The sequence below is a fragment of the Nocardia brasiliensis genome, from assembly GCF_042691675.1.
Lineage (GTDB): Bacteria > Actinomycetota > Actinomycetes > Mycobacteriales > Mycobacteriaceae > Nocardia > Nocardia brasiliensis_D.
Map to the genome: position 1 here is coordinate 2,670,563 of NZ_CP170507.1, position 57,120 is coordinate 2,727,682.

The 57,120-nt window shown below is 66.7% G+C and carries 51 protein-coding genes and 1 tRNA gene (2 of these 52 only partly in view); 33 read left to right on the forward strand and 19 right to left on the reverse strand.

Translation table 11 applies throughout. The features are described 5' to 3' along the window. Nucleotides 1-853: the 3' portion of a pyruvate kinase gene (pyk, locus tag ACFK0J_RS12500; protein WP_378739593.1), read on the forward strand. 566 nt of this gene lie to the left of the window's left edge; 853 of the gene's 1,419 nt are visible here — the last part of the coding sequence; the start codon falls outside the window, past its left edge; the stop codon is at nt 851-853. A gap of 93 nt (nt 854-946) precedes the next feature. Then, the gene (locus tag ACFK0J_RS12505) at nt 947-1,774 is read left to right on the forward strand and encodes an acyl-CoA thioesterase (protein ID WP_378742787.1); all 828 of its coding nucleotides are present in this window, start codon (nt 947-949) and stop codon (nt 1,772-1,774) included. 113 nt (nt 1,775-1,887) lie between these two features. Here ACFK0J_RS12505 and ACFK0J_RS12510 read toward each other — a convergent pair whose 3' ends face one another. The 4 genes from ACFK0J_RS12510 to ACFK0J_RS12525 form a co-directional block, all read right to left on the reverse strand. Beyond that, nucleotides 1,888-2,307 (reverse strand): hypothetical protein, encoded by a 420-nt coding sequence (locus tag ACFK0J_RS12510; RefSeq protein ID WP_378739594.1) that lies wholly within the window; start codon nt 2,305-2,307, stop codon nt 1,888-1,890. Nucleotides 2,308-2,439: 132 nt separating this feature from the next. Next, nucleotides 2,440-3,060: a low molecular weight phosphatase family protein gene (locus ACFK0J_RS12515; protein WP_378739596.1), complete on the reverse strand. Its 621-nt coding sequence runs from the start codon at nt 3,058-3,060 to the stop codon at nt 2,440-2,442. Between the two features lie 239 nt (nt 3,061-3,299). Continuing rightward, on the reverse strand, nt 3,300-3,812 hold the full coding sequence (locus ACFK0J_RS12520; RefSeq protein WP_378739598.1) for a monooxygenase family protein: 513 nt from the start codon (nt 3,810-3,812) through the stop codon (nt 3,300-3,302). Between the two features lie 319 nt (nt 3,813-4,131). Next, nucleotides 4,132-4,215 (reverse strand) — tRNA-Leu (locus ACFK0J_RS12525). A gap of 224 nt (nt 4,216-4,439) precedes the next feature. Here ACFK0J_RS12525 and ACFK0J_RS12530 point away from each other — a divergent pair. The 8 genes from ACFK0J_RS12530 to polA all read left to right on the forward strand — a co-directional run bounded on the left by ACFK0J_RS12530 (nt 4,440) and on the right by polA (nt 15,426). After that, nucleotides 4,440-5,057 (forward strand): ANTAR domain-containing response regulator, encoded by a 618-nt coding sequence (locus ACFK0J_RS12530; RefSeq protein WP_218476065.1) that lies wholly within the window; start codon nt 4,440-4,442, stop codon nt 5,055-5,057. A 230-nt stretch (nt 5,058-5,287) separates the two neighbouring features. Next, nucleotides 5,288-6,484, forward strand: a complete 1,197-nt coding sequence (locus ACFK0J_RS12535; RefSeq protein ID WP_378739600.1) for a branched-chain amino acid ABC transporter substrate-binding protein — start codon at nt 5,288-5,290, stop codon at nt 6,482-6,484. A 97-nt stretch (nt 6,485-6,581) separates the two neighbouring features. Further along, nucleotides 6,582-7,619 (forward strand): branched-chain amino acid ABC transporter permease, encoded by a 1,038-nt coding sequence (locus tag ACFK0J_RS12540; RefSeq protein ID WP_378739602.1) that lies wholly within the window; start codon nt 6,582-6,584, stop codon nt 7,617-7,619. A gap of 47 nt (nt 7,620-7,666) precedes the next feature. Next, a complete protein-coding gene (locus ACFK0J_RS12545; RefSeq protein ID WP_378742789.1) occupies nt 7,667-9,043 on the forward strand; it encodes a branched-chain amino acid ABC transporter permease in 1,377 nt (458 codons plus the stop codon). Further along, on the forward strand, nt 9,040-10,035 hold the full coding sequence (locus ACFK0J_RS12550) for an ABC transporter ATP-binding protein (protein ID WP_378739604.1): 996 nt from the start codon (nt 9,040-9,042) through the stop codon (nt 10,033-10,035). The genes ACFK0J_RS12545 and ACFK0J_RS12550 overlap by 4 nt, the downstream gene beginning before the upstream one ends. A 95-nt stretch (nt 10,036-10,130) precedes the next feature. Next, entirely contained in the window at nt 10,131-10,826 is a 696-nt protein-coding gene (locus ACFK0J_RS12555; RefSeq protein WP_378742791.1) for an ABC transporter ATP-binding protein, read from the forward strand. A gap of 53 nt (nt 10,827-10,879) precedes the next feature. Next, nucleotides 10,880-12,556 (forward strand): DUF885 domain-containing protein, encoded by a 1,677-nt coding sequence (locus tag ACFK0J_RS12560; protein WP_378739606.1) that lies wholly within the window; start codon nt 10,880-10,882, stop codon nt 12,554-12,556. A gap of 161 nt (nt 12,557-12,717) precedes the next feature. Then, complete coding sequence (gene polA, locus ACFK0J_RS12565) at nt 12,718-15,426, forward strand: DNA polymerase I (protein ID WP_378742793.1); 2,709 nt, start codon at nt 12,718-12,720, stop codon at nt 15,424-15,426. A 131-nt stretch (nt 15,427-15,557) separates the two neighbouring features. Here the strand turns inward: polA and ACFK0J_RS12570 are convergent, their stop codons facing one another. Further along, nucleotides 15,558-15,869, reverse strand: coding sequence for a DUF6191 domain-containing protein (locus ACFK0J_RS12570; protein ID WP_378739608.1), 312 nt, complete (start codon nt 15,867-15,869; stop codon nt 15,558-15,560). A gap of 351 nt (nt 15,870-16,220) precedes the next feature. Here ACFK0J_RS12570 and ACFK0J_RS12575 point away from each other — a divergent pair, with 351 nt between their 5' ends. After that, entirely contained in the window at nt 16,221-16,655 is a 435-nt protein-coding gene (locus ACFK0J_RS12575) for a 2-keto-3-deoxygluconate kinase (RefSeq protein ID WP_378739610.1), read from the forward strand. A gap of 64 nt (nt 16,656-16,719) precedes the next feature. Here ACFK0J_RS12575 and trxA read toward each other — a convergent pair whose 3' ends face one another. After that, complete coding sequence (trxA, locus tag ACFK0J_RS12580; RefSeq protein WP_378739612.1) at nt 16,720-17,091, reverse strand: thioredoxin; 372 nt, start codon at nt 17,089-17,091, stop codon at nt 16,720-16,722. A 266-nt stretch (nt 17,092-17,357) separates the two neighbouring features. On the opposite strand from trxA, the gene ACFK0J_RS12585 reads away from it, so the two are divergent. The 4 genes from ACFK0J_RS12585 (at nt 17,358) to ACFK0J_RS12600 (ending at nt 21,219) form a co-directional block, all read left to right on the forward strand. Continuing rightward, complete coding sequence (locus ACFK0J_RS12585) at nt 17,358-18,422, forward strand: isocitrate/isopropylmalate dehydrogenase family protein (protein WP_378742795.1); 1,065 nt, start codon at nt 17,358-17,360, stop codon at nt 18,420-18,422. A 182-nt stretch (nt 18,423-18,604) separates the two neighbouring features. Then, on the forward strand, nt 18,605-19,468 hold the full coding sequence (locus tag ACFK0J_RS12590) for an ABC transporter substrate-binding protein (protein ID WP_378742797.1): 864 nt from the start codon (nt 18,605-18,607) through the stop codon (nt 19,466-19,468). Nucleotides 19,469-19,519: 51 nt separating this feature from the next. Next, complete coding sequence (locus ACFK0J_RS12595) at nt 19,520-20,431, forward strand: amino acid ABC transporter permease (RefSeq protein ID WP_378742799.1); 912 nt, start codon at nt 19,520-19,522, stop codon at nt 20,429-20,431. Nucleotides 20,432-20,466: 35 nt separating this feature from the next. Next, nucleotides 20,467-21,219: an amino acid ABC transporter ATP-binding protein gene (locus ACFK0J_RS12600; protein ID WP_378742801.1), complete on the forward strand. Its 753-nt coding sequence runs from the start codon at nt 20,467-20,469 to the stop codon at nt 21,217-21,219. Nucleotides 21,220-21,305: 86 nt separating this feature from the next. On the opposite strand, the gene ACFK0J_RS12605 is transcribed toward ACFK0J_RS12600, so the two are convergent. Continuing rightward, nucleotides 21,306-22,202, reverse strand: coding sequence for a LysR family transcriptional regulator (locus tag ACFK0J_RS12605; RefSeq protein WP_378739614.1), 897 nt, complete (start codon nt 22,200-22,202; stop codon nt 21,306-21,308). A gap of 71 nt (nt 22,203-22,273) precedes the next feature. On the opposite strand from ACFK0J_RS12605, the gene ACFK0J_RS12610 reads away from it, so the two are divergent. The 3 genes from ACFK0J_RS12610 to ACFK0J_RS12620 all read left to right on the forward strand — a co-directional run bounded on the left by ACFK0J_RS12610 (nt 22,274) and on the right by ACFK0J_RS12620 (nt 24,793). Then, nucleotides 22,274-23,629, forward strand: coding sequence for an FAD-binding oxidoreductase (locus ACFK0J_RS12610; protein ID WP_378739616.1), 1,356 nt, complete (start codon nt 22,274-22,276; stop codon nt 23,627-23,629). Between the two features lie 114 nt (nt 23,630-23,743). Then, nucleotides 23,744-24,628 (forward strand): SPFH domain-containing protein, encoded by an 885-nt coding sequence (locus ACFK0J_RS12615; protein WP_378739618.1) that lies wholly within the window; start codon nt 23,744-23,746, stop codon nt 24,626-24,628. A 12-nt stretch (nt 24,629-24,640) separates the two neighbouring features. Continuing rightward, on the forward strand, nt 24,641-24,793 hold the full coding sequence (locus ACFK0J_RS12620; protein ID WP_141717931.1) for a toxin-antitoxin system HicB family antitoxin: 153 nt from the start codon (nt 24,641-24,643) through the stop codon (nt 24,791-24,793). Nucleotides 24,794-24,853: 60 nt separating this feature from the next. On the opposite strand, the gene ACFK0J_RS12625 is transcribed toward ACFK0J_RS12620, so the two are convergent. Next, the gene (locus tag ACFK0J_RS12625; RefSeq protein WP_378739620.1) at nt 24,854-25,591 is read right to left on the reverse strand and encodes a MerR family transcriptional regulator; all 738 of its coding nucleotides are present in this window, start codon (nt 25,589-25,591) and stop codon (nt 24,854-24,856) included. Nucleotides 25,592-25,704: 113 nt separating this feature from the next. Between ACFK0J_RS12625 and ACFK0J_RS12630 the strand changes: the two genes are divergently transcribed. After that, complete coding sequence (locus ACFK0J_RS12630; RefSeq protein WP_378739622.1) at nt 25,705-26,943, forward strand: erythromycin esterase family protein; 1,239 nt, start codon at nt 25,705-25,707, stop codon at nt 26,941-26,943. Here ACFK0J_RS12630 and ACFK0J_RS12635 read toward each other — a convergent pair. Beyond that, nucleotides 26,940-27,788, reverse strand: a complete 849-nt coding sequence (locus tag ACFK0J_RS12635; RefSeq protein ID WP_378739625.1) for a class I SAM-dependent methyltransferase — start codon at nt 27,786-27,788, stop codon at nt 26,940-26,942. The genes ACFK0J_RS12630 and ACFK0J_RS12635 overlap by 4 nt on opposite strands. Nucleotides 27,789-28,033: 245 nt before the next feature. On the opposite strand from ACFK0J_RS12635, the gene rpsA reads away from it, so the two are divergent. Then, on the forward strand, nt 28,034-29,512 hold the full coding sequence (rpsA, locus tag ACFK0J_RS12640) for a 30S ribosomal protein S1 (RefSeq protein WP_218476087.1): 1,479 nt from the start codon (nt 28,034-28,036) through the stop codon (nt 29,510-29,512). Nucleotides 29,513-29,635: 123 nt separating this feature from the next. Next, on the forward strand, nt 29,636-30,271 hold the full coding sequence (locus ACFK0J_RS12645; RefSeq protein WP_378739627.1) for a TetR/AcrR family transcriptional regulator: 636 nt from the start codon (nt 29,636-29,638) through the stop codon (nt 30,269-30,271). On the opposite strand, the gene ACFK0J_RS12650 is transcribed toward ACFK0J_RS12645, so the two are convergent. The 4 genes from ACFK0J_RS12650 to ACFK0J_RS12665 form a co-directional block, all read right to left on the reverse strand. Next, the gene (locus ACFK0J_RS12650; RefSeq protein WP_378739629.1) at nt 30,258-32,486 is read right to left on the reverse strand and encodes an MMPL family transporter; all 2,229 of its coding nucleotides are present in this window, start codon (nt 32,484-32,486) and stop codon (nt 30,258-30,260) included. The two genes, ACFK0J_RS12645 and ACFK0J_RS12650, sit on opposite strands and share 14 nt — an antisense overlap. Before the next feature lie 128 nt (nt 32,487-32,614). Further along, on the reverse strand, nt 32,615-33,181 hold the full coding sequence (locus tag ACFK0J_RS12655; protein WP_378739631.1) for a hypothetical protein: 567 nt from the start codon (nt 33,179-33,181) through the stop codon (nt 32,615-32,617). A gap of 154 nt (nt 33,182-33,335) precedes the next feature. Beyond that, the gene (locus tag ACFK0J_RS12660) at nt 33,336-33,701 is read right to left on the reverse strand and encodes an NAD(P)-dependent oxidoreductase (protein WP_378739633.1); all 366 of its coding nucleotides are present in this window, start codon (nt 33,699-33,701) and stop codon (nt 33,336-33,338) included. 256 nt (nt 33,702-33,957) lie between these two features. Next, complete coding sequence (locus tag ACFK0J_RS12665) at nt 33,958-35,091, reverse strand: hypothetical protein (RefSeq protein WP_378739635.1); 1,134 nt, start codon at nt 35,089-35,091, stop codon at nt 33,958-33,960. A gap of 213 nt (nt 35,092-35,304) precedes the next feature. Here ACFK0J_RS12665 and ACFK0J_RS12670 point away from each other — a divergent pair, with 213 nt between their 5' ends. The 6 genes from ACFK0J_RS12670 to coaE all read left to right on the forward strand — a co-directional run bounded on the left by ACFK0J_RS12670 (nt 35,305) and on the right by coaE (nt 43,669). After that, complete coding sequence (locus tag ACFK0J_RS12670; RefSeq protein ID WP_378739637.1) at nt 35,305-36,282, forward strand: ornithine cyclodeaminase; 978 nt, start codon at nt 35,305-35,307, stop codon at nt 36,280-36,282. After that, on the forward strand, nt 36,273-37,622 hold the full coding sequence (locus ACFK0J_RS12675) for an alanine racemase (protein ID WP_378739640.1): 1,350 nt from the start codon (nt 36,273-36,275) through the stop codon (nt 37,620-37,622). The genes ACFK0J_RS12670 and ACFK0J_RS12675 overlap by 10 nt, the downstream gene beginning before the upstream one ends. Nucleotides 37,623-37,660: 38 nt before the next feature. Beyond that, nucleotides 37,661-38,731 (forward strand): PLP-dependent cysteine synthase family protein, encoded by a 1,071-nt coding sequence (locus ACFK0J_RS12680; RefSeq protein ID WP_378739642.1) that lies wholly within the window; start codon nt 37,661-37,663, stop codon nt 38,729-38,731. Between the two features lie 3 nt (nt 38,732-38,734). Beyond that, nucleotides 38,735-40,138 (forward strand): MATE family efflux transporter, encoded by a 1,404-nt coding sequence (locus ACFK0J_RS12685; RefSeq protein ID WP_378739644.1) that lies wholly within the window; start codon nt 38,735-38,737, stop codon nt 40,136-40,138. 182 nt (nt 40,139-40,320) lie between these two features. Further along, nucleotides 40,321-41,865, forward strand: coding sequence for a phospholipase C (locus tag ACFK0J_RS12690; RefSeq protein WP_378739646.1), 1,545 nt, complete (start codon nt 40,321-40,323; stop codon nt 41,863-41,865). Nucleotides 41,866-42,466: 601 nt separating this feature from the next. After that, the gene (gene coaE, locus ACFK0J_RS12695; protein WP_378739649.1) at nt 42,467-43,669 is read left to right on the forward strand and encodes a dephospho-CoA kinase; all 1,203 of its coding nucleotides are present in this window, start codon (nt 42,467-42,469) and stop codon (nt 43,667-43,669) included. Nucleotides 43,670-43,725: 56 nt separating this feature from the next. Here coaE and ACFK0J_RS12700 read toward each other — a convergent pair whose 3' ends face one another. Together ACFK0J_RS12700 and ACFK0J_RS12705 are read right to left on the reverse strand one after the other, a co-directional pair. Next, nucleotides 43,726-44,250, reverse strand: a complete 525-nt coding sequence (locus ACFK0J_RS12700) for a DUF402 domain-containing protein (RefSeq protein WP_378739651.1) — start codon at nt 44,248-44,250, stop codon at nt 43,726-43,728. A gap of 47 nt (nt 44,251-44,297) precedes the next feature. Next, complete coding sequence (locus ACFK0J_RS12705; protein ID WP_378739653.1) at nt 44,298-44,945, reverse strand: DUF402 domain-containing protein; 648 nt, start codon at nt 44,943-44,945, stop codon at nt 44,298-44,300. A gap of 338 nt (nt 44,946-45,283) precedes the next feature. Here ACFK0J_RS12705 and uvrB point away from each other — a divergent pair, with 338 nt between their 5' ends. Then, nucleotides 45,284-47,476 carry an excinuclease ABC subunit UvrB gene (gene uvrB / locus ACFK0J_RS12710; RefSeq protein WP_378739655.1) on the forward strand — a complete coding sequence of 731 codons (2,193 nt, stop codon included), beginning with the start codon at nt 45,284-45,286 and terminating at the stop codon, nt 47,474-47,476. A 26-nt stretch (nt 47,477-47,502) separates the two neighbouring features. On the opposite strand, the gene ACFK0J_RS12715 is transcribed toward uvrB, so the two are convergent. Continuing rightward, nucleotides 47,503-47,973, reverse strand: coding sequence for a VOC family protein (locus tag ACFK0J_RS12715; protein ID WP_378739657.1), 471 nt, complete (start codon nt 47,971-47,973; stop codon nt 47,503-47,505). Between the two features lie 64 nt (nt 47,974-48,037). Here ACFK0J_RS12715 and ACFK0J_RS12720 point away from each other — a divergent pair, with 64 nt between their 5' ends. The 3 genes from ACFK0J_RS12720 (at nt 48,038) to ACFK0J_RS12730 (ending at nt 50,390) form a co-directional block, all read left to right on the forward strand. Then, complete coding sequence (locus ACFK0J_RS12720; protein WP_378739660.1) at nt 48,038-48,931, forward strand: DUF6597 domain-containing transcriptional factor; 894 nt, start codon at nt 48,038-48,040, stop codon at nt 48,929-48,931. 69 nt (nt 48,932-49,000) lie between these two features. Continuing rightward, nucleotides 49,001-49,453, forward strand: coding sequence for a DoxX family protein (locus tag ACFK0J_RS12725; RefSeq protein ID WP_378739663.1), 453 nt, complete (start codon nt 49,001-49,003; stop codon nt 49,451-49,453). A gap of 484 nt (nt 49,454-49,937) precedes the next feature. After that, the gene (locus tag ACFK0J_RS12730) at nt 49,938-50,390 is read left to right on the forward strand and encodes a universal stress protein (protein WP_014983412.1); all 453 of its coding nucleotides are present in this window, start codon (nt 49,938-49,940) and stop codon (nt 50,388-50,390) included. A gap of 114 nt (nt 50,391-50,504) precedes the next feature. Here the strand turns inward: ACFK0J_RS12730 and ACFK0J_RS12735 are convergent, their stop codons facing one another. Further along, complete coding sequence (locus ACFK0J_RS12735) at nt 50,505-52,793, reverse strand: HelD family protein (RefSeq protein ID WP_378739666.1); 2,289 nt, start codon at nt 52,791-52,793, stop codon at nt 50,505-50,507. 174 nt (nt 52,794-52,967) lie between these two features. Then, nucleotides 52,968-54,314 carry a diguanylate cyclase domain-containing protein gene (locus tag ACFK0J_RS12740; protein ID WP_378739668.1) on the reverse strand — a complete coding sequence of 449 codons (1,347 nt, stop codon included), beginning with the start codon at nt 54,312-54,314 and terminating at the stop codon, nt 52,968-52,970. Nucleotides 54,315-54,570: 256 nt separating this feature from the next. On the opposite strand from ACFK0J_RS12740, the gene ACFK0J_RS12745 reads away from it, so the two are divergent. After that, nucleotides 54,571-55,713, forward strand: coding sequence for a beta-ketoacyl synthase N-terminal-like domain-containing protein (locus ACFK0J_RS12745; RefSeq protein WP_378739671.1), 1,143 nt, complete (start codon nt 54,571-54,573; stop codon nt 55,711-55,713). Nucleotides 55,714-55,827: 114 nt separating this feature from the next. Next, nucleotides 55,828-56,604: a sigma 54 modulation/S30EA ribosomal C-terminal domain-containing protein gene (locus ACFK0J_RS12750; RefSeq protein ID WP_378739673.1), complete on the forward strand. Its 777-nt coding sequence runs from the start codon at nt 55,828-55,830 to the stop codon at nt 56,602-56,604. Nucleotides 56,605-56,609: 5 nt separating this feature from the next. Here the strand turns inward: ACFK0J_RS12750 and ACFK0J_RS12755 are convergent, their stop codons facing one another. After that, nucleotides 56,610-57,120: the end of a sensor histidine kinase gene (locus ACFK0J_RS12755; RefSeq protein ID WP_378739675.1), read on the reverse strand. It continues 689 nt past the right edge of the window; the window shows 511 of its 1,200 coding nt (coding positions 690-1,200); its start codon lies off the right edge, out of view; the stop codon is at nt 56,610-56,612.

The window sequence follows — 57,120 nt, forward strand, 5'->3', positions numbered from 1 at the left end:
ACTGTCGTTCGTGCGGTCCCCGGCCGACGTCGAGCTGGTGCACGACATCATGGATCGGGTCGGCCGCCGGGTGCCGGTGATCGGCAAGCTGGAGAAGCCGGAGGCCATCGACAACCTGGAAGCCATCGTGCTCGCCTTCGACGCGGTCATGGTCGCCCGTGGTGACCTCGGCGTCGAGCTGCCGCTGGAGCAGGTGCCGCTGGTGCAGAAGCGGGCCATCCAGATGGCGCGGGAGAACGCGAAGCCGGTGATCGTGGCGACCCAGATGCTGGAGTCGATGATCGAGAACTCGCGCCCCACCAGGGCCGAGGCCTCCGACGTCGCGAACGCGGTGCTCGACGGCGCCGACGCGGTGATGCTCTCCGGCGAGACCTCGGTCGGCGCCTACCCGATCGAGACGGTGCGCACCATGGCGCGCATCGTGCACGCGGTGGAAACCGAATCGACCAGGGTGCCGCCGCTGACCCACGTGCCGCGCACCAAGCGCGGCGTCATCTCCTACGCCGCCCGCGACATCGGCGAGCGGCTCAATGCCAAGGCGCTGGTCGCGTTCACCCAGTCCGGTGACACGGTGCGCCGGCTGGCCCGGCTGCACACCCCGCTGCCGCTGCTGGCGTTCACCCCGCTGCCCGAAGTGCGCAGCCAACTCGCGCTGACCTGGGGCACCGAGACCTTCATCGTGCCGATGGTGGACACCACCGACGCTATGATCCACCAGGTCGATGTAGCGCTGCTGTCGATGGAGCGATACCAGAAGGGTGACCTCGTGGTGATCGTCGCCGGCTCCCCGCCGGGTACGGTCGGCTCTACCAACCTGATCCACGTGCATCGCATCGGTGAGGAGGATCATTAATTGAACGCTTCCCTAGGCGGGTCCGTGGTCGATTCGTCGGCTGCCGGACGGTCCGACCTGGACGTGCTGCTCGGGCTGCTCGATCTGGAGCAGATGGACGAGGACGTCTTCGTCGGTCAGCACCCGGAGAAGGTGTGGAGTCGCACCTTCGGTGGTCAGCTCGTCGCGCAGGCGATCATGGCGGCGGGCCGCACGGTGGGCGACCGGCCGGTGCACGCGATCAACGCGCATTTCGTGCGCGGCGGCGACACCAAGAAGCCGATCGAGTACCGGGTGGACCGGCACCGCGACGGCCGCGCGTTCGCCAATCGCACAGTTACCGCGCTCCAGGACGATCAGGAGCTGTTCGTCATGCTCGCGGCGTTCCAGGACTGGAACAAGGGGCTCGAGCACGGGCACCCGCTGCCGGAAGTGCCGGACCCGGAGACGCTGCCTCGGGTGGAGGAGAGCTTCGAAGGCTTGGAAGACAAGCTGGAGATGTTCATCAAGGCGCCGCACCCGATCGACATGCGCTACACCAACGACCCGGCCTGGATTTTGAAGGGCACGGGGGAGCGGCTCAACCACAATCGGGTGTGGATGCGCACGGACGGAAAATTGCCCGACGACCCGCTGTTGCACGTCGCGACGCTCGGTTATTCGTCCGACACCACGGTGCTGGATTCGATCATCACCACGCACGGACTTTCCTGGGGACTCGACCGGATAGTCGCGGCGACGGTGAATCATTCGATCTGGTTCCACCGGCCGTTCCGATTCGACGAGTGGGCGCTCTACGCCACCGAATCCCCGGTTGCCTCGGGCTCGCGCGGCTTGGCCACCGGTCGCTTCTTCTCCCGCTCCGGTGAGCTGCTGGCCACCACCGTGCAGGAGGGGCTGATTCGGCACTTCCCGGCGCGGCAGCCCGCGGGCCAGGGGTGAGCACGCACCGATAACTACCGAGCCGACTTCCCGGTTGTCGATCCGCCGGGAAGTCGCTGCGGTGCAGTCGGATTCAGCGCGGTGCGGTGGATTCGGCGTTCAGTGGTGGTCCGTCAGATCCGTTCCCGCTCGATGTCGAGGTCGACGTCGGCGCGCTGCCTGGCGCGGATCGAGAACGGGATGTTCTGGCCCGGCTCGGTGCGCGCGACGCCGTAGATCCCGTGCAGCAGTTGCTGTTCCAGCCGCGCTGTGTCGGCGTCGGTGAGTTCGGTCGGCGCGCCGACCAGGCTGAGCGCGATCTCGTAGGTGCCGCGGTCGCCCGGCTCGTCGCCGGGATGTTCCATCCGCCACTGTGTTTCGAGCGTCACGTGGATCGGATCGTCGGTGTCCACCGGCAGCGTGAAGCGCCACGCGAACATTTCGCGGTCCTGCAGGTGGTCGTCCACGACCTCGCGCACGGTCTGGACGACTCGTTCGAGGGTTTCCGGTGTCACATACACATGGAGCGAAACATCCGAAATGCGTTTCGGCATGTCTATTCCTGTCGTGTGTCGAACCAGCAACGGCGGAAGTTGTTGTCCGCGGGAGTGTAATACCTTTGGCGCGAAAATGGACATAGCAGCCCTGCATTGCTGTGTCGGCAGCCCTATTGTCCGGTCCGGGAGCTACTTGATGCGGTGCGCCGCCAGGAAGGACGCCAGTGGTGCGTCGGCCGCGGCCGGCTCGATGACGAGGCCGGTGCGCTCGTCGGCGACCGGCCGGGACTGCTCGTAGGGCGCCAGCGCGAGCAGCAGCGGAACCAAGGCTTCGGCGATCTGATCGCTCACCTCGCAGTACGCCTGCTCGGACAGCCCGATCGGGTCGGCGATGTTCTCCCGGCCGACGAAGGCCAGATCGTTGCGGGCCTGATGTAGTTCGGCGATCGAGCGCGCACCGGTGACGTGCGCGATCCGGCGTGCTTCCAGCAGGGTGAAGGTGCGTGCGGCCACCCCGAAGCCCATTTCGCTGATCTGGTCGCGGATCTGCTGGGTCATGGCCAGCACCAGATCGGCGTTGTCGACCATTTCGTCCTTCAGCCGCCGTGCCTTGAAATCGCTGGGGTCCGCGCCGAGTCCGGCGATGGCTTGCGCGGCCAGCGGTTCGACCGGAAATCCCACCAGCGCACGCGTTCCGGCGCTTTCCGCGGTCAGGTTCGGCAGGGCGTGTTCGACCGCGAGCGCGCGGGTGAGGCGCTCGGCAATCACCGAACGGCAGACATTGCCGTTGCAGACGAACAGGACGTGCATACGAATACGGTAAACGTTCGATAACGCCGCCGATGTCCGAAAACCTCCGAAACGCCCTCGCTGGAGCAATATTCACCTGCAGGTCAGGTGCCGTACACGGACCTCCGCGCACAAAGGGTACGCGGTGAGGTGTACGTCGCATTCGCAAATGATCATGAGGAGTGTGTCCCCCTACACTTACCCTGCGCGCAGAGTATCGAAACACAAGGTTGTGATTGCCTCGTGATAGGACCGGGCGGCTACTCGAATTCGCTGCTGTAGTAAGTCTTTTCGTCGACCACCGGGGCGACCCTGGCCGGCTCGTCGCGCACCCGGCCCCGGGTGGAGAACATCCGGCCGCGCATGGGGATCACCGGAGCGAACCGGGTCACCCCGGTCGAGGCGGCCATGTCGTCGTACATCGCGTCGATCCCGCCGCGCATGAAGTACGCCTCGTGCCAGAACCCTGTGCCGCCGGAGTCCCGCAGAAACCGCTGCCACCAATCCCGATGCGGCGCCGACCGAGTCCACCGTTCCAGGCTGTCGAGATCGCGCCAGTACTGCCTGGCTCCCCAGTGCGGCGGAAACAGCGACCAGATCACGTCCTCGTGCGACAGCAGCCCATCCGGCCGATCCCGGTGCGAGCGATAGAGGTTCGGCCCGAGCCCGAGCAGCCGCAGCATCCCGCGCGGCTTGCGCACCCGCATCCCGAGATAGATGACAACAAGATCCGGATACCCACCCAGATCCACCGTCGTCCGGTTCACCCGCATCGCAACCTCCGCCGACGTCAGCGTTCTGCTGCCCGCCCTCCGTAGGTGAATACGAGCTGAGACCCCGAACAGTTCGATGCCACCAACAACTGCGGCTCAGCCCCGCACCCGAGTACACCCGACGTAGAACGCACGCGACTGCGCGCACCCCCCGATCGCCCCGCGACAGATCAACAATCACTCCCACACACACGCAACCACTGCAAGGGGGGTTCGGGGGGCGAAGCCCCGCCGAGCGGGGTCTGGGGGTCGCACCCCCAGTGTGATGACGAGACAACCCCGTCCGCGCGTTCCGCGGACAGGGTCGCCTGTTGTCGAGTGCCGAGTGTGGGACTCGAACCCACACGTCCTTTCGGACAACGGTTTTTGAGACCGTCGCGTCTGCCAGTTCCGCCAACCCGGCGCACCGGGGGGAAATGATAGCGGGTGGTGGGGGTCGGAAGCGAACTGGTTGCCTCCTTGGGCACGCAAGCGAGGTTTGCCCTGGGTATATGCGTTCTATGCCGAAGTGAAAGGTACTCTTTACATCACTCGATAGCGCGGTGGCGAGGTCGATGGTCGGCTAGTTGGACCAACGTCCAACCTTCGGCGGGTCGGGACAGGCATCTGAACCAGAGGGGTCTATCTATGAGCACAGCAGCAGGGGGCGCAAGCACGAAGCGCGACACGGGGGCAAAGCGGGTTGTCGTCGCCGAGGACGAAGCGCTCATCCGCATGGATCTGGTCGAGATGCTGACCGAAGAGGGCTATCTGGTGGTCGGCGAGGCGGGTGACGGCCAGCAGGCGGTGGACCTCGCGGTGGAGCATCGGCCGGATCTGGTCATCATGGATGTGAAGATGCCGCGCCGCGACGGTATCGACGCCGCCGCCGAGATCGCGTCGAAACGCGTTGCGCCGGTGGTGATCTTGACCGCGTTCAGTCAGCGCGACCTGGTCGAGCGGGCCCGCGACGCCGGCGCGATGGCCTATCTGGTGAAGCCGTTCACCAAGTCGGATCTGGTGCCCGCGATCGAACTCGCGGCCAGCCGCTTCCACGAGATCACCGCGCTGGAGAGCGAGGTGGCGAATCTGTCCGACCGCCTGGAGACGCGCAAGCTGGTGGAGCGCGCCAAGGGCGTGCTGATGCAGACGCAGGGTCTTTCCGAGCCGCAGGCGTTCAAGTGGATTCAGCGGACCGCAATGGACCGGCGCACTACCATGAAGGCGGTTGCCGAGGTCGTGCTGGAGAACCTCGCCCCCAAGTGACTTCCGCTTGCCTGCCGGGCGAGAATTTTACGCACGTGAAACTCGATCGTGAACAAAAATTCGACCCGATGTCGCTTTCATGACGCGAATGTGATGCGGAACTAACGTACCAACGCTATGTTCTGACCGGGCTGACGTGGTCGGCCTCCTCGGCGATCCCGGGGGAGCACAGGACTTAGAGGTGAAACGTGCTTAGTTCGACATGGCACAGTCGTACGACGCGAGGTGTTTTGGCTATCGGCGCTGCCGCCGCGCTGGTGCTGACCGGTTGTAGTGACAAATCGACCGACAACGGTTCGAACCCGTCCGGCACGGGCGGCGCGGCCGGCCTGTCCATCCAGCCGGTAGCGCAGGTAGACATCAACGGCAAAGAAGTTCCGAAGACCGATCCGGCCAAGGCCGCGGACCCCGCTGGTGACGGCAAGGCGACCTGCGCGCCGACCACGATCGCTTTTGCCGGCGCGTTGACCGGCCCGAACGCCGCTCTCGGGATCAACATCGACATGGGCGCCAAGCTGGCGTTCGACCAGCACAACAAGGCCAACCCCGGCTGCCAGATCACGTTGAAGTCGTTCGACACCGAGGGTGACCCGCAGAAGGCCACCCAGGTGATCCCGCAGATCGTCAACGACAGGTCGATCGTCGCCCTGCTCGGCCCCACCTTCTCCGGTGAGACCAAGGCGACCGGCAAGATCCTCAGTGACGCGGGCTTGGCCTCGCTGTCCTCCTCGGCCACCAATGCCACGCTCACCCAGAACGGCTGGACCAGCTTCTTCCGAGGTCTTGCCAATGACGACGTGCAGGGCCCATCGGTGGCGAAGTACCTTACCGGCACCGCGGGCTACAAGAAGGTCTGTGTCGTCCAGGACAACAGCGACTACGGCACCGGCCTGGCGAAGAGCATCACCGATGGCCTCGGCGCCGCCGCCGATCCCGGCTGCTCGTCCAGCGTCAAGACCGGTGACAAGGACTTCTCCGCGACGGTCACCAAGATCGCGTCGGCGAACGCGGACGCCGTCTTCTTCGCCGGTTACTACGCCGAGGGCGCGCCGCTCGCCCAGCAGCTGAAGTCCGGTGGCTTCAAGGGCGTCTTCGTCGGCCCGGACGGGGTCAACGATCCGCAGTTCCTGTCCCAGGCGGGCAGCGCGGCCAAGGGTGCGACGCTGACCTGCCCCTGTGGTCCCGCGCCGGAGAAGTTCGCGAAGGACTACAAGGCATTCAACGGCCAAGAGTCGGGTGTGTACTCGGTGGAGGCATACGACCTGGCCACGATCCTGGCCAAGGGCATCGACAGCGGCAAGGTGACTCGCCCTGACCTGCTCGAATTCGTCCGTAACTACGACGGTGCCGGTCTGGCGCGCCAGTACAAGTGGAGCCCCAACGGGGAACTGAGCAACGCGCTGATCTGGATCTACACCGTCAAGTAACCCATACACACGAGTCGCGCAGCACGTATCGGGGTTCGCGCGAATCCCGGTACGTGCTGCTGTTTCGTGAGGGCGAATGAATGAGGGCGAATTACGAATGACTTCCACTGCAATAGTCGGCGCAGTACAACTCGCCGACAGCTCGATCGACTTCAACTATCAAGGAGTGATCGACGATTTCTGGCGACTGACCGTCGACGGATTGTCCTACGGTGCGATCTACGCACTGGTCGCTGTCGGCTACACCCTGGTCTACGGCGTTTTGCGGCTTATCAATTTTGCCCATTCGGAAATATTCATGCTCGGCCTGTTTGGTCAGTATGTCGGGCTGATGTTGCTCGGATTTTCGCCGAGCGGTGATGTCTACTCGCAGGGCATCATCCTCACCATCACCTATCTGGCGTTGGCGATGATCTTCGGCATGGCGGTCTCCGGTGCCGCGGCTGTCGGATTGGAACGTGTCGCCTATCGGCCGCTGCGCAGGCGCGGCGCCAAGCCGCTGATCTTTCTCATCACCGCCATCGGCGCCTCCTTCGTGATCCAGGAGATCGTGCACTTCGTGCTGCCCAAGGTCTGGCCGGGCTTGGGCGGCACAAACGCCCAGAAGCCGATCATGCTGGTGGAGCCGACCAAGCAGTTCAGCTTCGGCGGTGCGGACATCACCAACATCACGATCGTGATCATCGTCGCCGCGGTGATCCTGGCGATCGTCACCGAACTGCTGATCAACCAGACCAAGTTCGGCCGCGGCATCCGGGCCGTGGCGCAGGACCCCGACACCGCGACGCTGATGGGCGTCTCGCGCGAACGGGTCATCATGCTCACCTTCCTCATCGGCGGTGTGCTCGCCGGTGCGGCCGCGCTGCTGTACGCGCTCAAGATTCCGAACGGGATCATCTACTCGGGCGGATTCATCCTCGGCATCAAGGCTTTCAGTGCCGCGGTGCTCGGCGGTATCGGCAACCTGCGCGGCGCGTTGCTCGGCGGGCTGCTGCTCGGTCTGGCGGAGAACTACGGTCAGATCCTGTTCGGCACCGAATGGCGCGACGTGGTCGCGTTCGTGGTGCTGGTGCTGGTCTTGATGATTCGGCCCACCGGCATTCTGGGTGAGAGTCTCGGGAAGGCGCGCGCATGAGCAACACATCAACCAAGCCCGCCGTCCCGCCCGCGCCGGAGCGACCGATGCACGGTGTCGGTGACGCCTTGCGCTCCTGGTGGGGTGGTCTGTCCCGGCCGGCCCAGTGGGCCGTCGGTATCCCCGCCATCATCGCGTTGGCGTTGCTCCCGCTGTTCCCGCCGCCGTTCCTGGATACCCCGGGCACCAGTTTCGGCGGTGTCATGGCGCAGTTCGCCATGTACGCCCTGCTTGCCATCGGCTTGAATGTCGTTGTCGGACAGGCTGGTCTGCTCGACCTCGGCTACGTGGGCTTCTACGCCGTCGGTGCCTATACGGTCGGTCTGCTCACCAGCCCGAACAGTCCGTGGAATCAAACCGACGGCGGCTGGCTGAGCGAAGACTGGGCGTGGCTGGCGTGCCTACCACTGGCCGCGGCGGTCACCGCGATGTCCGGCTTGATCCTCGGTACCCCGACGCTTCGGCTGCGCGGTGACTATCTGGCGATCGTGACGCTCGGCTTCGGCGAGATCGTCCGGTTGCTCGCCGACAACCTCGGCGATGTGACCAACGGGAGCCTCGGCTTGTCCGGTATCGCCTACCCACATGTCGGCGAGTCGGCCGAGCGACCCAACGGCATCTTCTCCTCCGGCAATGTCGGCGACGCGGATTCCGCGAACATCTTCGACAAGGCCAACGCCGGGACCTGGTGGTTCTGGATCGGCATGGTGCTGGTGATCCTCACCCTGCTGATCGTCGGCAACCTCGAGCGCAGCCGGGTCGGCCGGGCCTGGGTCGCGATCCGCGAAGACGAGGACGCGGCCGAGGTCATGGGCGTGCCCGCGTTCAAGTTCAAGCTGTGGGCCTTCACGATCGGTGCGGCGGTCGGCGGGCTGTCCGGCGCGCTGTACGCGGGCCAGGTGCAGTTCATCAACCCGACCGGGTTCAACATCATCAACTCGATGTTGTTCCTGTGCGCGGTGGTCATCGGCGGGCAGGGCAACAAGCTCGGCGTGATCGTCGGGGCGTTCGTCATCGTGTATCTGCCGAACCGGCTGCTGTCGGTGCAGGCGGTCGGGCAGACGGCGGTCGGCTGGATCTCACTCGGCTGCACCGTAGCCCTCATCGTCGCGCTGATCGTGGTGTGGCGCAGGTGGGCTCGTAATCAGGAACGTCCGATCAAACTCGGCTATCTGGCTGCGGCGGCCGTGCCGGTGATCGTGATGCTCGTCGTGCTCAACAACGTGCTCAGGTTCCAAGCGCCCGGCGCACAGTCGCTCGGTGACTACAAGTATCTGTTCTTCGGGATCACGCTGATGGTGCTCATGATCTTCAAACCGCAGGGCCTCTTCCCGGTCCGGCAGAAGCTGCTCGCCTACGGGCGGCAGGTATATCAAGCCGTGCGTAAGCCGTTCGGCGACGAGACGATCGGAGAGACCCGATGACCGGGCCTGGCGCGGGTGGCGCGCTGTTCGACAACGAGGACATGGCCGCCGGCTATGTGGCGGAACCCGAAGCGGCGCCCAGTGCCGGTGTGGTCGACCTGACCGCGGTGATTCCGGACCTGGCCGACGCGGAGACGGTGGCGGAGGTCGTCGCCTCCAGCCGCGAGATCGAGACGGCCGTCGGTGAGCCGCTGCTGCGCACCGAGGAACTGACGGTGAAGTTCGGTGGTCTCACGGCTTTGGACGCGGTGAGCTTCGAGATCCGCCGCGGCGAGATCCTCGGGCTCATCGGGCCCAACGGGGCCGGAAAAACCACCTGCTTCAACGCGATCACCGGTGTCTACCGTCCCTCCTCGGGAACGGTGTATTTCGATGGCGCGCCGCTGACGAAGACCAAGCGCAATGCCATCACCCGGCTCGGTATCGCCCGCACCTTCCAGAACATCCGGCTCTTCAACGAGATGACCGCGTTGGAGAACGTGGTGGTCGGCACCGACGCCAGGCATCGAACCTCGGTGCCGGGCGCCATCTTCCGGACCGCGCGGCATCGCCGCGAGGAACGCGACGCGATCGAGCGGGGCATGGCGCTGCTCGAATTCGTCGGCATCGCCCCGAAGGCGGTGGAGAAGGCGCGCAACCTCTCCTACGGCGATCAACGCCGGTTGGAGATCGCCAGGGCGCTGGCCACCGAGCCCAAGTTGCTGTGTCTGGATGAGCCCGCCGCCGGTTTCAATCCGAGCGAGAAGTCGGCGCTGATGGATCTGATTCGCAAGATCCGCGATGACGGGTTCACGGTGCTGCTGATCGAGCACGATATGCGCCTGGTCATGGGCGTGACCGACCGAATCGTGGTGCTGGAGTTCGGCCGCAAGATCGCCGACGGACTGCCCGCGGATATCCGGGAAAACCCCGCGGTGGTCGCCGCCTATCTCGGTGTGCCCGACGAGGACACCGAGTCGGGGACGGCAAGCGCGCACGGGACGGACGGGTAGGAGCGGCGATGGTATCGAACAAAGAACCAGGCACCGGCGAGCAGACCGTCGGTCTGGCAAAGAGCGGCACGGACGCACTGCTCGAGGTCGAGGACATGGTCGTCAACTACGGCAGAATTCAAGCGCTGCACGGGATTTCGCTGCGGGTGGCACCGGGCGAGCTGGTGACCTTGCTCGGCGCGAACGGCGCGGGCAAGACCACCACCATGCGCGCGCTGTCCGGGCTGCTGCCGTTGACTCGCGGCCGGGTCATCTTCGAAGGCCGCGACATCACCCACATGAAGGCGCACGAGCGGGTGGGTGAAGGGCTGATCCAGGCGCCGGAGGGCCGGGGTGTCTTCCCCGGCATGACGGTGCAGGAAAACCTCGACATGGGTTGCTACGGAAGGCCGTTCAAGCAGAAGGCGGAGTACAGCCAGACGCTCGAGTGGGTGTTCGAGTTGTTCCCGCGCATGTCGGAACGGCGCAAGCAGGTGGGCGGCACCCTGTCCGGTGGTGAGCAGCAGATGCTGGCCATCGGGCGGGCGCTGATGGCCAGGCCGCGACTGCTGTTGCTGGATGAGCCGTCGATGGGCTTGGCGCCCATGATCATTCAGCAGATCTTCCGGATCATTTCGGAGATCAACCAGCAGGGCACCACGGTGCTGCTGGTCGAGCAGAACGCCCAGCAGGCGCTCTCGCGCAGCAGCCGCGCCTACATCATGGAGACGGGCGAGGTGACCAAGACCGGCTCCGGCGCGGAGTTGCTCACCGATCCCGCGGTCAAGTCGGCCTACCTGGGCGTCGGCTAGTCCAGCGGTAAACCCCAGTGCCGCAAGGCCGTCCTCGAGGCATGATCATGACCATGAGTGGTCACGATGAGCTGATGGGTCTGGCCGAGCGGTACTGGGATTCCTTCCTGGAAGCCAAACCGAGTGATGCGACGTTGCTCGGCGACCGGCGGTTCGACGATCGCATCGAGGACCTGTCCGTCGCGGCCGAAGAGCGGTTGCTCTCGACCTGGCGCGCACTGCTGCGTCAGGTCGAGGCACTCGACGCCGAACCGCTCGACCAGACCGACCGCATCACCCGCAGCCTGCTGCGCACCGAATTGACCAATGCGGTCGAGCGGCTGGAGTGGCGGCCGCTGGAGATGGCCGCCGACCAGATGGAGGGCGTGCACGCCTATGCGCTGACGCTGGCGCCGCAGACCAACGCGCCGCAGCCGGCGAACGCGCTCGCGCTCGTCCAGCGGTACCGGCAGTTCGGCACCATGCTGAGCCAGGCCGTCGCGCGGTTCCGGGACGGCCTCGCCGCGGGCCGGGTGCCCGCGCGGATCACCATCGAGCGGTCGCTGAACCAGCTCGACGGATACCTGTCCTCGGAGCTGTCCGAAGATCCGTTCGTCACCCTCGCCGGTCCGCCGGACTGGGCCGGTACGGCCGACTGGCGCGCCGAATTGACCGAGGTGGCACGGGAAGTCATCCGCCCGGCGTTCCAGAGTTACCGAGAAACGCTGTTCGACGAGCTGCTGCCGGTGAGCCGTCCCGACGACAAGCCGGGTCTGTGCTGGCTCGGTGCGGACGGCGAGGACATCTACCGCCGCCAGCTGCGCTACCACACCACCCTGCCCGACCTCGGCGCCGACGAGATCCACGAACTCGGGCTGACCGAGCTCGCCGCGCTGCGCGAGGAATACGCGACCATCGGCGAGCGGCTGTTCGGCACCGCCGACCTCGGCGAGATCTTCGGCAGGCTGCGCGACGATCCCGCGCTGCGCTACGCCGACGGCGAGCAGATCATGTTCGACGCCCGCCGGGCACTCACCTCGGCGACCGCCGAAATGGGCAACTGGTTCGGCAGGCTGCCCAAGGAATCGTGCGACATCGTGCCGGTGCCGGAATTCCTCGCCGCGGACGCGCCCGCGGCCTACTACTTCGCCCCCGCCGCGGACGGTTCCCGGCCCGGGACCTATTTCGTCAACCAGTACCACCCCACCGGTCGCGGGCAGTTCGAGACGGCCTCGGTGGCCTTCCACGAGGCCATTCCCGGCCATCACCTCCAGCTCACCATCGCCAACGAGCTCGACCACCTGCCGCGCTTCCAGCGGCATTCCTACGCGAACACCGCGTTCGTCGAGGGCTGGGCGCTCTACACCGAGCGGCTCGCCGACGAAATGGGCTTGTACGAGGACGATCTGGGGCGGCTCGGGATGCTGTCGGGCGATTCGTGGCGATCCTGCCGCCTGGTCGTCGACACCGGTCTGCACGCGAAAGGCTGGAGCAGGCAGCAGGCGATCGACTTCATGGTGGCCAACGCGCCGGTCGGTATCGCCGAGATCACCACCGAGGTGGACCGCTATATCGCCATGCCGGGGCAGGCGGTCGGCTACAAGATCGGTCAGCTGGAGATCCGGCGGCAGCGGTTGGCGGCCACCGAGCGGCTCGGCAGCGCCTTCGACATCAAGGCCTTCCACGATGTGGTGCTCGGCTCCGGCTCGGTCAGTTTGCCGGTGCTGCGGGAGCTCGTCGCGACGTTGTGAGTGCGCGTGGCGGCGTCGCACCGCCGTAGTTACCTACGTCACTGTGCGGCGCGGTCGGCACCCGACGGGGTCGGCGCGGGTGTCGGCGTATCACCTTGTCGGTGGCGGTCCCTAGACTCTTGGGCGTGAGTTCACCCACGACCGCTCAGCGTCCCGCCACCGTGTCCGGCTCCAGCGAATCCGCACCGGGAGACCGGCCGACTCTGCTGTTGCTGGACGGGCATTCGATCGCCTATCGCGCGTTCTTCGCGCTACCGGCGGAGAACTTCAAGACGGTCACCGGGCAGACCACCAACGCGGTGTACGGCTTTACCGCGATGCTGATCAACCTGCTGCGCGACGAGAAGCCGAGCCACATCGCGACGGCCTTCGACGTGAACCGCAAGACGTTCCGCGTCGAGGCGTACCCGGAGTACAAGGCGAACCGCAGCGCCACCCCGGACGAATTCCGTGGGCAGGTCGAACTCACCAAGGACGTGCTCGGCGCGATGGGCATCCCGGTGATGGCGATCGAGGGCTTCGAAGCCGACGACATCATCGCCACGCTCACCACGCAGGCGGTGGCCCAGGGCTTCCGGGTGCTGATCGTCTCCGGTGACCGCGATGCCATCCAGTTGGTCAACGAGAACGTGACCGTGCTCTACCCGCGCAAGGGCGTCTCCGATCTGACCAGGTTCACCCCCGACGAGGTGTTCGCCAAGTACGGGCTCACTCCGGCTCAGTACCCGGACTACGCGGCCCTGCGCGGCGACCCCAGCGACAATCTGCCCGGCATTCCCGGCGTCGGCGAGAAGACCGCGGCCAAGTGGATTCGCGAATACGGTGACCTGAACGCACTCGTCGACAAGGTGGACGAGGTGAAGGGCAAGGTCGGCGACGCGCTGCGCGCCAACCTGAGCAACGTGGTGCTCAACCGTCAGCTCACCGAGATGGTCCGCGACGTGCCGCTGCCCTACACGCCGGACCAACTGGCGCAGGCGCCGTGGGACCGCAACAAGATCCATCAGCTCTTCGACGATCTGGAGTTCCGCGTGCTGCGGGACCGGTTGTTCGAGACGCTGGCCCCGAAGGAGCCGGAGGCCGAGGCGGGCTTCGAGATCAGCGGTGGCGCGCTGGAGGTGGGCGCGGTGGCCGACTGGCTCGCCGAGCACGCGAAAGCCGGTGCCCGGCAGGGCGTCTCGATCGTCGGCTCGGGCACGCCCGGCGGTGGCGACGTGCGCGCGCTCGCCATCGCGGCGGCCGACGGCGAAAGCGGCTACATCGACGTCTCCGTGCTGACACCGGAAGACGAAGCGGCGCTCGGCGCTTGGCTCGCCGACCCGGCCGTGCCGAAGGCGCTGCACGAGGCGAAGGCCGCCATGCACGCGTTGCGCGGGCGCGGCTGGACCCTCGGCGGACTCACCAGCGATACCGCGCTGGCCGCCTACCTGGTGCGTCCCGGCCAGCGCAGCTTCAACCTCGACGACCTTTCGCTGCGTTACCTGCGCCGCGAACTACGGGCCGAGACCAACGAGACCCCGCAGCTCTCGCTGCTCGACGACGAGGACACCGTCGACGCCGAAGTCGCGCAGACCGAAATGCTGCGCGCCCGGGCCGTCGCCGACCTCGCCGCCGCGCTGGACACCGAGCTCGAGCAGATCGAATCCGTCCCGCTGCTCGAGGACATGGAGCTGCCGCTGCTCAGCGTGCTCGCCGACCTGGAGGACGCGGGCATCGCGGTCGACACCGACCAGCTGGAGACCTTGCAGCGCCAGTTCGCCGACAAGGTGACCGAGGCGGCCAACGCGGCCTACGAGGTGATCGGCAAACAGATCAACCTCGGCTCGCCCAAGCAGCTGCAAGTGGTGCTGTTCGACGAGCTGGACATGCCGAAGACCAAGCGCACCAAGACCGGCTACACCACCGACGCCGATGCGCTGGAATCGCTGTTCGAGAAGACCGAGCACCCGTTCCTGCAGCATCTGCTCGAACACCGCGACGCCACCAGACTGAAGGTGACCGTCGACGGCCTGTTGAAGTGTGTCGCCGACGACGGGCGCATCCACACCACGTTCAACCAGACCATCGCCGCCACCGGTCGGCTCTCGTCCACCGAGCCGAACCTGCAGAACATCCCGATCCGCACCGACACCGGCAGGCAGATCCGCGACACCTTCGTCGTCGGCTCGGGCTACCAGTCGCTGATGACCGCGGACTACAGCCAGATCGAGATGCGCATCATGGCGCATCTGTCCGCCGACGAGGGCCTGATCGAGGCGTTCAATTCCGGGGAAGACCTGCACACCTTCGTGGCGTCCAAGGCGTTCGACATCCCGATCGCCGAGGTGACCCCCGAACTGCGCCGCCGGATCAAGGCGATGTCCTACGGTCTCGCCTACGGCCTGAGCTCCTACGGCCTTGCCGCGCAGCTGAAGATCAGCACCACCGAGGCCAAGGAGCAGATGGACGTCTACTTCGCGCGCTTCGGCGGCATCCGCGACTACCTGTACGAGGTGGTCGAGCAGGCCCGCAAGGTCGGCTACACCTCCACCCTGTTCGGCCGGCGTCGCTACCTGCCCGACCTGGATTCCAGCAACCGACAGCGCCGCGAGGCCGCCGAGCGGATGGCCCTCAACGCCCCGATCCAGGGCACCGCCGCCGACATCATCAAGGTCGCGATGATCAACGTGCACAAGGCGATCCAGGAGGCCGGCCTGCGCTCCCGGATGCTGCTGCAGATCCACGACGAATTGCTGTTCGAAGTCGCCGACGGCGAGCGGGAAACCCTGGAAGCCCTCGCCCGCGAACAAATGTCGGCCGCCATCCACCTCTCGGTACCCCTGGACGTCTCGGTCGGCACCGGCCGAAGCTGGGATAACGCCGCACACTGAGCCCCCCGGTCTACATCACACCAAAGCCCGCCCGCCGCGCGCCTTTTCGCAGACCGCGCACGAATTCGCTAGCTGTTTCGTGCGCGGCGGGATAAGTCGTGCGCGCGGCGGGTCGGGGCGTTGGCAAGTCGTTAAGGCTGGTGGCGGATGAGGCGGGCCGAGCCGGAGGTGAGGTCTACTTCGTCGCGCGGGGGTGCGCCGTCGGACTTGTCTTCCTTGTGCATCAGCGTTGTCAGCCGTTGCTCGAACTCGTACTGCTTGGACCCCTGGAAGACGGCGGTCACTTCCTCGAAGCCGGTGGCCGAGATCGGACTACCGGAGCGTTCGCGCGTCCACGGCAGGATCCGGCTGCCGGTGAGCCTGTTCCACAGCACCTCGGCGAAGGCGACGACGATGAGCAGGATGGCCAGACCGGGGATGGTCATGGCGAGGAGAGCACCCATGGCACCGAAGGTACGCGGCTGCGCGGCCGCCGGGCCTGAGCTGGGTAAACAATACTCGCCAGTAGACAAAACGGGCAGTAAATGTGGTTGCTATTGCGCCGAGATGTCCCTATCCTCAAGCGCGTGCCGAATCCCGCCGACCGCCACAGCGCAGCGCTCAACGTCGCAGACCGCGACAGCGTTGTGCTACTTCCGCTTACCGCGATGGTGGCGCAGCGGCGACTTCTCGTAGTAACCCGCCGTAGCGGGGTCTGATTCGGACCGGCCCCCTCGCTGCGGGCTGAATGACTTGTTAGTGCTGGTCCCCTCTGTCAACTGAGCCACGACATTCCTCGGGAAGACCTACTTTCAATGACAATCCTCACTCTCGATACCCACACGTTCCATGCCGCCGCGCCCAAGGGCCTGCGCGCCGAAAGTGCCGGTCTCACACCGGCCCAATTCCACCACCGCTATTGCGAACACACCGGGCCGATCCGGCTCAACGACTGGTCGCCAGCGGGTAGCCGGTCCGCGGATTTCGCCGTCACGCTGGAGTTCGCCGACCACCTGCGCACGGTCGTCGCCTCCGGCAGCCTCGTCGCGGCAATGACCTCCGCCCTCTACGAGGAGGGCTACCACGTCGAGATTCTGCAGTTCCACCAGCGCAAAACCGGCGAAGGCACCGCGACCTTCGTGCAGTGCGAATGCAACGGCAGGCGCGGCTGGGGTGCGGCACTGGCCGACGACGGCGCCGAATCGACGGTTCGCGCGATGATCGCCGGCGTCAATCTGCTCGGTAGCTGAGAACCGAAACAAGGGCCGTCCCTCTCCGATGAGAGGGACGGCCCTTGCGGTTCGACGCGGCGAGTTACTGCTCGGCGTTGGCCTGCTCGGCGAGCTGCTTGCGCACCTCGTCCATGTCCAGTTCCTTCACCTGGGTGACCAGGTCCTCCAGCGCGGCGGGCGGCAGCGCGCCGGGCTGCGCGAAGACCAGCACGCCCTCGCGGAACGCCATGATGGTCGGGATGGAACGAATATTGGCGGCGGCCGCGAGCCCCTGCTGGGCTTCGGTGTCGACCTTGCCGTGCACGACATCGGCGTGCTTCTCCGAAGAGGCCTCGAAGGTGGGTGCGAAGCTCTTGCACGGGCCGCACCAATCAGCCCAGAAATCGACGAGTACCACGTCGTTTCCGGTGACTACCTCGTCAAAATTCTGTTCGGTCAGCGTCTGGGTGGCCATGACGTCCTCTCGTATTCGGTATGCCAGCTGTAACGCCGGCCGTTGTCTTTATCTTCCACGGCCGCGGCGGCCAACGGATGCCGAGTCGGGTTGTTGTCCTCAATGAGGTCTTCCCCGGCAGAGGCGGGCTGACACCCCCTGATTCGGCCGACTACACCCCCCGGTCTCCAGGAAATAGCGGTCACCGCCCGACTGGGTGGGGCGGTGCGCGGGCACGCGCGGCTCGACGCGAGGATGGTGCGGTGAACGACGCGAATGCGCAGCGGATGCGGCTCGGACTCATCGACGGGGACGGCATCGGCCCCGAAGTGGTGCGCGCCACCCGGCAGGTCGTCGACGAGGCGGTGTCGGCGGTGGGCGCCGCGCCGATCGAATGGGTGCCGCTGCTCATGGGCCATCGAGCCATCGAGGAGTACGGCGATCCGCTGCCGGAGCAGACCCTGACCGCGCTCGACGACGTGCACGCCTGGCTCCTCGGCCCGCACGACAATGCCTCCTACCCGGCGAAATACCGCACCGCGGTCGCGCCGGGCGGCACCATCCGCAAGCGATTCGGCCTGTACGCCAACATCCGCCCGGCCCGGGCATTCGCCGGCGTGCACGCGGCGGCGCCGAAGATCGACCTGGTAATCGTCCGGGAGAACAGCGAAGGTTTCTACGCCGATCGCAATATGTTCGCCGGATCGGGGGAGTTCCGGCCGACCGAGGACGTGGCGATGGCGGTCGGCGTGGTGACCCGGCAGGCGTGTGAGCGAATCGCGCACGAGGCGCTGCGGCTCGCCGCGATGCGTCGCAATCGACTCACCATTGTGCACAAGGCCAACGTGTTGCCGATGACCATGGGCCTGTTCCGTGACGTTTGCTATGAGATTGCCCACGCCTATCCAGGAGTGCGGGTCGACGACGAACACGTCGACGCCACCGCCGCACATCTGGTCCGCGCCGCCGCCGACTACGACGTTTTGGTCACCGAAAACCTGTTCGGCGACATCCTCTCCGACCTCGCGGGCGAGCTGAGCGGCTCGCTCGGCCTGGCGGCTTCGCTCAACTGCTCGGCCGAACACGCCATGGCACAGGCCGTGCACGGCGCCGCGCCCACCCTCGCCGGGCATAACCGCGCGAATCCGGCCGCTCTGCAACTGTCGTCGGCAATGTTGTTGCGCTGGTTGGCAACTCGCGCGGCAGGCGGTACCCTCGGGCACGCCGCGGAGCGTATCGAACGAGCCGTCGCGGCCACCTTCGAGGCGGGCATCGCGACCGCGGACCTGGGCGGACTCGCATCGACCAGTGAGTTCACCGAACAGGTTTGTGCTAGGGTCCACCGCCGGTAGTCAGAGTGTGGTAGCTCGGAGTGTTCAGCAAGGAACGGATCAATCTTCCGTTACTGTCCAGCACGAAGCGTCTCGGTCGCTTAGATTGCCAACGGGTGGTGACACCCGGGTTTCTTGAATCCGAAATGTGGAGGGCTGCTGTGTCTGTTCGATCGGTTCTTGGCAGGCGCGCCCTGCAGGCGATGTGCGTACTCGCCGGAGGCGCACTTGTCCTGACGGGCTGTAGTAATACCGAAGACTCCGGACCTGCCGTGGAGAAGGTGCAGGGTGTCGAGAAAGTCGACGCGATCGCGGCGCAGCTCCCCGACAAGATCAAGCAGTCCGGCAAGCTCACTGTCGGCGTGAACATCCCGTACCAGCCCAACGAGTACAAGGACCCGAGCGGCAAGATCATCGGGTACGACATCGACCTGATGGACGCCGTCGCCGCCACCCTGGGCGTCAAGGCCGAATACGTCGAGTCCGCCTTCGAGAAGATCATTCCCGCGATCCAGGCCGGTACCTACGACGTGGGCGCGTCGTCGATCACCGACTCGAAGGAGCGGGAGAAGGAAGTCGACTTCGTCACCTACTACAGCGCGGGCATCCAGTGGGCGCAGCAGAAGGGCAAGCCGGTCGACCCGAACAACGCGTGCGGCAAGCGCGTTGCCGTGCAGGCCACCACGGTGGAGCACACTGAAGAGGTACCGGCCAAGAGCGCGAAGTGCGTGGCCGAAGGCAAGCCCCCCATCGATATGAAGGCCTTCGATGAGCAGAGCGCCGCGACCAACGCCGTCGTGCTGGGCCAGGTCGACGCGATGTCGGCGGATTCTCCGGTGACCGCGTACGCGATCAAGCTGAGCGAGGGCAAGCTCGAAAAGGCCGGTGCCGCTTTTGAATCCGCTCCCTACGGCTACGCGGTTCCGAAGGGCTCGCCGCTGGCCGCCGTGCTGCAGAAGGCGGTGCAGCACCTGATCGACAACGGAAAGTACCTGGAGATCGCGAAGAATTGGGGCGTCGAGGAAGGCGCGATCACCAAGTCGGTTATCAACGGTGCCGTGAGCTGATCGATGACTTCGAACGAAACCAAGCCGGAGCCCGGCGATCCCGGGCCCGGTATGGCAGACCTGTCCGGTGAGCCGGAACCGATCAAAGCGGTTCCGCTGCGCAGGCCGGGGCGGTGGATCGCCGCCGTGCTCATCCTGGTGCTCGTCGGGCTTTTCCTCTACGGTGCCGCGACCAACCCGGCCTATCGCTGGGAGATCTACGCGAAGTACCTGTTCGACAGCCGGATCGTCGCCGGTGCGGTGGTCACCCTCGAGCTGACCGTGCTCGCCATGGCGATCGCCGTCTCGCTGGGCACGGTGCTCGCGGTAATGCGGCTTTCGCCGAACCCGGTGCTGCGCGCGGCGGCCTGGGTATATCTCTGGATCTTCCGTGGCACGCCGGTGTATGTGCAGTTGGTGTTCTGGGGCCTGTTCCCGTCGCTGTATACGACGATCGTGCTCGGCGTCCCGTTCGGCCCGCATCTGCTGGAGCTGGACATCCAGCACCTGCAGGCGGCATTCACCTTCGCGGTGATCGGCCTCGGCCTCAACGAGGCCGCGTACATGGCCGAAATCGTCCGTGCCGGAATCAATTCCGTCGGTGAAGGACAGCGCGAGGCCTCGACGGCGCTCGGCATGTCCTGGAGTCTGACGATGCGCCGGACCGTACTGCCGCAGGCCATGCGGGTGATCATCCCGCCGACCGGCAACGAGCTGATCGGCATGTTGAAAACCACGTCGCTGGTCACCGCGATCCCGCTCAGCATCGACCTCTACGGCCGGGCCCGTGACATCTCCGCCGTGAACCTGCGCCCGATCCCGCTGTTGCTGGCCTCGGCCACCTGGTACCTCGCGATCACCAGCGTGCTGATGGTCGGGCAGTTCTACCTGGAGCGGTACTACTCGCGCGGCCTGTCCCGGCAGCTGACCGGCAAGCAGCTACAAGAGCTCGCCGATGCCCAGACGATTGTGAAGGCCAAATGAGTGCGGACGTGAGCCTCGATAAAGACGCTCTTCCGATGATCGTCGCCGACCGGGTGTGCAAGAACTTCGGCGCGTTGCAGGTGCTCAAGGGTGTCTCGCTGGAGGTCGGCCGCGGCGAAGTGCTGTGTGTCATCGGGCCGTCCGGCTCGGGCAAATCCACCTTCCTGCGCTGCATCAACCACCTCGAGCAGGTGAATGCCGGTCGGCTCTATGTGGACGGCGAGCTCGTCGGCTACCAGGAGAAGAACGGCAAGCTCTACGAGCTGCACCCGCGCGAGGCCGCCCGGCAACGCCGCGAAATCGGCATGGTGTTCCAGCATTTCAATCTGTTCCCGCACCGCACCGTGCTGGAGAACGTGATCGAGGCACCGACCCAGGTCAAGAAAATCCGCAAGGCCGAGGCGGTGACCAGGGCGCAGGAGCTGCTGGACCGAGTCGGCTTGGCGGAGAAGGCGAACGCCTACCCGGCGCAGCTGTCCGGCGGACAGCAGCAGCGCGTCGCCATCGCCCGCGCGCTGGCGATGGACCCGAAGCTGATGCTGTTCGACGAGCCGACTTCGGCCCTGGACCCGGAGTTGGTCGGCGAGGTGCTCGCGGTTATGCGTGAGCTCGCCGAGTCGGGCATGACCATGGTCGTGGTCACCCACGAAATGGGTTTCGCCCGCGAGGTCGCCGACAAGCTGGTCTTCATGGACGCCGGTGTGATCGTCGAAGCGGGAGCGCCCCGCGACCTGCTCGCCAACCCCAAACACGAACGCACCCGAGCGTTTCTGTCCCGCCTCCTCTGACACACGGCGCACACACCCATTCCGCAGGCCGCACACCGTGTGTACCGGGTGTGCGGCTGACGGAAAGGGTGTGCGGCTGGGTTGTTTCAGGTCGGGCGAAGGGCGATGCGTAGTTGACCCAGAAGGACTTTCGCCGCGGGGGTGCCTGGGCGGTCGGTGCGCCAAACCAGGGCGAGTCTGCCGTGGAGTTCGGGCTGGACGATGCGGACGGTGCGCACGCCGAAAGCTGTTGCTTCTTCAGCGGTGAGCGCAGGTACCACGGCGATGCCGAGTCCGCGCGCGGCAAGCTGGAGCAGTAGTGGGGGCGCTGCGGCTTCGAAGGCGATATTCGGCGTGAAACCGACTGCGGCGCAGGAGCGTTCGAAGACGCCGCGGATGCCGGTGCCGGGCGGCAGACAGATCAGTGGGTGGTCGCGCAGTGCGGTGAGCGGGATTTCGTCGCCGTGCGTCCGATCGTCGGCCGCCACGGCGGCGACCACCGCCGTTTCCAGCACCACATCGAGGCCGATGCCGGAATCCATTGGACCGCCGGACAACCCGATCAAAGCGATGTCGAGGTCGCCGCGGCTCAGTGCCGCGAGCATCCGTTCGGAGGTGTCCTCGGTGAGACTGATGCCGACCTCCGGGTGATCGTCGTGGAAGTCCGCCAGCACGGCGGCGACATCGAATTCCTCGGTGGCGGCACCGGAGATGAGGCCGATGCGAACATGCCCGCGCAGCAGACCGGTGAATTCGTCGACCGTCTGGGTGATCCGTTCGGTAGCCGCGAGTGCGGCGCGGGCGTGCTTCAGCACCGCCGTCCCGATCTCGGTGGGCGTCACCGTGCGGCCGCCGCGGTCGAGCAGCTGCTGACCGAGCTCGCGTTCGAGCTGCCGGATCTGCGCGCTCAACCCGGGTTGTGCCAGGTGCAGGCGCGCGGCGGCGCGGGTGAAGTTGGCTTCCTCCACCACGGTGACGAAATAGCGGAGCTGACGCAGTTCCATAACTATCAATTCTAGAGTCGAGAAGATCTATCTGTTGTACTTCTGGCTCGGCGGCGAGCATCGTCGGAGTCATGGGAAACAACGCAGCACACAACATCGACATCGACACCTTCACCGGCCCGGTCTTCCGTCCGGGCGACGCTGGATACAAGGAGGAGATCGCGGGCTTCCAGACCGCCTACACGCACCGGCCCGCCCTCGTCGTCGGCGCCGTGCACGCCGAGGACGTCCGCGCCGCAGTGGAATACGCTGCGCGCCAGAATCTTCCGGTTTCGGTGCAGGCGACCGGTCATGGGCTGTCGGTCGCGGCGGATGAGGGAGTGCTGATCAGCACCCGCCGGATGACCGCCGTCGAGATCGACCCGGCCGCCCGGACCGCACGCATCGGCGCCGGAGTGCGCGCGGGCGCCCTGGTCGAGACCGCCGCAGGGCACGGGCTCGCACCGCTGAACGGTTCCTCGCCCTCGGTCGGCGTGGTCGGCTATTTGCTCGGTGGCGGGATCGGGCTGCTGGCAAGGCAATTCGGCTACGCGGCGGAGCAGGTGCGCGCCGTCGAGCTGGTCACCGCCGACGGGCGGGTCCGCAGGCTCGTCCCCGGCGACGAGCTGTTCGGTGCCGTGCTCGGCAGTGGCGGCAACTTCGGTGTAGTGACCGCGGTCGAGCTCGCCCTGCTGCCCGTCACCGAGGTGTACGGCGGACAATTGGTATTCGACACTCCGCTGGTCGAGCAGGCGCTGGAGGTCTGGCGGCAATGGACCGCAACGGTTCCCGACGAGCTGACTTCCACTGTCGCCACGCTGACCTTCCCCGACATTCCGCAGGTACCCGCGGCGCTGCGCGGCCGCTATGTGGCGTCGTTCCGCATCGCGTACAACGGTTCCGCCGAGGCGGGTGAGCGGCTGGTGGCGCCGCTGCGTGCGGTGGGCGACCGGCTGAAGGACGACCTGCGCACGATGCCCTACACCGAATCGCACACCATCCACAGCGACCCCGACCACCCGCACGCCTACGCCGCCACCAACGCGCTACTCAGCAACCTCACCGGCGAAACATTGTCCGCCTTGCGCGCTGCGGCGGGACCGGGTTCCGACGCCGTCGTCGACATCCGTCACCTCGGCGGCGCACTGGGCGCGCCGAGCCGGACCGGCACCGTCGTCGACCACCGCGATGCCGCCTACCTCGTTCGCGTCATCACCGACCCCGACGACGCCACCGCCGCCAAGGACAAGATCCGCGCCGCCCTCGCCCCCTGGACCATCGGCCACAGCCTCAACTTCCTCTACGGTGCGGGCGCCGAAGCCGACGAGGCCCAAACCCGCGTCGGATACGCCCCCGACACCTACACCCGCCTCGCCGCCCTGAAGGCAAAGTACGACCCGCACAACGTGTTCCGCTTCAACCGCAACATCCGCCCCGCTGCGAACTGAGCCGCTGTCGCGCCCTCGCGAACCTCCGCCGAGATTCGCGGGAGCTTCCGGTAGTGCCGATCGCGGTATCGGTCTGCTAGCCTAGTGATATCACTTTGATACTTGGAGGATGTCATGAAGCTTCGGCCCGCATTACACGTCAACGGCTTCTTGGTGCTGGTGGCGTGGCTGGTGCTCACCCTTGTGTTCGGTGGCGTAGCCGCGTGGGGCTACCTCGCGATGGCGCGGGATCAGAACGTGCCCGCCCTGATCGGCGCGATCGTCGCCACCTTCCTGGTGCTCGTGCTGCTGCTGGCGGCGACCGGTCTGATCATCGTGAACCCGAACGAAGCCCAAGTGGTGCAGTTCTTCGGCCGCTACATCGGCTCGGTGAGCGAGCCCGGCTTCTACTCGGTGCTCCCGCTGACCGACCGTCGCCGGATCTCGTTGCGGGTGCGTAACTTCGAGACGCAGAAGCTGAAGGTCAACGACGCCGACGGCAACCCGGTCGAGATCGCCGCCGTGGTGGTGTACCGCGTGGTCGACAGCTTCAAGGCCGCGTTCTCCGTCGACGACTACGAGGAGTACGTGCAGACCCAGTCCGAGGCCGCGGTCCGGCACCTGGCCACCACGCACCCGTACGACTCGCACGACGCCACCCGCACCAGCCTGCGGGACGGCGCCGAGGTGGCCGAGGAACTCACCGTCGAGTTGCGCGACCGCACCGAGTTGGCGGGCATCGAGGTCCTGGAGGCCCGCATCACCCACCTCGCCTATGCCCCGGAGATCGCCCAGGCCATGTTGGTCCGCCAGCAGGCCGCCCAGGTGGTCGCCGCCCGCACCCAGATCGTCGAGGGCGCGGTCGGCATGGTCAGCCTCGCGCTGGAGCGGCTCACCGAGCAAGGCGTAGTCGAATTGGACGAGGAGCGCCGCGCGGCAATGGTTTCCAACCTCTTGGTAGTCCTCTGCGGCGACCGGGCCACCCAGCCCGTCGTGAACGCCGGCTCCCTCTACAACTGAGCGCCGAAGCTTATGGCTGAGCGCAAAAAGCTGCTGCTACGGCTCGACCCGGCCGTCCATGAGGCCATCGCCAAGTGGGCGGCCGACGACCTGCGCAGCATCAACGCCCAAATCGAGTACGCCATCCGGCTAGCTCTCGAACAAGCAGGTCGCAAGCCGAAATAGCCGCATCAACGGACGGGTCCGGGCCCGTCCTTCTTCTTCGAACGGGACATAATGGAGGGCTTACTCGCACTTTCGCGCAGCGGTGTCCCGTTCGGCGAGCAGGGCGATGTAGGTGGCCAGGTGGGTGCTGGCGGCGAGCATGGCGTGGCCTCGGTGGGTGAGGCGGGCTCGCCATTCGTCTAGGACGTGGGCTAGGTCGGGGGAATTGCCTGCGGCGCGTAGGTGATCTATGAAGAGTTTGATGCGGGGGAGGGGGTAGCCGCCGCGGCGGAGTTGGTTGGTTACGTGGGCGTCGCGGACTACGTCGGGTGGGTAGATGCGGTAGCCGGTCGCTCGATCGCGGTGTGGGCGCAGGATGCCCGCGGCTTCCCATTTGCGCAGGGACGCGGGGTGGATGCCGACGCGATGTGCCAATTCGCCGATAGTCATTGCGGCGGAGCGGTTCTCGGTGGGGGCCGGGTCGGTGGAGAGGGCGTCGAGGGCGGCGGCGACCTCGTCGAGGGTGCGGCGTTCGTGCAGGAGATCGGCGTGCGCCTGATCGATGAGACGGAACATCGTCGCTTCGTCCGGTCGATGCGCGGCGCGCAGAATGGCGGCGGACGTCTGATGTCCGTAGCCCTGACGCAGGGCGAGGAAGGCGCGCAGCGCTTGCGCGTGTGCCTCGGTGTATCGGCGGTATCCGGCGTCGCTGCGTTCGGCGGGCGGGAGGATCCCGTCGTCCTCGTAATTGCGGACCGCCTGGGTGGACAGACCGTGTTCGTGCGCAAGGTCGGCGGGCCGAAGAGCTCGTGCTGGCATCTCTCTATTTTGAAGGTTTGAGCCGCTTATAGCAGCGAAACATTGGAAAAGTGCCAACCGAGTGTTCAACGATACGGTCGAAGGTGTCGATCGGAATTCGAGAAAGGCACCTCATGACCAGGCAACTCTCCCTTCGCGACATCGCCGTCGATCTCGGCACCGACAGCACCGAACTCGGCGTCGGCGTCGGCCGCTTCCTCGGCACGCTCGAACACCCGCCCGTCCTCCTCGGTCTCGGTGAGCCGACGCACGGCGTCGAGGCGTTCCCCCAATTCCGCAACCAACTGCTGGAGTACTTGGTCGAGCAGCAGGGGTACCGCGCCATCGCTCTCGAAAGCGATTGCCTCGCAGCGGTTGTCGTGGACGACTACGTGCGGACCGGTGCGGGCGACCTGGACGAGGTCCTCGCCACCGGGTTCAGCCACGGCTTCGGCGCGGCTCCGGCCAATCGAGAGTTGGTCATCTGGCTGCGTGAGCACAACGCGGGCCGCGATCCCCGCGATCAGGTGCGGTTCTACGGCTTCGACGCACCACTCGAAATGGCCGCCGCCCCCAGCCCGCGCGCCGCGTTGCTCGGCGCGCACGAGTATCTGCGCGAGCACCTGCCCGTGGGCCGCGTCCCGCACGACCGCGCCACCCTCGACGCGCTGCTCGGAGCCGATGCCGACTGGTCCAACCCCGCCGCCATGTACGACGCGGCGGACTCCATCGGCGACACCGACAACGCGCGCGCACTGCGCTTGGCCGCCGACGACATCGTGGCCCGCTTCGAGGCACACGCGCCCGGTCTGCGACAAGCCAGCTCGGACAACGACTTCGAGCGCGCACTGATGCTCGCCAGGGCGGCGCACGGCCTGCTGCGCTACCACGCGCAGATGGCGCAGCCGGGACCGGAACGGTTCAGCCTGCTGACCGGCTTGCGCGACGCCATGATGGCGGAGAACCTGCTCGCCATCGCCCGCGTGCAGGCGCACCAGGGACCGTGCCTCGTTTTCGCCCAGAACGCCCACTTGCGGCGCACCGAGTCCGCCATGCGTTTCGGCATCATGGACGTGCGCTGGTGGAGCGCGGGCGCGCTGATCGCGCCGGTTCTCGGCAGGGGCTACGCGTTCATCGCCGTCGACTGCGACCGGTGGGCGGACAACCCCGCGGTTCATGGACAACCGCACGACTTCCAGGCCCTGCTCGGGGACGCCACGCAGAGCCGGGCGCTGTTTCCGGCGCGCCCGTTGGCTGCGGCCTTGGCCGGACAGGCGGTGTCCGCACGCGTCTCGGCGGATCAGCGATACGCCCCGTTCGACCCCGCCGGGCTCGACGGCGCCGACGGCATCGTCTTGCTCGGGTCGATCTAGCGGGGCTTCTCGGTGACGAAAATGGCGGTGCCGGGGAAGATTTCGCCGCGTAGCGGGCTCCACTGACCCCACTCGCGCTCCAGCCACTCGGGCCAGTCCGGTTCGACGAGGTCGACCAGCAGCAGCCCCGCGCCGACGATTTCCCGGACCCGGTCGCCCATCGTGCGGTGGTGTTCGACGTAGGTCGGCTCGCCCTCGCTGTCGACCTCCACATAGGGCGTGCGATCGAAGTACGGGATGGCGGCGGTGAGCCCGGCCGGGCCGGGATCGTCGGGGAAGATCCAGCGCATCGGATGGTTCACCGAGAACACCCAGCGGCCGCCGGGTCGCAGCACCCGGGCCACCTCGCGCATCACCTGCGCGGAGTCGGCGACGAACGGGATCGCGCCGAACGCCGAGCAGGCCAGGTCGAATGTTTCGTCGCCGAACGGCAGCGTCTCGGCCCCGGCCTGGATCAGCGGCACCTGCGGGCCGCCCCGCTCCATCGCCGCCCGGCCGCGCGCCAGCATCCCGATCGACAGATCGAGCCCCACCGGATGCGCGCCCTGCCCGGCCAGCCAGCGCGAGCACGGCGCCGAGCCGCACCCGATTTCCAGGATCCGCTTGCCCGCGACGTCGCCGAGGAATCGCATATCACCCTCGTGCAGGCCCTCCGGGCACCAGACGAACTCACCGGCTGGGGAATCGACACCCAGAAAATCGGCATGCGTCTCGTGATATTGACCCGCGTCGGCGTCCCACCAGCGGCGGCTGGCCTGCTGGCTCGCGGCCGAGTCGATCCGGGTTCGCGCGGTTCCCGCGGTTCCGAGCAGTGTGTTTGCCTCTGCATGGCGATCTTCCGACACGCCGTCAGCGTATCCCGGCGTGGCGGCCGGACCGGTTTGCCCGGCCGGACCAAGGTCGCGTACGCTGAACGCGCGAGTGCCTTCAGTACAGCCGTACCGGAGTCAACCACCCGTGCTGAGTTTCACGTGCGTTACGTGCGGTACGTTCCTAGTGTCCGTCTTCACACCACCGCGGTGAATTCGCCAGCGTACCGAAAGTTCCAATGTCCGCAACCGACCACAATCCGTCCGGAGCAAACCGACATATGCCCACCACCGTCACCTCGCCGCAGGTAGCCGTCAACGACATCGGCTCCGCCGAGGATTTCCTCGCCGCCATCGACGCCACGATCAAGTACTTCAACGACGGCGACATCGTCGAAGGAACCATCGTCAAGGTCGACCGCGACGAGGTCCTGCTCGACATCGGTTATAAGACCGAAGGCGTCATCCCTTCCCGCGAACTCTCCATCAAGCACGATGTCGACCCCAATGAGGTCGTTTCCGTGGGCGATGAGGTCGAGGCCCTCGTTCTCACCAAGGAGGACAAGGAAGGCCGCCTGATCCTGTCGAAGAAGCGGGCGCAGTACGAGCGCGCGTGGGGCACGATCGAGGAGCTCAAGGAGAAGGACGAGGCCGTCAAGGGCACCGTCATCGAGGTCGTCAAGGGCGGCCTGATCCTCGACATCGGTCTCCGCGGCTTCCTGCCCGCCTCGCTCGTCGAGATGCGCCGGGTTCGCGACCTCCAGCCGTACGTCGGCAAGGAGATCGAGGCCAAGATCATCGAGCTGGACAAGAACCGCAACAACGTGGTCCTGTCCCGCCGCGCCTGGCTCGAGCAGACCCAGTCCGAGGTCCGCAGCGAGTTCCTGCACCAGCTGCAGAAGGGCCAGGTCCGCAAGGGTGTGGTCTCCTCGATCGTCAACTTCGGTGCCTTCGTGGACCTGGGCGGCGTCGACGGCCTGGTGCACGTCTCCGAGCTGTCCTGGAAGCACATCGACCACCCGTCCGAGGTTGTCGAGGTCGGCACCGAGGTCACCGTCGAGGTTCTCGACGTCGACTTGGACCGCGAGCGGGTTTCGCTGTCGCTCAAGGCGACTCAGGAAGACCCGTGGCGTCAGTTCGCCCGGACCCACGCGATCGGCCAGATCGTGCCCGGAAAGGTCACCAAGCTGGTCCCGTTCGGTGCGTTCGTGCGCGTCGAAGAGGGCATCGAGGGCCTGGTGCACATCTCCGAGCTGGCCGAGCGCCACGTGGAGGTCCCGGACCAGGTTGTCGCGGTCGGCGACGACGCGATGGTCAAGGTCATCGACATCGACCTGGAGCGTCGCCGGATCTCGCTGAGCCTCAAGCAGGCCAACGAGGACTACCACGCCGAGTTCGACCCGTCGAAGTACGGCATGGCCGACAGCTACGACGACCAGGGCAACTACATCTTCCCCGAGGGCTTCGATCCCGACACCAACGAGTGGCTCGAGGGCTTCGACAAGCAGCGCGAAGAGTGGGAAGGCCGCTACGCCGAGGCGGAGCGTCGCCACAAGATGCACACCGCTCAGATGGAGAAGATGGCGGCCGACGCCGCGGCCGAGGCCGCGAACGGTGGCGGCGGCTCGAACTACTCCTCCGAGAGTGGCGCGCAGGCTGCTTCGTCCTCCTCCACCAGCTCGTCCGAGTCGGCCGGCGGTTCGCTGGCCAGCGACGCGCAGCTGGCGGCACTGCGGGAGAAGCTCTCCGGCAACGCCTGATAGGTACACGTGACGAAGGCCCCGGTCCGGAATGGACCGGGGCCTTCGCCCATTTCGGACTCGGTTGCCGCACAGCGGCCACCGCTTCGCCCGCGCCGGAGATGGCTCCCGGTATCCTGAGCAATGATGTCCGATGCCGCGGTAGAGCTTCCGTCGACTTCCTGGGAGCGCAGGAAGATCGAGGCGATGAGCCGCATTCAGCGGGTCGCGCTGGATCTCTTCGACGCGCACGGGTACCGGAATGTGACGATCGAGCGGGTCGCCGCCGCGGCGGGGGTATCGCCGAGCTCGGTCTACCGATACTTCGGGACCAAGGAGATGCTCGTCCTGCACGACGAGGCGGATCCGAAGGTCCTCGACGCCATCCGCACCGCGGGCGGGGCCGCCACTGTCGAACCCCTCGATCTGATCGCCGTCGCGCGGATGCTCGTCCCGCTGTTGATCGATTCACTGCTGAACGAGGAGTCGGAACGCCGGATCCGGCAACGACTGCAATACATGGCGGCAATCCCCGAGATCAAGGTCGGCCAGACCAAGCAGATGCGCGATCTCGAGGATCAGTTCCGGACGCTGTTCGCCGACCGAACCGGCTTCGACCCCAACGATCTTCGAGTGCGGATGGCCGCGGCGACCGCGGTCTGGGGCTGCGTGGCAGCCCTCGACCATTGGGCCGGAAAGGATTTCGCCGGACCACTGAAGGACGTCTACACCCAGGCCATCGGCTCGATCATCGACCAGATCGAAGTCATGTTCCGATAGTCACCCGGTCCACGCGCGCCCCCCGCTTCGGCAGCCACCAATTCCACCGACCGAACAACCGCATGAACGCGGGCACCAGCACCAACCGCACCAGAACGGCGTCGATCGCGATGGCGACGGCCAGGGCGAACCCGATCTGCTGGAGCTCCAACACATCCGCGGTCACGAAGCTGGCGAAGACGGCAACCATGATGGCGGCCGCCGCGGTGATCGGCCGGGCCGTGCGCTGTAATCCGTCGGCGACGGCCGCCGCGTTGTCGTGGTTGGCATCCCAGTGTTCCTTCATGCGGCGGATGAGGAACACCTCGTAATCCATTGACAGGCCGAACAACACCGCGAACACCAGCATCGGCAGATAGATCTGCAAGAACCCGCTGCTGTGGAAGCCGAGTGCGGATTCGCCGATGCCGTGCTGGAAGACCGCGACGGTAATGCCAAGTGCCGCACCGGTGGCCAGCAGATTCAGCACGATCGCCTTGACCGCCAGCACGATGCTGCGGAACGCGACGACGAGGAAGGCGAGCGAGACGGCCAGCACCAGCGCGATCACCCAGGGGAACCGGTCGGTAATCCGTTGGGACACATCGACGAACAACGCCGTCGTGCCGCCGATCCGCACCTCGGCGTCGCCGAGCGACGATGCGCGGGAACGGATATCGGAAACCAGATCGGTGGCGGCGGTTGACCCGAATGACGCGTGCGGCACGACGGCCGCGAACATCCGGCCGTCCGCGTACTGCGGCAGCACGGTGGCGATCCGGGGATCGCGGGACAGTTCGGCGATGAACCGGTCGGCCTCGTCGCGGGCGGCGCTGGTCAACGGCGCCGTGTCCGAGCCGGTCGCGACCACCTCGATCGGGGCCAGCAGACCCGGGACGAAGTTCGCTTCGACCAGGGTGATCGCCTGTCCGGACGGGCGGCCGGTGAGCGAGTCGAGCCCGAGATCGACGCCGTAGCGCAGACCGGTGAGCGGGGCCGCCGCCACGACCAGCAGCGCCACCCCGACCGTGCCGAACAGCACCGGCCGCGCCATCACCGTGTGCGCCCATCGCGCCCACGCGCTCGACGCCGACACCGAGCGCACCTCCGCGGGACGCAGCCGCTCGGGTAGGGCGCCGCGATTGACCGCGGGGCCGAGCGTCGCGAGCACAGCGGGCAGCAGGGTGAAGGCCGCGGTCATGGTCGCGACCACCGCCGTGACCACCCCGACGGCGATTCCATTCAACATCGGCAGCCCCACGATGGCCAGCGAGCACAGCGAGATCATCACGATGAGGCCGGAAGCGAGGACGGTGCGGCCGGTGGTGTCCATCGCCGCACCGACGGCCTGCTGAATACCGCTGCGATCCCGGCGGTTTCGCACGCCACGCCGGGTCAGCTCCTCGTTGAAGCGGCTGACGATGAACATCGCGTAGTCGATCGCGGTGCCGGTGGCGATCATGGTCGCCACCGAGAGCACCAGCGAGTCGAACGCGAGGAAGGACGTCAGGCCGAACAGCGCGCCGATGGCGACCGCGATGCCCGCCGCGGTGACGGTGATGGGCAGCAGTGCGGCGGTCAGCGCGCCGAGCGCCAGCACCAGCAGCACCGTCGCCACCGGGATGCCAAGGGCTTCGGCGCGCTGTAGGTCCGCGGTCTCGATCTCCATCAGATCGGCTTGGATCGGTGCGTAACCGGTGAGCATGGTCTGGGTACCATCGCCAGGCGCGGTGGCGATGGCGGTCCGCAATTCCCGCACGACCCGCACGCGTTCGGAGATGTCGCCGTTGAGGCCGACGATGCCGAAGGCGGTGTGCCGGTCGGCGGATATCTGGGCCGCATTGCCGTCGAAGGGGCCGATCGCACCGGCGACGCCGGTCGTCTGCCGGGCGATGCCGATGGTCCGATCGATGGTCGCGCGGTATTCCGGCGTGTCGACGGTGTGCTGCGCCGAGTGGAAGACGATCAGGTCCTGTTCGGTGCCGAAGCGGGAGAAGTGTTCCGCGACAAGGTGTTCGACCGCGACCGAATCGGATCCCGGCACGGAGTAATCGGGAGTCCCGAGTCGGTCGTGCAGTGCGGGGTAGGCCGCGCCGCATGCCACCACGAGCAGTAGCCAGACACCGAGCACGATCTTGCGATGCTTCGCCATGGCGACGCCCCACCGCCCGGCGGCGCCCCACCCCGGTTCGGGACGGGGCGGTTGCGGCCGTTCGAGGATGGTGGATTGTGCCATCGCCCCTCCATGGGCTCGATATCTGACAGTCACTATCAGGTTACGTCGGCAAGCATACGAATACCGACGGAAAGTTAGCAAGGGACTGTCAGATATCGGTGGCACCGAGCATGACGGGCGGGCCGCAGTCAGTTGTCGGCGTGCCGCTTCTTCGAGGAGTTATGTGTGCGCCGCGACGGCTTGGTCGTCCCACGGTTCACCTCCGGCGTGCTAGCTGGCGGTTTGGGTGGGGCGACACCCTGGGCGGTCGTGAGGGCGACGACCTGGATTTGCTCGAGCCGCAGGCCGAGGCCAGCGAGCCGGGCGATCACGCCGAGGCGGTGCTCCGGCAGGCCGGGGCGAATCGGCAGGGGAGTCCGGCCGGGTCGGCGCAGCACATAACCGCGGCTGTCCGGGTCGAACTCGATCGGGGCGCCGTCCCGGATGGCCCGGTAGGCGTCCAGATCGAGATCGTTGTGCCGAATCGGATCGATCAGCAACGCATCGATCAGCCGTTCGGCATGCGCCAGCCGGATATCCCGCTCGTACGGCTCGAGGCATTCCGCCTGGCGGGCGACCCGCCACCGATAGTCGTCGGCCGCGGTACGCAGCAGGTACCGATGCCGCTCGATCTCAGCCGCCAGCTCGACCAGCCGCTCGAGGTTGTCACACATCGGGTCGCGCGGGTCGGGCATCGAAGCTGGGACGTCAGGCATTGTGCCTCCTCGGTCGAGTTGCCAATTATCTTGGGCAACAACTCGATCGACGTCCGACCTGGTTTCTATTGTGCCGTAGGGGTACGACAGGTTTCGGTACGTGCTCGTCGGGCGGGCGGTGCCGCACCGGTAGCGGTGCGGCACAGCCGGTTTCTCAGTAGCCGACGGTGAAACGTCGTTGGATATGGCGCGGCTGCTCGGCCTCGTCGACCAGGGCGACCGCGACATCCTCGGCGGAAATGTCGCCCGCGCCGTCCGCGGGAGCGAGCAGTTGATCGCCGCCGATCCGGAAGCGCCCCGTGCGCTCGCCCGGCTCGATCCGGCCCGCGGAGGGGCTGAGGTAGGTCCAGTTGCCGTTCGAGCGCGCTGACCATTGCCTGCGCTCCGACCACGAAATTTTCTTGCGTTGGCGATGGTGTCGGCGATGCCGTGCCCGGCGTTGACCGCGCTGATCACCACGTCGAGGCCGGTGATGGCGGCCGCGATGCTGTCCGCGTCGAGCCAGTCGGCCACTTTCCACCGCTCTGGTGGACCGGCTCGAGACGGCCCGCGACGCGATCCCCGCCGACGATCCGGCCGGTCGCATCGTGGCGTGGGGCGAGGGCGTGCGCGACTGGCCACTTGGTGCCCCAATCCCGGGAGCCCGCAAAGCTTTTCCGAATCGAGATGCTCGATCTGGTCCGCTCACTCGGGCTGTAGGTATGCCGAGGCAGCCTCGCCGACGACTGCCGCTGCTGTTGTCTGGATGGTTGCTAGTCGCCTGATGGCTGGGTGCGTCAGAGTCCGAGATGGCCGATGGTCGCCGCGCACATGATGCCGGTGAACAACGGCCAGAAGAGCAGTTTGGGCAGCAGGTTGTCGCGCCAGGCGATGAGCTTGCCGAACACGCCCGAGAGCAGCATCGTGGCATTGAGCGCGACCAGCAAGGTCATCAAATACAGGGTGAAGTACCAATATTCGATGTAGGCGATGCCCGCGGACCCGATTTCCTGTCGCGCCGCGTTGTCGTTGACCGCGACGACCAGCACCGTGGACACGGAGAAGGTGATGATCGCGAAAGCGGTGAAGCCGGAGATCGGTCGCCGGTCGGGGTCGGTGGTGATGACGAACAGCGACAGGAACATCAGCACCGCGAGCAGTATGACCGGGACGATCCGCCCGATCAGCGGGCCGAGCAGGCCGCGGCTGACGCCGACGTTGAAGTACAGCTCGTCGGTGTTGGCCAGGCCGGGATGGCTCAGCATGCTGTAGTCCTGGCGGTTCAGGCTGAAGACCGTGTAATCGGGGCGCCAGTCACCGAAGACGAGCCCGGGGTCCAGGCCGTTGAGCGCGTGCGCACGCCACGGCGGGAACGAGTCGAAGGCGGGCACCAGCTGGACCAGATTGGTCATGTCGACCGGGCGCATTCGCAGCCAGATGTCCTGGTGGTCCAGCGGATAGTTCTCGTAGTTGAACTGCTGGCGAATGATGGTCGAGAACGACCAGACCAGCACCTGGTTCTCGCCGAGCGGATACTCGAAGACCTTCTTGAGGCAGTGCGGGTCCTCGGCCTCGAGCAGCAGCACTCCCGGCTCGATCTCCGCCGGAAACCCCGGCGGTATGTGCTGCCAGATGTGGCCGGTGGCCTTCACGTTGTGCGCGTTGATGAATTGGAGCGAGCTCAGCAGCACGCCGGTCGACAGCCGAGGGACGACGCGATCCTGCGGTAGATGCGGCGCCACCGACTTTTCCACGTCGGCGTAATTCGAGACGGTGGTACCGATCTCCGCGATCGGCGCGTGGCTGCTCCCGGCGTGGGTCCAGGAATAGACGGTGCCGAAGGCGAACAGCAGTGACACGCCGAAGGCGCCGAGCCACAGCAGCGACTGCCACTTGTCCGCCCGGCGTGAGATCACATCTCTGATCGGCACAGGCAGGAGATTAGCTCGAGGTTAACCAGTTGTCGGTGATTCGCCTCGTCGGGCGTGCATGTCGTGCCCGGGTTGGCTGATGTGTCCGATTTCACGCCAGATGCTAATGACAATCATTATCGATAGACTACGATGCTCATATGGCTTTGCCTCGGATCGGGATATGTGCTGCCGCAACGGCATTCGTAATCCGCACCACGACATCGGAGTTCTATGAGTAACGCACTACACATTCTCACTCGCACCGATCTGGCCGACATCGACATTCCGCCCGCCGAGGTCATCGATCTGGTCGAGGACGGCTACCTGGCCTTCGCGCGCGGCGACTCCCGCTGTCCGGTGAAACTGATGATGCCGATCCCGAAGCCGGAACGCGACGCGGTGTCGTATTCGATGCTGGGTTACGACAGTTCGCTCGAGCACCTGGGATTCAAGACGTCCTACCGGCAGGGCAGCGAGAGCGCGGACAAGTACTACACGACGATCAGCCTGTACGACGACACCACCGGTCTGCCGTTCGCGTTCATGGACTGCCAGCGCGTCGGTGCCGCCCGCACCCCGGCCACCACCGCCATCATCGCGAAACACTGTGCCCGCGCGGGCGCGACGAGCGCACTCATGATCGGCACGGGCATCCAAGGGCGAAACACGTTGCCGTACTTGCTGACCGCGCTACCGGAGTTACGGCACCTGCGGTTGTTCGGAACCCACCCCGACGGCATCGCGGAAAGCATCGGCGCACTGCACCGCTGGTTTCCGGACCGGCGGATCGAGCTTGTCGACGATGTGCCGTCGGCGGTCGCCGAGTCCGACATCGTGGTGGTGGCCTCGGGCCGTGCCGCGCATCCCAAGGTACAAACCGAATGGCTGCCGAAGGGCGGGCTGCTGATCTCGGTGGCCAGCAAGGGCGTCGAGAGTGGCGCCCTGCGTGCCGCCGACTACGCGATCGCCACCAGCGCAGGACAACTCGGCGTCACCGGCAGTCGGCTGGCGGGGCCGGAGGGTCAGCCGGTCATCGACGCCGAACTGCCGGACATCGTGGCGGGGCGGGCGTTGGGACGGTCCACCGAGGACGATCGGGTGTTCGCCTTCGCCAGCGGCATGATCATCACCGACATCCCGGTCGCCCACGCACTGGCGACCCGCGCGGTGGCGGCGGGACGCGGACAGCGGGTGCAACTGTGGTCCTGAACGCCGCACTGGTCGACCTGCCCGCGCTGCCCGCGGTGGAACAGGAATGGCAGCGGCGGGTTCGCGCGGATCGGCAGCTGCTCTTCGACATCCACCATGCGGTGGGTGGCCCGTTCCACGTCGTCTATCCCGCGCAGTTCGCCGAGAATCTCCGCTCTTTCCAGAAAACGATGGCCGGACACGGCGTGCGCGGCCAGGTGTACTACGGCAAGAAGGCCAACAAGGCGGGCTGCTGGCTGCCCGCGATCGCCGACCTCGACGGTGCGGTGGATGTTGCCAGTGAGCCCGAACTGGTGCACGCGCTGGCGCACGGCATCCGCGGTCGCGACATCGGGGTGACCGGCGCGGCCAAAACCGATGCGCTACTGCGGCTTGCCGCCCGGCACGACTGCGTGGTCGCTATCGACGCGCTCGACGAACTGGACCGGATCGCCGATATCGCGCGCAGCGCGGGACGGGTGCGAATCCTGTTGCGGCGGCTGCCGCCGAACGCGCCGGACAGCCGATTCGGTTTGTCGGCAGCGGATCTCGACACCGCGATCACCCGATGCGCGCGGCTACGACCATGGGTCGAACTGCTCGGGTTCTCGTTCCACCTGGATGGTTACGCGGTCGCACCGCGCGCCGAACTCGCCTTCGAGCTGATCCGGTTGTGCGCCACGACGAAAGCGCAAGGCCTGCCGGTCGACACACTGTCGATCGGCGGCGGCTTCGCGTGCCGCTACCTGCGCGAGGACGACTGGAACGCCTTCCTCGCCCACCGGCGCGACGACTGGTTCCACGCCGGAAAACAGTTCGGCAAGTTCTATCCGTACGCACAGGACCCGACGGGCGCCGACATGCTGGACGCCATCCTCGCGACCACGTTCGAGGGCGGCACGCTGGCGAAGCACCTGCGTGACAACGATATCCAGCTCTTCATCGAACCCGGCCGCGCACTGCTCATCGATGCGGGCTTTACGGTGTTCCCGGTTCTCGGCTACAAGCACAACGCCGACTACGGCATCACCACCGTGCACGGCCTGAGCATGAGCGTGTCCGAACAATGGAAAGGCAGCGAATTCCTGCCGGATCCGATCCTGGTGCCGCGCAACCACGATCCGGCGGCCGAGCCGATCGCCACCTGCGTCGGCGGCGCGAGCTGCATGGAATACGACGTGCTCACCTGGCGCAAGGTGCCGCTGCCGCAGCGTCCCGAATACGGCGACCTACTGCTGTACCCGAACACGGCGGGGTACCAGATGGACAAGAACGAGAGCGAATTCCACCAGCTGCCACTACCCCCGAAGGTAGTCGTTACGGATGCGGAGGGCCGGTTTCGGTGGCGCTTGGACAAGTGAATACGCAGGTGAAAGCGCACACTGGGCAGCCAAGAACGGTGACCGCCCAGTTGCCGCGCCGCCGAGAGAACGTCGTCCGCTCCGCCTCCGAACTGATCGGCGCCACACCGCTGCTCGAACTCGTGCGCACCGGCGCGGGCACCCGCTTGCTGCTCAAGCTGGAGCAGTTCAACCCGACCGGCTCCGCCAAGGTGCGGATGGCGCGGGAGATGGTGCTACAGGCCGAACGCAGCGGCGACTTGCGTCCCGGCGGACACATCGTCGAACCGACCTCCGGCAATACCGGTACCGGACTCGCGCTGATGGCCCTCGAACGCGGTTACACGTTCACCGCGGTGGTGGACAACCACGCCGCCAAGGACAAGTTGCGTGCCATGAAAGCGATGGGTGCACAGCTGGTTTCGGTCGACAGCGGCACCGGCGGCGGTCCGAGCACGGTCGAGCGCCGGCGAGTCGCCGATGAGATCGCGGCCCGCACCGGCGCGTACCGACCCGACCAGCACAACAACCCGCACAACAACGCGGGCTACCGTGACCTCGCGGGCGAACTGCTCGCCGATCTCGACACCGATATCGACTACCTGGTCGGCGCTGTAGGGACCGGCGGATCGCTCTGCGGCACAGTAGAAGAACTGCGCAGGCTCGGCTCGCGAGTGCGCGCGCTAGGCGTCGAACCGGTGGGCTCGATCATCTTCGGTGGCGCGGGTGGCAGCTACTGGCAGTCCGGTGCGGGCAGCCCGGCCGGGTTCCCGGTGGGCGGCAACGTGAAATACGACGCGATCGATGAGGGCTGCCGGGTGGGCGACATCGATGCATTCGCCACCGCGCGAGTGGTCGCCCGGCGCATCGGCATCCTGGTCGGCGGAACCGGCGGTGCGGCAATCCATGTCGCGGTGCGCCGCCTGGTGCATCTGCCCGCGGGGAGCACCGTGGTCGTGCTGATCTGCGATGCGGGGGAGAAGTATCTCGACACCGTATACGACGACGACTGGTTGCACGAGCGCGGGCTGTACGACCGGGCGGCACAGCAGCGGACCGTCCGGCTGCTGCGGGCGTACGACGAATCCGTACGGCTGGCGGCCTATGGCATCGAGCGGGCGGGAGCCTAGCCCATGGCATTTCGAGACAATCGGGCCATCGTCGCGCTGGCCGCCCCGATTGCCGGTATCCAGCTCGCCCAGGTGGCGTTGACCACGGTCGATCTGGCGATGATGGGACTGCTCGGTGTCGCCTCCGTCGCGGCAGGCGGACTCGCGTTGCTGCTGTACAACCAACTGCGCACCATGTGTGTGGGCATGATCACCGGTGTCGGGAACATGATCGCCCAGGCGGTCGGCAGTAGCGAAAAACGCAGCGGCCGTGTGGATATCGATGAGCAAGCGCGCGCGGACATCCAAGGGTATGTCCGTGCCGCGGCACTTGTGGCCACGGTGACCTCGGTAGCGGGCGCGCTGATCCTGATCACGCTGGGCTATGCGCTGCGCTGGCTCGGTCAGGATCCCGATGTGCTGGCGCTGGCCCACCCGATCATGTGGACACTCGCACCCGGGCTCATCCCCATGCTGTGGCTGAATGTGTTGCGCCAGTTCGCCGTCGGGCTGCGGCGTGCGGGCTCGCTGTTGCGGGTGACGCTGTTGTCGATCGGTGTCAACGCGTTGCTGAACGCGCTGTTCCTCTTCGGCTGGTTCGGCATGCCTGAACTGGGCCTTGCCGGAATCGGCCTGTCCACCACCCTGGTTCAGGTCTGGACGTTCGGCCTGTACCTGCGCACCGTCCGGCGGGACCCCCTGCTCGGTGACCTGCTGTCCCTGCGCTTTTGGCAGGCCGACCGCGCGACGGTCACCCGGATTGTCCGGCTGGGCACCCCGATATCGCTGACCTACGGCGCGGAAGCGGCGATCACGTCCATTGCCGCGGTGCTGATGGGCAGCTTCGGGCCGGTGGCACTGGCCGCGAGCAATATCGTCAACCAACTGGCCTACATCGTGTACCAGGTCAATATCGGTCTCTCCCAGGGCTCTTCGATCCTGGTCAGTAGAACCGTCGGGCAAGGGGACGGGCCCGCGGTGGCGGGCATCGCCCGGCGAACCTTCGCGCTCGGCTTCGCGTTCATGACCGTGGTCGGCCTCGGCTACGTACTGTTTCCCGGCGCGGTCCTCGCCCCGTTCCTGAATTCGCACCATGACGACACCGCCGTCATCGCCGCGGCATCGACACTGCTGTGGTTCGCGATCGTGCAGCAGTACTGCAAGGGTTCGCAAAACCTGTCCATCGGTTTGCTGCGCGGCATCGGAAACACCAAGGCGGGGATGCAGAGCACGCTGATCGGCTACTTCGCCATCGGTGTGCCCGCCATGGCCGTGTTCGGATTCGGCTTCGGCTGGCGCGGGCCCGGCATCTGGCTCGGCCTATGCCTCGGCTTCGGCGCCACGGCGTTCCTGGTGTGGCGCAAGTTTCTGCGCGGTGCCGCCGACTTGGCCACGCCCACGCGGGAATCCGTGACCACGACGGGATGAATCGGGCAAAAGGGGTGAAACATTTGGCTACCACGCCGGAACGGCCGCCCACCGGCGTGGTCCGGATCACTGCACGGTCCGGCTAAACGATCTTTCTCTGCGGCGTCACAGCACGTCGGGTATGGTCGGCGCGGATCGCGAAATTCTGCTCGACAGCCCTGGCGGAAAGGTCGGCCGAAGAGATGTGCGCAGCAGGGCCGTTCAGCGGGCTCAATCGCAGACAATTCCTAGCGAAGGCGGCGGCGGCCGGTGCGGTGGGCGCGTTGGCTTCCTGGGCCGACCCGATCATCGAACGGGCCTACGCCGCCGACCCCGCCGGGATGGGTGGCCTGGGCGATATCGAGCACTTCGTCTTGCTGATGCAGGAAAACCGCTCCTTCGACCACTATTTCGGCACGCTGTCCGGCGTGCGCGGGTTCGACGAGGCGTCGACGGCCTGGCGGCAGTACGGCTGGACGCCGGGCGCGGGCCCGACACCCGACGGCTACCTGAATCCGTTCCGGCTCGACACCACCCGCGGCGCAACGCTCGACGGCGAATGCATCAACGATCCGGACCACAGCTGGGGCGGCATGCACCGAGCCTGGAACGGTGGCCGCAATGATCAGTGGATGCCGATGTCGATCGCCGGCGTCGGCGCGGCCAACGCACCCGCGGCGATGGGTTACTACCTGCCGGAAGACATTCCGATCCATACCGCGCTCGCGGACGCCTTCACGCTGTGCGACAACTACCACTGCTCGGTGCTCGGCCCCACCGACCCGAACCGGCTGTACTGGATCAGCGGCACCATCGACCCGGACGGCAACGCGGGCGGCCCGCTGGTGGAAACCCCCACGCTGATCCCGCAGCACGTCTACAGCTGGCGCACCTACCCGGAGAACCTATCCGAGGCCGGCGTCAGTTGGAAGGTCTACAACAACCGTGACGTCGGCCCGCTGTCCTCGGTGATCCTCGACGGCATGCTCGGCTGCTTCACCCAATCCGCCGACCCGAACTCGGAATTGGCGCGTCGCGGCAGGGCTCCGGTGTACCCCAACGACTTTCAGGCCGACGTCGCCAACGACACGCTGCCCGCCGTGTCCTGGGTTATCCCATCGCTGCTCAATTGCGAACATCCCGCGCTGCCCGCGGCGTTCGGTGCGTTCGGCATCGTCCAGCTGCTCGACATCCTCACCTCGAACCCGAAGGTGTGGGAGAAGACCGCGCTGATCATCAGCTACGACGAGAACGGCGGCTTCTTCGACCACGTCACCCCGCCGACGCCGCCGCCGGGAACCCCCGGTGAGTTCCTCACCGTGCCGCTCGACCGCGTGTCGGCGGCCAAGGGCATCGCCGGTCCGATAGGTTTGGGGTATCGCGTTCCCGCGCTGGTGATTTCGCCGTATGCCCGGGGCGGGCTCGTCGCCTCGGAAACGTTCGACCACACCTCACAGCTGCGACTGCTGGAAACCAGATTCGGTGTGGAGGTGCCGAATGTGACCGCGTGGCGTCGCGGCGTCACCGGCGATATGACCTCCACCTTCGATTTCGGCTCGGCACCGAATACCGCGAAACCGGTGCTGCCCGACCCGAAACCGAAAATGGATGCCGCGGTCGCCCAATGCGGCCCGAATATCGCATTGGGTTCGGTGACCACCGGGATTCCCTATCCGGTGCCGCCGAATGCGATGCCGACACAGCAACCCGGTACCCGGCGCAGGCCGAGTGGGTTGATTCGGGCATGAGAGTGGCCCAGCCCTGGCGGGGGCTGGGCCACTTCTCGAAGTATGGGGTCAGCTCGCGGTGGCAGGCACCCACCGGACCGAGGAGACGGCAGAGCGTTTCCGCATGGCCGCGAAGCTGTGCCGGGCCGGACTGATCAACGCGGTGAACCATGTGCGACGGTGCTCGGCTAACGCGGCTGCGACGGCGGGGATCTGGACGCAGTGAACTCCGCCCGCCATGCCCAGGCGGTGGCGAGCCGTCTGGTTGTTTCTGGTGCCCAATGGTGTTCCTTTGCTTGCTGGTGCTGGCGCCTGGATCGCCACGGCGAAGATTAGTCGAACGAAACGGCCCCGCAGAGTATTTTGCGCAAGTAATTGCCCCGGCGTGTCGAAAAGTTGTGGCTAGTCGAGCGGGTCCGGCCGTAATTGTTGCGAATTGGTCTCGGGCTCGTCACGGATCGGGCAATTGCGGCGGCGGGAGGTGGAAAGTGCGGCCCCGATGGGTAATCGAGCCGATTGTGTCCCGCACTCCGTACCCGGACCCACCCGCGCCCATCGAACGGCCCCGGTGCGCCACCGGGCGGCGGACGGGCCGCAAGGCGCGGGATGCGAGACTGGTCGAATGTTGCGGATCGGCCTCACCGGAGGCATGGGAGCGGGCAAGTCGACGGTGGCGCGGATTCTCGCCGATCTCGGTGCGGTGATCATCGATTCCGACTTGATCGCGCGGGAGGTCGTCGCCCCGGGAACCGAAGGCCTCGCGGCACTGGTCGACGCGTTCGGCCCGGAGATCCTGGCCGCCGACGGCAGCCTGGATCGCCCCGCGTTGGCCGCCAAGGCATTCGCGGACGACGAATCGCGCGCGACATTGAATTCGATAACGCATCCGCTGGTCGGTAAACGCACCGCCGAACTCATTTCCGCGGCCCCGCAGGATGCCATTGTCGTGCAGGACATTCCATTGCTGGTGGAAAATGGTCTCGCGCCATTGATGAACCTGGTTCTTGTCGTCGATGTCGACGCCGAAACTCGGGTCCGTCGACTGGTGGAATTCCGCGGCGTCACCGAATCCGACGCGCGTGCGCGTATCGCGGCGCAGGCCACCGACGAGCAGCGGCGCGCGGTGGCGGATGTATTACTCGACAACAGCGGGACGCCGGAAAAGGTCGAAGAGGCGGTGCGCGAGCTGTGGCACGCGCGGCTGGTGCCATTCGAGCACAACCTGCGCACTGGCACCCCCGCGCGTCGGAAAGAGATACGGCTGGTGCCGCCGAATCCGGAATGGACTGCCCAGGCGCAGCGACTCATTGCCCGCCTTTGGGTGGCGTGCGGGTCTTCGGCGGTGCGGATCGACCATATCGGGTCCACCTCGGTACCGGAGCTTCCCGCCAAGGACGTGATCGATCTGCAGATCACGGTCGCCGACCTCGCGGCGGCCGATGAATTGCGGGAGGCGTTGGGGGCGGCAGGTTTTCCGGTCCGGCCGGAGAACACGCAGGATGAACCAAGGCCGACGCCGGAGGATCCGTCGGGAACCGATCTCACGTTGTGGGGCAAGCGTTTTCACCAGAATGCCGATCCTGGTCGCCTCGCCAATGTGCACGTGCGTGCCGATGGGTCGCCGGGGCAGCAGTACGCGCTGTTGTTCCGCGATTGGCTGCGCGCCGACGCCACCGCCCGCGCGGAATATTTCGAGGTGAAGCGCGAGGGTGAGGCGAAAGCAGCCAGCTTGTCCGGTCCGGCAGCGACGGTTGCTTATCTGGAGGTCAAGGAACCTTGGTTCGCGGCCGCATACCCCCGCATGCTGGCCTGGCGAGATCGCTAGCGCGCACCGGCACTGCTGATCGGCAGAGCGGTGCGGCGTCCAGTAGGCGGAGCGGGTCAGATCCAGGTCAGGGTGATGCCCAACGGTTCGAGCCAGCGTTCGAGGCGGTAGCCATTGGCGGCGATACCGTCGATCGTCCTGGTCGCGTGTTCGATGGCCGACTGGGCCTCGGCCGCCGTGAGGAGTCCGGCGGCGTGGGCGGCGAGGAGTTCGTCGACGTCGAGCAGTTCGGTGTCGCGGCCGGAACGCACGACAATATCCAGGTAGTGGTCCACCGACTTCCACCGCTGCGGGCCGACCTGGTTGAACTCGCCGAGGTCGAGGTAGAAGTCCTGGTCGCGTTGGTGCTCGGGGTGGTAGTGGAAGACGGTCGCGCGCAGCGCCAGGCCGGGCAGCAGCCACGATTCGATGTAGTGGAACTGCTCATGGTCGGAGGTGCGCGCCATGTACAGGCCCCATGGCTCCACGTGGTACCGCTCGACCGGCCGCACGAATCCCTTCGGATCCGTGTTGGTCAGGGCCGCGAGGTCGAAGTACTCGACCTTGGGTCGATGTACGTCAACGGAAGGTGCCTGCGTCATGCATTCAGAATCTACCGCCGCGGCGACCGCGTCGAGTGGCCTGGCGGTTACATCCAGGTGAGCGTGATGCCCTGGGTGGCCAGCCAGTCCTCCACGCAGTGGTCGTTGGCGGCGAGTCCGTCCAGTGCGGCCGTCGCGCAGTCGAAGGCCCGATGCGCCTGCGCTGTGTCCACCAATCCGGCCGCGTGGGCGGCCAGCAGGTCGTCGACGCCGCGCAGTTCGACGGTGTGGCCGCGGTGCACCTCGATGTCGAGATAGTGGTCGACGGCCTTCCAGAGTTTCGGCTCGAGCTGGGTGAACTCGCCGATATCGAGGTGGAAATCGTGACACACGTGGTGCGCCGGGTTCCGGCGGGTCAGCGACACGCGCAGCGACAGCTCGGGCAGTAGCCAGCACTCGAGGTAGTGGTGGTGCGGAACGGGGACGACCCGCGCCATGTACACGCCCCACGGTTCCTGGTGGTAGCGCTCGACCTGGCGGACGAACCCCTTGTTGTCGGTGCTGGTGAGTTCCGCGAGGTTGAAGAATTCGACCTCGGGCCGGTGCGGCGGGTGGCCGGGCGGTAATTCGGTGGTCGGTGGGGCGGCGGGTTCGGAGTGCATCAGCCGGGGTACCGCGGCGCGGAGATGCCTGGCGACGTTTCCGGCGAAGCCGGTGGTTGGCACGGTTTTGAGCAATGGAATCAGACCTCTCATGGCTCTTGGTCCTTCGCCACATCCGAACTTGTTGTCCGAACAACCAAATCAGAGTACACCTGGCAAAAGGCGTGTGGGGGGAATGACGCGACATCATTTCCGACACGAATTGTGTTGCCGCAAAGGACATTTCGGACACGAAGGGGTTGGTAAATGTGAAACGGTATCGGTGCGGCTACGGGGCGGCTATCGCCGTCACGGACCAGCCGGGGTAACCGCCACTGCTTGCGACGGACGGGCTCACGATCGGTCGCGCCGCGGCTCGCCGACGCCAGGAGCTACCTCGGCTGCCGGACGACCCGAGAAATCTGTCGGTGGCTGGGCTTAGGCTGGTGAGCATGGCATTCGCAACCGAGATTCCGACGGAGGGTTACGCGGAGAGGGCCGCGGGCGAGACCCCGCTGGCGCACTCCGAGCACCGTCCCGTGGGTGCGATCGAGCGCACCGAGGGGCGCTTCCAGGTGGTCAGCGAGCACGTGCCCGCCGGTGACCAGCCCGCCGCCATCGAGGAGTTGGAACGGCGGATCCGGGCAGGGGAGCGCGACGTGGTGCTGCTCGGCGCCACCGGCACCGGTAAATCGGCGACCACCGCGTGGCTCATCGAGCGACTACAGCGCCCCACGCTGGTGATGGCCCCGAACAAGACGCTGGCCGCCCAGCTGGCCAACGAGCTGCGCGAGATGCTGCCGAACAACGCCGTCGAGTACTTCGTCTCGTACTACGACTACTACCAACCCGAGGCGTACATCGCGCAGACCGACACCTATATCGAGAAGGACAGCTCGATCAACGACGACGTCGAGCGGCTGCGGCACTCGGCCACGTCGAGCCTGCTCTCCCGGCGCGACGTGGTGGTGGTCGCGTCGGTGTCGTGCATCTACGGCCTCGGCACCCCGCAGTCCTACCTCGATCGCTCGGTACAGCTCGAGGTGGGTACCGAGGTGGACCGCGACGCGCTGCTGCGGCTGCTGGTCGACGTGCAGTACACCCGCAACGACATGGCCTTCACCCGTGGTTCGTTCCGGGTGCGTGGGGACACCGTCGAGATCATCCCGTCCTACGAGGAACTCGCCGTCCGCATCGAGTTCTTCGGCGACGAGATCGAGGCGCTGTACTACCTGCACCCGCTCACCGGCGATGTGGTCCGTCAGGTCGACATGCTGCGCATCTTCCCGGCCACCCACTACGTAGCGGGCCCGGACCGGATGGAACGCGCGGTGCGCGACATCGAGGCCGAGCTGGAGCAGCGGCTGGCCGAGTTGGAGAAGCAGGGCAAACTGCTCGAAGCTCAGCGCCTGCGCATGCGCACCCAGTACGACCTGGAGATGATCCGGCAGGTCGGGTTCTGCTCCGGCATCGAGAACTACTCGCGCCACATCGACGGCCGCCCGGCCGGGTCGGCGCCCGCCACCCTGCTCGACTATTTCCCGGACGACTTCCTGCTGGTCATCGACGAGTCGCACGTGACGGTCCCGCAGATCGGCGGCATGTACGAGGGCGACATGTCGCGCAAGCGCAACCTGGTCGAATTCGGGTTCCGGCTGCCGTCCGCGGTGGACAACCGGCCGCTCACCTGGGAGGAGTTCGCCGACCGGATCGGCCAGGCGGTGTACCTGTCGGCCACCCCCGGTCCGTACGAACTGGGCCAGGTCGGCGGCGAGGTCGTCGAGCAGGTCATTCGCCCGACCGGACTGGTCGACCCGAAGGTCGTGGTCAAGCCGACCAAGGGCCAGATCGACGATCTGGTGCACGAGATCCGGCTGCGCAGCGAAAAGGACGAGCGCGTCCTGGTCACCACGCTGACCAAGAAGATGGCCGAAGATCTCACCGATTACCTGCTCGGCCTCGGTGTGCGGGTGCGCTACCTGCATTCGGAGATCGACACGCTGCGCCGGGTGGAACTGCTGCGGCAGTTGCGCCTCGGCGAATACGACGTGCTCGTCGGCATCAACCTGTTGCGCGAGGGCCTGGACCTGCCCGAGGTATCGCTGGTCGCGATCCTCGACGCGGACAAGGAAGGCTTCCTGCGCAGCAGCACCAGCCTGATCCAGACCATCGGCCGCGCGGCGCGCAATGTGTCCGGCGAGGTGCACATGTACGCCGACAAGATCACTGATTCGATGAAGCACGCCATCGAGGAGACCGATCGCCGCCGGGCCAAGCAGGTCGCCTACAACAAAGAGATGGGCATCGACCCGACACCGTTGCGGAAGAAGATCGCCGACATCCTCGACCAGGTGTATCGGGAGGCCGACGAGACCGAGGTGGAGGTCGGTGGTTCCGGTCGCAACGCCAGCCGCGGCCGTCGCGCCCAGGGTGAACCCGGCCGCGCCGTCAGCGCCGGCGTCTACGAGGGCCGCGACATCAAGTCGATGCCGCGCGCCGAACTCGCCGACCTGGTCAAGGAACTCACCGCGCAGATGATGAACGCGGCCCGCGAACTGCAATTCGAGCTCGCCGGCCGGTTGCGCGATGAGATCGCCGATCTCAAGAAGGAACTGCGCGGCATGGACGCCGCCGGGTTGAGTTGACCGGCGGCGCCCATCGCGCGGGGGCGTCAGCCCTGGGTGGCCATCCATTCATCGACGCGGCGCTTCGCTTCCTCGGGAGCGACGTCCTCGACCTTGGTGATAACGGCCCAGCGGTGACCGAACGGATCGATCACCACGCCGTAACGGTCACCGGTGACGAAGGTTTGGGGTTCTTCGGCACTGCGGGCGCCGTGTGCGATGGCGCGCTCGATGACCGCGTCGACGTCGGGGCAGTAGTGCACGATCGAGGTGTGCACCCACTCGCCGTTCGGGGCGAGCACATTGTTGTCCGGGATGGGCATGCCCAGCTGCAACATGGAATCACCGATCTTCAGTTCGGCGTGCGCGGGCTGCCCGTCGGGCAGGTCGTTGCGGGTGACCACCTCCGCACCGAACACGGCGGTGTAGAAATCGATGGCCTTGTTGCCGTCGCCGACCGCGAGGAAACAGGTGATGGAGTGGTAGCCGTCGGCAATGGGGTTCACGGTGTTCGTCATGACATCAATCCTGGTCGGCGGCCTCGCCGCGGTCTTGTAAGAAAGCGACACGGACAGCGAAACCATGCCCGGCAGCGCTGATTCGGACCCGCGGCCGCCCCGCAATCCGGTGACCCCCGCCGACACCACCGGCATCCTGCACCCGGACGAGCAAGCCAAATATCGGACGCTGGCGCGGCTACCCGCCGAGCCGCCGGTGGACCGATTCGTCGAGTGGTACTGGTCGGTGCGCTGGGATCTGCGCGGACGGCCGCCGTATCAGGCGGAGGTGCTGCCGTATCCGAGCGTGAACGTCACCTTCGAGCGATCGGCAAGCCGCACAGGCAGTTTCGTCAACGGCGTGTGCACGACCAAGTTCGTCCGTGAACTCAGCGGGGCGGGTGAGGTGTTCGGCGTGCGTTTCCGGGCGGGCGGCTTCGGCGCGTTCACCGGACTCGACGTCGGCGCGTTCCGGGACACCACCGTCGAGTTGACCGAGGTCATGCCCGAGGCGGTCGGGCTGGTCGACCGCGTCCTCGACGTCCCCACCGACCACCAGCGCCGTGCCGTCCTCGACGACTTCCTCGCGGCCCGCGCCTTCCCCGACGATCCGACCTACCGGCTGGTGCTGCGCATCGTCGACGCCATGGCCACGGACCAGGAGCTGACCAGGGTCGATCAGCTCACCGAGCGATTCGACCTGCCGATCCGCACCCTGCAACGGATGTTCCGGCGTTACGTCGGTGCGGGACCGAAATGGGTACTGCGCCGATATCGCCTGCAGGACGGCGCCGAACTGCTCGCCCGCGGCCGTACCGAAGACCTGGCCGCATTGGCCGCGGAGCTGGGATACTTCGATCAGGCGCACTTCTCGCGGGAGTTCACCGCGGAAGTCGGAATGGCTCCACTGGAATACGCCAAGAATTCGCTACGCTCGCGCAACGAGGTCACGGCAAAGGTCACGCCGACCAGGGCATAGTTGCTGGGCCGACCGTATTCGACCATTCGGCCACGGGACCCGGGAATAACTTCCGAGCCACTTAGTTGAATGTTGCACTACCTGACTCAGCCGAACAAGGAGCTGGATATGGATGTCGTGGTGTTGATCGGACGGGTGTTGTTCTCGGTGCTGTTCCTGAGCTCCGCGCTCGGGCACGTCACGCAGACCGAAGCTATGGCGGGCTACGCGCAGAGCAAAGGAGTTCCGATGGCGAAGCTGTCGGTGCTCGGCTCGGGTGCGTTGTTCGGCCTGGGCGGGTTGAGCGTGCTGCTCGGCGTGTGGGCCGACCTCGGGTCGCTGCTGCTCGCGGTGCTGCTGGTGGTGACCGCGCTGCTGATGCACACGTTCTGGAAGGAGACGGATCCGCAGGCCAAACAGGGCGAAATGATCCACTTCAACAAGAATGTGGCCCTCGCCGGTGCCGCGTTGATGCTGTTTGCCTTCTTCGCGCATGTCGACGACCTCGGATTGACCATCACCGGACCGCTTTTCGACCTCTGACCCCGCGTGCCGCGCTAATATTGCGCGTCCTTTTTACTGCAGGGAGAGGAAGGCATGGACATCATCGGCGCGATTCTGGGCTTATTCTGGGCGAACTACCAACCGTGGCCGTAATGGCACGGTAGTCCCAGGCTCACCTCGGCCCGTCCGGTGCGCGATTTGCCCGCCGAGACGGGCCGCTGGCTGTTCGATCGCCGCTGGTGTGTGACGAATATCCCACGGGGACAAGACCGTTCGCTGTAGTTGTGCTCTATCACAGATTGGCGGCGCGGCAATTGTGTCTGCCCTGGTTGCTCAGGCCCTTGTGGCATTTCCTGGCGAACGTGTGGCGGCAATGCCGGGACACCCCAGATGTGATGTGTTGCGATTTCTGATATTTCCGCTCAGTTTGCCGCTAGGGTCGAACCGAGTCGCTGCGCCGGTGCCGTGTTCCTGGGTTCGCACCGTGCGTAGGCACCCTGACACCGCACAGTTGGAGGACAGAATGACCGCCTACCGGACCATTGTTGTCGGTACCGATGGCTCGGACTCGTCGTACGTCGCCGTCGAGAAGGCCGCCGCTCTGGCTGGAGTGTCCGCCGCGACCCTGGTCATCGCGTGTGCTTACTACCCGACCGACGATCGCGACGTGGCCGCCGCCGCCGATGTACTCAAGGAAGAGGCCTACCAGGTGCGCGGGTCCGCCCCCACCAACGAGATCCTGCGCACCGCGCGGGACAAGGCCGCCGCCGCGGGCGCGGTGGACATCGTCGAGCGCGCCGTGGTCGGCGAGCCCGTCGAGTCGCTGCTCACGCTGACCAAGGAAGTCGACGCCGACCTGCTCGTGGTCGGTAACCGCGGACTGAACACGCTGACCGGCCGCCTGCTCGGCTCCGTGCCGTCGGACGTCGCGCGCAAGTCGCGCTCGGACGTCCTGATCGTCCACACCGTCCGCTAGCCGAGTTTCCGACGAACTCCGCAATGCGCCGCATGGTGGCGCATTGCGGAGTTTCGCGTTTCCGCGACCGCGTCAACCGTTTCCGCGACCGCGTCAACCGTTTCCGCGACCGCGTCAACGCAGCGCGCGCAGCACCTCCGGCAGTTCACCGCTGTGCACCACACCGAGCCGTTGCGTCGCGCGGGTGAGCGCCACGTACAGGTCGTTGAGGCCACGCGGTGATTCGGCCAGGATGCCTTGCGGCTCTACCAGATACACCGCGTCGAACTCGAGGCCCTTCACGTCGTGCACGGTCAGCACCCGCACCGATTCACCGGCCAGGTCGACCAACTCCTCGACCAGCGCGTGCGGCGCGATCACCGCGGTAGTGCCGGGCCCGGTCTCCGCGGCGACCAGTCGCGCGACCTCGTCGTGCACCTGGTCCGCGGCGACCCGGTAGCCGCGCGGCGGGTTCCCGCTGTCGCGGACCGAGCGCGGCGCGGCCGCCGACGGGTCGATCGCGGCCAGCACGTCCGCCGCGACGTCCATGATCTCGGCCGGGGTCCGGTAGTTCACCGTCAACTCGGTGAGCTTCCAGCGTTTGGCCACATACGGTTCCAGCATTCGCTGCCACGACGAGGCGCCCGCCGGATCGCCGGTCTGCGCCACATCGCCGACCACGGTGATCCAGCGGTTCGGGATCCGCCGCATCACCATCCGCCAAGCCATCTCCGACAGCTCCTGCGCCTCGTCCACGATCACGTGCCCGTAGGTCCAGGTGCGGTCGCCCGCGGCGCGCTCGGCGGTGGTCTGCCTGGTGCGCACATCCTGGCGTTCGGCGAGCTGGCTCGCGTCGATCAGGTCGTAGGCCATCAGGATCTCCGGATCCATCTCGTCTTCGAGATCCTGTGGCGCCGAACCGGTCAGGATGTCCAGCGCGTCCTGCGCCTCGGCCAGCTGGGCCCGCCAGCGGCGCTTGGCGCGTTCACGTTCCTCGGTGTCGTCCACGCCGAGCAGCTCGGCGAGCTCGTCGAGCAGCGGGGCGTCCGCGGCGCTGAATTCGCCGTTGTCCGGTCGTACCAGCTCGGCTCGATCATCCGGATCGAGCGCGGACGCGGCTCGCTCCAGCCGCTTCGGGTCGGCCAGTAGATCGGCCAGTACGTCCTGTGGGGACAGCAGCGGCCACAGCTTGCCGATGGCCTGCTGGATCGCCTGGTCGGCCCGCATCTCGTCGCGGATCTCGGCCAGGTCGGTGCGGCTGAGCAAGCTGGTGCCACCGGACAGGTCGGCACCCATGGTCTCGGCGAGCTGGTCGGTGAGCGCGTCGATCACCGCGCTCGCGAAGATCGGCCGGGCCAGGTTGTGCGGGCGGCGCGAGGAGCGGGCCCGGCCGCGCGCCCTGGTGGCGATCTTGCGGTCCAGCGTCACCGGGTAGCCGTCGAAACTGAGCCGGATCGGTTCGGCGGGCACCTCCTGCCGGTCGCGCACCGCCTGCTTGAGCACGTCGAGGATGGCGAGTGACCCCTTGATCTCGCCCGCCCGCAACGAATCCTCCCGGGTCGCTTTCACTCCCGGGTACAGGTCACCGATGGTGGACAGCAGTACGCCGGTCTCACCGAGCGAGGGGAGCACCTGGCCGATGTAGTCCAGGAAGGTGGCGTTCGGCCCGATGATCAGCACGCCGCTCTTGGCCAGCTGCTGGCGGTAGGTATAGAGCAGATAGGCGGCCCGGTGCAGCGCGACGGCCGTCTTGCCGGTACCCGGCCCGCCCTGTACCACCAGGACGCTCTTGTGCTCGGAGCGGATGATCGCGTCCTGCTCGTGCTGGATGGTCTCGACGATGTCGTTCATGTGCCCGGTGCGGGCGGCGTTCAGCGCGGCGAGCAGCGCGCTCTCGCTGCCGACACCGCCGTCGTCGTCGGTCACCCCGGCCCGTCGCGCGGCGTCCAGATCGAGATATTCGTCGTTGAGCGCGGTGACCTTGCGGTTGCGCGAGCGGATGTGCCTGCGCCGGGTCACCCCGTCCGGCGCCGCGGTGGTGGCCAGGTAGAACGGCCGGGCCAGGGGAGCGCGCCAGTCGAGTAGCAGCGTCTCGTAATCGTCTTTTTCGTCGAGGATGCCGAGCCGGCCGATGTAGCGATATTCGTCGTCCAGGTCGATCCGGCCGAAACACAGACCGTGTTCTGCCGCATCGTATTTGGCGAGGTCCTCGGTGTAGAGCTGGCTGAACGATTCGCGTTCGCTGCGCGCCTGCGGGGTACCGCCGGATTCGAGCAGCACGGTTTTCAACCGGTTCCGTGCGTATTCGCGCATTTCGTCGAGTCGTTCGTACAGTCCCGACAGGTACGCCTGCTCCTGCTCGGTCTCGCGGGTCAGCTCCGGCGCGCCCTCCTGCGAGGCACGATCCTGAGTGAGGTCGGGCAAACTGAACTCCTTGTCACCGCGATGAGCCGAGCGCACGGTACCCGCGAACGGCAAGGCGCACGCGAACGCTCGGAAAACAGAGTTGTCGAGTCTACTGCGATTGCGGCGGGCTCGCCGTATTCGCTGGTGAACAACACATCGTTGCACCGCTGGTATTCCGGCGAGCCCATGAAATCAGGAAGCGTGCGTGTTGTTGGGCCTGCGGCTATTGCTCACCGCGCCCTCGCGGTGTCCGGACGGCTTGGCCCGGTACATCGCCAGGTCAGCGTCGTGCAGCACGGCTTCGGGGGTGCGGCGGTCGCCGACCGCGAGCGGCGTCACGCCGATCGAGGCGTTCACCTCGATCCGGTGCCCGCGCGCGATGATCGGCTCCGCCATGGTCGAGCGCAGCCGCGCCACCAGCGCGTCGATGTCCACCCGCCGAGTGCGCCCGGACAACAGCACCAGGAATTCGTCGCCGCCCAGCCGGCCGACGATATCGTCGCCACGCAGCGCCCGCTGCAACCGTTGCGCGACGATCTGCAACACCGTGTCGCCGATCGCGTGCCCGAGCGTGTCGTTGATCGCCTTGAACCCGTCCAGGTCGATGAACAACACCGTGGACACCGGCAGGTCCTCGCTGGTGGCCAGCGCGCCGGCCAGCTGGGACAGGATCAGCGAGCGATTCGCCAGCCCGGTCAGCGAGTCGTGGGTGGCCTGGTACTCCAATTGCCGCCTGCTGGCGCGGAACTCGGTGATATCGGCGAACGACGAGACCGCGGACGAGCGCGGATCGTCGGGATTGAGCAGGCGGCTGCTGCCGGACAGCCAGCGCCGCTGCCCGTCGGCCCGGTCGACGCCGAAGACGTAACCGGTGATCGTCTCGCCGGTGGCCAGCGTGCGGGCGATGGGGTGGCGGGTCGGCGGCAGCGGCTGCGCGTTCGCGTCCAGCAGGGTCAGCGGCAGGGCCTGGATCACCTCGCCGAGCAGTTCGTCGTCGGAGTCCTCGGTGCCGAAGATGCGTTTGGCCGCCGGGTTGATCGATTCGATCCGGCCCTCCGGATCGATGACAACCACGCCTTCCTCCAATTGCGAGACGACCGTGGTGAAGTGTTGTTCGGCCAACTGCTGCGCGGCCTCGGCGTGGCGCTGGGCGGTGAGGTCGTGGATGACCACCTGGTAGGCGAGGTGGTCGTGCCAGGCGGTGAGCACCGACACGGTCTCCACGGGCACCGTCACCCCGTCCACCCGGACCAGCGTCATCTCGGTGGGGTCGGAGGCGGCGCCTTTGGTGGTGAGGTGACTGATCCGCTCCAGCATGCCGGGGATGGAGCCGGGGTGGACGAACTCGGTGAGCGGCTTGCCGATGATGTCGTCGGCGCTGTCGGCGGCCAGCAAACGTACGGTAGCCGGGTTGACGTAGACGACCATCCCGCGCTCGTGCACGCAGATGCCGTCGGGCGTGTGCTCGACGAGAGAACGGTAGCGCTCGGCTAGCTGCTCGGCGGCGTCGACCGCGGCGGCTACCTTGTCCTCACCCACTCGAACCCCCGATCGTCGACCCGATTATGGCCATTGGAACATGGGATTATTCTGGTATCGACGTGTAGAAGATCACAGCGTCGACGCTATTGCTTCGATCACAGTTCGGGCACTTAATCGGGCTCTGTCCGGTGATCATTACAGAACCGGTTCTCTGCGAAATATCTGGCCGATCGCTGATCGGCCGGGGAATCGGCGAAGGAGCGATGCTATGCCGGGCGCGAACCCGAACAACCGACCACAGCATCAAGATCATATGACGTTCGCCGGAATCGGTGCCGTCACGGCCTACGGCTGGGGTCGTGAGGCGCTGTGGCACGGCCTGCTGAGCGGGAAGTCGGCCGCGTCGGTGCAGTCCGGGTACGGACCGGGTCGCGACGAGGATGCCTGGGTGTCGCTGGTCCCCGACGGTGGCGACCACACGGTCAGCACGAGCCGGTACGGACGAGCCATCCACGAGTCGGCGCGGGAGGCGATCGCCGACGCGCTGGCACGCGGCTGGCAACCGGGCCGGACGGTCGGTCTGTTGCACGCGATCGTGCTCGGCGACGTGGTCAACTGGCGCGACTTCTACCTCGTCGACCACGGACACCGGCGGTCCCGCGACTATATGCGGTTGATCCCGTCCACCCCGCTCTCGGTGCTCATGCAGGAATACGGCTTCCACGGTCCCGCCATGAACGTCTCCGCGGCGTGCAGCTCGGCCAACGTCGCGCTGATCACCGCGCAACTCTGGCTGGACGCGGGCATCGCCGACGACGTCGTGTGCATCGCCACCGACATGTCCGCCACCCCCGACATGGTCGAGCACTTCGTCGGGCTCGGCGCGGCGGTCACCGATACCGAACCGCTCGACGGATGCCGCCCGTTCCAGGAGGGCAGCCGCGGTTTCAGCTTCGGCGAGGCGTCGGTGGCGTTCGTGCTGAGCCGGACGGCGCGGCGGCCGTATGCCGCGCTGCTCGGCGGCGGCATGAGCAACGACGCCTACCACGTGGTGTCCGTCGATCCCACGCACGAGCAGATCTTCGAGTGCACCCGACGCGCCCTCGACAACGCCGGGGTGACCGCCGCGGACGTGCGCTACTTCAACGCCCACGGCACCGGCACCCGGCAATGCGACGAGGCGGAGCGGGATCTGCTGACCAACCTGTTCGGCGACCAGCCGCACGTCTACGCGCTCAAACCGCTCGCGGGCCACTGCCAGGGCGCGGCAGCGGGCGTCGAGGTCGCCGCCGCCGCGATGGGCTACGACCAGGGCATCGTGCCCGCCGCGCCGATCGTCGCGCCCGCCTATCCGCGATTACTGGACGGGCCGACGCCGTTCGAGGGCGGTATCACCGCGAAACTGTCGCTGGGCATGGGCGGCAACAACTCTGTGGTGGTGCTCGGCCCCGCCTGAGTCGGCCCCGCCTCGCACCGACCGGCCATTGGAGGACTTTCGGCCCTGTTCGCCACGGCATTGCGATGGTCCTATGGGGTTTTGGCGGTGAATATCGAGGGCAGGGCGTGTCAGATGAAGTCACCGGGTCTGTTGCCGACCTCGTCGCCACAACATTGGCTGACCGCAAACGATCTCGATCTGGCGGTGACCACCTTCGGTGCGGTTCCGGACGTGGACGTGACCCGGGCCGTCCGGGCGATCGGCCGGGTGCTGCGCAGGCACCACCTCGACGCGGCAACCAGGGTGCGCGTCACCGCGCCCGACGATGCCGAGGCGGCCACCGTGGTGCAGGCCAACGTGCGCTGGCGCGGCGTCGCCACCCGGGTGCAGGTGCCCGGGCCCGGCGGGTTCGCCGTCACCTTCGCCGCCGAGCGGCTGGACCGGCAGCTGGCCAGGCTCGCCACCACCCAGCCCCGGGCTTGGCCCGATCCCGCGCGGCCACCGCTCGCCCGGGTCACCGAGCCCCGCCCGATCGTGCGACGCAAGCAGTGCGCGCTGCGCACCGGCACCCCCGCCGAGGCGACGGCGGTGCTGGACGCGATGGATTACGACGCCTACCTGTTCATCGACCGCGCATCCGGCACCGAGGCCGTAGTGCACTGGGGTGATCCGCTCGGCGTCCGGCTCGCCCGCCAGGATGCGGCGGTGCGCGGCCCGTCGACGGTCGATTCGCTGCCGCTCACGGTGGACACCGAGCCCGCGTCGGGCCTGGACGAGGACCGCGCCGCGCACATCCTGTGCCATCACGGCCTGCCGTTCCTGTTCTTCACCGACCAGGCCCGCGGTCGCGGCCGCCTGCTGTACCGCCGCTACGACGGCGATCTCACGCTGGTCGAACCGGCGCACTAGGCGGACTAGCTCAGCGGCGCCGACCAGTGCACCCGCGTCCCACCGGTCGCACCGCGTTCGATGCTGCACCGGCCGTCCGACTCGCCCGCTCGCTGCGCGAGATTGGCCAGGCCGCTGGGGTTTACGTCGGCGGGCACGCCCGAACCATTGTCCTGCACCAGGATGGTCAACTCGTCGGCGACGGTGATCTCGATCGTCACCGAGTTACCGCCGGAATGCCGCACCGCATTGCTGACCGATTCGCGGACAACGGCTTCCGCGTGATCGGCCAGCGCGGGACCGACCACCGACAGCGGCCCGTCGACGCGTAGCCGCGCTCGGATCGCGGTTTCGGCGGTCTGCTGCCGGATCGCATCTTCCAGCCGTCGTCGCAGCGAGGTGCCCGAGCCGCCGTGCAGATCGGAGATCGTCGTCCTGATCTCGTGCACGATCTCCTGCAGTCGATCGATCTCGTCCGAAAGGCGTTGCCGGACTTGCGGATCATCGACGCGCGCGGCCATGCCCTGCAAGCCCAGA

Bases quoted from the DNA above. Each gene is read 5' to 3' on its own strand.
- ACFK0J_RS12505 (WP_378742787.1), top strand. From the start codon at position 947: ATGGACGAGGACGTCTTCGTCGGTCAGCACCCGGAGAAGGTGTGGAGT.
- ACFK0J_RS12510 (WP_378739594.1), bottom strand. From the start codon at position 2,307: ATGCCGAAACGCATTTCGGATGTTTCGCTCCATGTGTATGTGACACCG.
- ACFK0J_RS12515 (WP_378739596.1), bottom strand. From the start codon at position 3,060: ATGCACGTCCTGTTCGTCTGCAACGGCAATGTCTGCCGTTCGGTGATT.
- ACFK0J_RS12520 (WP_378739598.1), bottom strand. From the start codon at position 3,812: ATGCGGGTGAACCGGACGACGGTGGATCTGGGTGGGTATCCGGATCTT.
- ACFK0J_RS12530 (WP_218476065.1), top strand. From the start codon at position 4,440: ATGAGCACAGCAGCAGGGGGCGCAAGCACGAAGCGCGACACGGGGGCA.
- ACFK0J_RS12540 (WP_378739602.1), top strand. From the start codon at position 6,582: ATGACTTCCACTGCAATAGTCGGCGCAGTACAACTCGCCGACAGCTCG.
- ACFK0J_RS12545 (WP_378742789.1), top strand. From the start codon at position 7,667: ATGCACGGTGTCGGTGACGCCTTGCGCTCCTGGTGGGGTGGTCTGTCC.
- ACFK0J_RS12550 (WP_378739604.1), top strand. From the start codon at position 9,040: ATGACCGGGCCTGGCGCGGGTGGCGCGCTGTTCGACAACGAGGACATG.
- ACFK0J_RS12555 (WP_378742791.1), top strand. From the start codon at position 10,131: ATGGTCGTCAACTACGGCAGAATTCAAGCGCTGCACGGGATTTCGCTG.
- ACFK0J_RS12560 (WP_378739606.1), top strand. From the start codon at position 10,880: ATGAGTGGTCACGATGAGCTGATGGGTCTGGCCGAGCGGTACTGGGAT.
- ACFK0J_RS12570 (WP_378739608.1), bottom strand. From the start codon at position 15,869: ATGGGTGCTCTCCTCGCCATGACCATCCCCGGTCTGGCCATCCTGCTC.
- ACFK0J_RS12575 (WP_378739610.1), top strand. From the start codon at position 16,221: ATGACAATCCTCACTCTCGATACCCACACGTTCCATGCCGCCGCGCCC.
- trxA (WP_378739612.1), bottom strand. From the start codon at position 17,091: ATGGCCACCCAGACGCTGACCGAACAGAATTTTGACGAGGTAGTCACC.
- ACFK0J_RS12585 (WP_378742795.1), top strand. From the start codon at position 17,358: ATGCGGCTCGGACTCATCGACGGGGACGGCATCGGCCCCGAAGTGGTG.
- ACFK0J_RS12590 (WP_378742797.1), top strand. From the start codon at position 18,605: ATGTGCGTACTCGCCGGAGGCGCACTTGTCCTGACGGGCTGTAGTAAT.
- ACFK0J_RS12595 (WP_378742799.1), top strand. From the start codon at position 19,520: ATGGCAGACCTGTCCGGTGAGCCGGAACCGATCAAAGCGGTTCCGCTG.
- ACFK0J_RS12600 (WP_378742801.1), top strand. From the start codon at position 20,467: ATGATCGTCGCCGACCGGGTGTGCAAGAACTTCGGCGCGTTGCAGGTG.
- ACFK0J_RS12605 (WP_378739614.1), bottom strand. From the start codon at position 22,202: ATGGAACTGCGTCAGCTCCGCTATTTCGTCACCGTGGTGGAGGAAGCC.
- ACFK0J_RS12610 (WP_378739616.1), top strand. From the start codon at position 22,274: ATGGGAAACAACGCAGCACACAACATCGACATCGACACCTTCACCGGC.
- ACFK0J_RS12615 (WP_378739618.1), top strand. From the start codon at position 23,744: ATGAAGCTTCGGCCCGCATTACACGTCAACGGCTTCTTGGTGCTGGTG.
- ACFK0J_RS12620 (WP_141717931.1), top strand. From the start codon at position 24,641: ATGGCTGAGCGCAAAAAGCTGCTGCTACGGCTCGACCCGGCCGTCCAT.
- ACFK0J_RS12625 (WP_378739620.1), bottom strand. From the start codon at position 25,591: ATGCCAGCACGAGCTCTTCGGCCCGCCGACCTTGCGCACGAACACGGT.
- ACFK0J_RS12630 (WP_378739622.1), top strand. From the start codon at position 25,705: ATGACCAGGCAACTCTCCCTTCGCGACATCGCCGTCGATCTCGGCACC.
- rpsA (WP_218476087.1), top strand. From the start codon at position 28,034: ATGCCCACCACCGTCACCTCGCCGCAGGTAGCCGTCAACGACATCGGC.
- ACFK0J_RS12645 (WP_378739627.1), top strand. From the start codon at position 29,636: ATGATGTCCGATGCCGCGGTAGAGCTTCCGTCGACTTCCTGGGAGCGC.
- ACFK0J_RS12650 (WP_378739629.1), bottom strand. From the start codon at position 32,486: ATGGCACAATCCACCATCCTCGAACGGCCGCAACCGCCCCGTCCCGAA.
- ACFK0J_RS12655 (WP_378739631.1), bottom strand. From the start codon at position 33,181: ATGCCTGACGTCCCAGCTTCGATGCCCGACCCGCGCGACCCGATGTGT.
- ACFK0J_RS12670 (WP_378739637.1), top strand. From the start codon at position 35,305: ATGAGTAACGCACTACACATTCTCACTCGCACCGATCTGGCCGACATC.
- ACFK0J_RS12685 (WP_378739644.1), top strand. From the start codon at position 38,735: ATGGCATTTCGAGACAATCGGGCCATCGTCGCGCTGGCCGCCCCGATT.
- ACFK0J_RS12690 (WP_378739646.1), top strand. From the start codon at position 40,321: ATGTGCGCAGCAGGGCCGTTCAGCGGGCTCAATCGCAGACAATTCCTA.
- coaE (WP_378739649.1), top strand. From the start codon at position 42,467: ATGTTGCGGATCGGCCTCACCGGAGGCATGGGAGCGGGCAAGTCGACG.
- ACFK0J_RS12700 (WP_378739651.1), bottom strand. From the start codon at position 44,250: ATGACGCAGGCACCTTCCGTTGACGTACATCGACCCAAGGTCGAGTAC.
- ACFK0J_RS12705 (WP_378739653.1), bottom strand. From the start codon at position 44,945: ATGAGAGGTCTGATTCCATTGCTCAAAACCGTGCCAACCACCGGCTTC.
- uvrB (WP_378739655.1), top strand. From the start codon at position 45,284: ATGGCATTCGCAACCGAGATTCCGACGGAGGGTTACGCGGAGAGGGCC.
- ACFK0J_RS12715 (WP_378739657.1), bottom strand. From the start codon at position 47,973: ATGACGAACACCGTGAACCCCATTGCCGACGGCTACCACTCCATCACC.
- ACFK0J_RS12720 (WP_378739660.1), top strand. From the start codon at position 48,038: ATGCCCGGCAGCGCTGATTCGGACCCGCGGCCGCCCCGCAATCCGGTG.
- ACFK0J_RS12725 (WP_378739663.1), top strand. From the start codon at position 49,001: ATGTTGCACTACCTGACTCAGCCGAACAAGGAGCTGGATATGGATGTC.
- ACFK0J_RS12730 (WP_014983412.1), top strand. From the start codon at position 49,938: ATGACCGCCTACCGGACCATTGTTGTCGGTACCGATGGCTCGGACTCG.
- ACFK0J_RS12745 (WP_378739671.1), top strand. From the start codon at position 54,571: ATGACGTTCGCCGGAATCGGTGCCGTCACGGCCTACGGCTGGGGTCGT.
- ACFK0J_RS12750 (WP_378739673.1), top strand. From the start codon at position 55,828: ATGAAGTCACCGGGTCTGTTGCCGACCTCGTCGCCACAACATTGGCTG.